General features: G+C 73.3%; 48 protein-coding genes and 1 pseudogene (2 of these 49 only partly in view). 17 read left to right on the top strand and 32 right to left on the bottom strand.

Features of this window, described 5'->3' with window-relative positions; all coding sequences use genetic code 11:
* From DQ238_RS08565 to DQ238_RS08595, 7 genes are all read right to left on the bottom strand, one after another.
* A protein-coding gene (locus DQ238_RS08565; protein ID WP_113780869.1) for a 2Fe-2S iron-sulfur cluster-binding protein crosses the window boundary here: on the bottom strand, positions 1 to 545 show its beginning. It extends 2326 nt beyond the left edge of the window; only the first 545 of its 2871 coding nucleotides appear in the window; the start codon lies at positions 543 to 545; its stop codon lies beyond the left edge, outside the window.
* A complete protein-coding gene (locus tag DQ238_RS08570) occupies positions 542 to 820 on the bottom strand; it encodes a sarcosine oxidase subunit delta (protein WP_113780870.1) in 279 nt (92 codons plus the stop codon). The genes DQ238_RS08565 and DQ238_RS08570 overlap by 4 nt, the downstream gene beginning before the upstream one ends.
* 29 nt (positions 821 to 849) lie before the next feature.
* On the bottom strand, positions 850 to 2082 hold the full coding sequence (locus DQ238_RS08575; protein ID WP_113780871.1) for a sarcosine oxidase subunit beta family protein: 1233 nt from the start codon (positions 2080 to 2082) through the stop codon (positions 850 to 852).
* Positions 2079 to 3437 (bottom strand): serine hydroxymethyltransferase, encoded by a 1359-nt coding sequence (gene glyA, locus DQ238_RS08580; protein ID WP_305037560.1) that lies wholly within the window; start codon positions 3435 to 3437, stop codon positions 2079 to 2081. Before glyA ends, DQ238_RS08575 begins: the two co-directional genes overlap by 4 nt.
* A gap of 320 nt (positions 3438 to 3757) precedes the next feature.
* Positions 3758 to 6223 (bottom strand): FAD-dependent oxidoreductase, encoded by a 2466-nt coding sequence (locus tag DQ238_RS08585; protein ID WP_113780872.1) that lies wholly within the window; start codon positions 6221 to 6223, stop codon positions 3758 to 3760.
* A 164-nt stretch (positions 6224 to 6387) separates the two neighbouring features.
* Entirely contained in the window at positions 6388 to 7509 is a 1122-nt protein-coding gene (locus DQ238_RS08590; RefSeq protein WP_113780873.1) for an aromatic ring-hydroxylating dioxygenase subunit alpha, read from the bottom strand.
* Between the two features lie 194 nt (positions 7510 to 7703).
* Positions 7704 to 8504 carry an IclR family transcriptional regulator gene (locus DQ238_RS08595; RefSeq protein WP_113780874.1) on the bottom strand — a complete coding sequence of 267 codons (801 nt, stop codon included), beginning with the start codon at positions 8502 to 8504 and terminating at the stop codon, positions 7704 to 7706.
* A 125-nt stretch (positions 8505 to 8629) separates the two neighbouring features.
* On the opposite strand from DQ238_RS08595, the gene DQ238_RS08600 reads away from it, so the two are divergent.
* On the top strand, positions 8630 to 8950 hold the full coding sequence (locus tag DQ238_RS08600; RefSeq protein ID WP_113780875.1) for a bifunctional 3-phenylpropionate/cinnamic acid dioxygenase ferredoxin subunit: 321 nt from the start codon (positions 8630 to 8632) through the stop codon (positions 8948 to 8950).
* A complete protein-coding gene (locus DQ238_RS08605; protein WP_113780876.1) occupies positions 8947 to 10134 on the top strand; it encodes an NAD(P)/FAD-dependent oxidoreductase in 1188 nt (395 codons plus the stop codon). The genes DQ238_RS08600 and DQ238_RS08605 overlap by 4 nt, the downstream gene beginning before the upstream one ends.
* Before the next feature lie 120 nt (positions 10135 to 10254).
* Here the strand turns inward: DQ238_RS08605 and DQ238_RS08610 are convergent, their stop codons facing one another.
* Positions 10255 to 11157: a LysR family transcriptional regulator gene (locus DQ238_RS08610; protein WP_113780877.1), complete on the bottom strand. Its 903-nt coding sequence runs from the start codon at positions 11155 to 11157 to the stop codon at positions 10255 to 10257.
* Between the two features lie 70 nt (positions 11158 to 11227).
* On the opposite strand from DQ238_RS08610, the gene DQ238_RS08615 reads away from it, so the two are divergent.
* Positions 11228 to 12223, top strand: a complete 996-nt coding sequence (locus DQ238_RS08615) for a DMT family transporter (protein ID WP_199506210.1) — start codon at positions 11228 to 11230, stop codon at positions 12221 to 12223.
* Between the two features lie 188 nt (positions 12224 to 12411).
* On the opposite strand, the gene DQ238_RS08620 is transcribed toward DQ238_RS08615, so the two are convergent.
* The 5 genes from DQ238_RS08620 to DQ238_RS22745 form a co-directional block, all read right to left on the bottom strand.
* Complete coding sequence (locus DQ238_RS08620; protein ID WP_233495824.1) at positions 12412 to 14259, bottom strand: BCCT family transporter; 1848 nt, start codon at positions 14257 to 14259, stop codon at positions 12412 to 12414.
* Between the two features lie 792 nt (positions 14260 to 15051).
* Positions 15052 to 19005, bottom strand: a complete 3954-nt coding sequence (locus tag DQ238_RS23675; RefSeq protein WP_233495825.1) for a vitamin B12-dependent ribonucleotide reductase — start codon at positions 19003 to 19005, stop codon at positions 15052 to 15054.
* Positions 19006 to 19110: 105 nt separating this feature from the next.
* On the bottom strand, positions 19111 to 19656 hold the full coding sequence (gene nrdR, locus DQ238_RS08630) for a transcriptional regulator NrdR (RefSeq protein WP_113780935.1): 546 nt from the start codon (positions 19654 to 19656) through the stop codon (positions 19111 to 19113).
* 424 nt (positions 19657 to 20080) lie between these two features.
* Positions 20081 to 20788, bottom strand: a complete 708-nt coding sequence (locus DQ238_RS08635) for a hypothetical protein (protein ID WP_147263035.1) — start codon at positions 20786 to 20788, stop codon at positions 20081 to 20083.
* 155 nt (positions 20789 to 20943) lie between these two features.
* A complete protein-coding gene (locus DQ238_RS22745) occupies positions 20944 to 21204 on the bottom strand; it encodes a LysM peptidoglycan-binding domain-containing protein (protein ID WP_158550739.1) in 261 nt (86 codons plus the stop codon).
* Between the two features lie 623 nt (positions 21205 to 21827).
* On the opposite strand from DQ238_RS22745, the gene lexA reads away from it, so the two are divergent.
* Entirely contained in the window at positions 21828 to 22637 is an 810-nt protein-coding gene (gene lexA, locus DQ238_RS08645; protein ID WP_113780881.1) for a transcriptional repressor LexA, read from the top strand.
* A gap of 37 nt (positions 22638 to 22674) precedes the next feature.
* On the opposite strand, the gene DQ238_RS08650 is transcribed toward lexA, so the two are convergent.
* From DQ238_RS08650 to DQ238_RS08665, 4 genes are all read right to left on the bottom strand, one after another.
* Positions 22675 to 23727, bottom strand: a complete 1053-nt coding sequence (locus tag DQ238_RS08650) for a hypothetical protein (protein ID WP_233495826.1) — start codon at positions 23725 to 23727, stop codon at positions 22675 to 22677.
* The gene (locus tag DQ238_RS08655; RefSeq protein WP_233495827.1) at positions 23618 to 24445 is read right to left on the bottom strand and encodes a phosphatase PAP2 family protein; all 828 of its coding nucleotides are present in this window, start codon (positions 24443 to 24445) and stop codon (positions 23618 to 23620) included. The genes DQ238_RS08650 and DQ238_RS08655 overlap by 110 nt, the downstream gene beginning before the upstream one ends.
* 76 nt (positions 24446 to 24521) lie before the next feature.
* Positions 24522 to 25937, bottom strand: coding sequence for a GTPase HflX (gene hflX / locus DQ238_RS08660; protein WP_233495828.1), 1416 nt, complete (start codon positions 25935 to 25937; stop codon positions 24522 to 24524).
* A gap of 126 nt (positions 25938 to 26063) precedes the next feature.
* On the bottom strand, positions 26064 to 27446 hold the full coding sequence (locus DQ238_RS08665; protein ID WP_113780883.1) for an NAD(P)/FAD-dependent oxidoreductase: 1383 nt from the start codon (positions 27444 to 27446) through the stop codon (positions 26064 to 26066).
* Between the two features lie 166 nt (positions 27447 to 27612).
* Here DQ238_RS08665 and DQ238_RS08670 point away from each other — a divergent pair, with 166 nt between their 5' ends.
* A complete protein-coding gene (locus tag DQ238_RS08670; protein ID WP_113780884.1) occupies positions 27613 to 27834 on the top strand; it encodes a hypothetical protein in 222 nt (73 codons plus the stop codon).
* A 72-nt stretch (positions 27835 to 27906) separates the two neighbouring features.
* Here the strand turns inward: DQ238_RS08670 and dapF are convergent, their stop codons facing one another.
* Genes dapF through DQ238_RS08685 form a run of 3 tightly spaced genes read right to left on the bottom strand, consistent with a single transcriptional unit; the run spans position 27907 to position 30427 of the window.
* Positions 27907 to 28779, bottom strand: coding sequence for a diaminopimelate epimerase (gene dapF / locus DQ238_RS08675; protein ID WP_233495829.1), 873 nt, complete (start codon positions 28777 to 28779; stop codon positions 27907 to 27909).
* A complete protein-coding gene (gene miaA / locus DQ238_RS08680) occupies positions 28776 to 29696 on the bottom strand; it encodes a tRNA (adenosine(37)-N6)-dimethylallyltransferase MiaA (RefSeq protein ID WP_199506211.1) in 921 nt (306 codons plus the stop codon). Before miaA ends, dapF begins: the two co-directional genes overlap by 4 nt.
* Entirely contained in the window at positions 29693 to 30427 is a 735-nt protein-coding gene (locus DQ238_RS08685) for a hypothetical protein (RefSeq protein WP_199506212.1), read from the bottom strand. The genes miaA and DQ238_RS08685 overlap by 4 nt, the downstream gene beginning before the upstream one ends.
* Before the next feature lie 57 nt (positions 30428 to 30484).
* Here DQ238_RS08685 and DQ238_RS08690 point away from each other — a divergent pair, with 57 nt between their 5' ends.
* Positions 30485 to 31924, top strand: a complete 1440-nt coding sequence (locus tag DQ238_RS08690) for a DUF349 domain-containing protein (protein ID WP_113780885.1) — start codon at positions 30485 to 30487, stop codon at positions 31922 to 31924.
* 96 nt (positions 31925 to 32020) lie between these two features.
* Here the strand turns inward: DQ238_RS08690 and miaB are convergent, their stop codons facing one another.
* The gene (miaB, locus tag DQ238_RS08695) at positions 32021 to 33502 is read right to left on the bottom strand and encodes a tRNA (N6-isopentenyl adenosine(37)-C2)-methylthiotransferase MiaB (RefSeq protein ID WP_113780886.1); all 1482 of its coding nucleotides are present in this window, start codon (positions 33500 to 33502) and stop codon (positions 32021 to 32023) included.
* 151 nt (positions 33503 to 33653) lie between these two features.
* Between miaB and DQ238_RS08700 the strand changes: the two genes are divergently transcribed.
* The 6 genes from DQ238_RS08700 to ctaD all read left to right on the top strand — a co-directional run bounded on the left by DQ238_RS08700 (position 33654) and on the right by ctaD (position 39328).
* Positions 33654 to 34397, top strand: coding sequence for an amino acid ABC transporter ATP-binding protein (locus DQ238_RS08700; protein WP_199506220.1), 744 nt, complete (start codon positions 33654 to 33656; stop codon positions 34395 to 34397).
* Positions 34398 to 34437: 40 nt separating this feature from the next.
* Positions 34438 to 35325: a glutamate ABC transporter substrate-binding protein gene (locus DQ238_RS08705; RefSeq protein ID WP_233495830.1), complete on the top strand. Its 888-nt coding sequence runs from the start codon at positions 34438 to 34440 to the stop codon at positions 35323 to 35325.
* Between the two features lie 64 nt (positions 35326 to 35389).
* Entirely contained in the window at positions 35390 to 36040 is a 651-nt protein-coding gene (locus DQ238_RS08710; RefSeq protein WP_113780889.1) for an amino acid ABC transporter permease, read from the top strand.
* Positions 36037 to 36945: an amino acid ABC transporter permease gene (locus DQ238_RS08715; protein ID WP_113780890.1), complete on the top strand. Its 909-nt coding sequence runs from the start codon at positions 36037 to 36039 to the stop codon at positions 36943 to 36945. The genes DQ238_RS08710 and DQ238_RS08715 overlap by 4 nt, the downstream gene beginning before the upstream one ends.
* A gap of 73 nt (positions 36946 to 37018) precedes the next feature.
* Positions 37019 to 37441 carry a hypothetical protein gene (locus tag DQ238_RS08720; protein WP_113780941.1) on the top strand — a complete coding sequence of 141 codons (423 nt, stop codon included), beginning with the start codon at positions 37019 to 37021 and terminating at the stop codon, positions 37439 to 37441.
* Between the two features lie 126 nt (positions 37442 to 37567).
* Positions 37568 to 39328, top strand: a complete 1761-nt coding sequence (ctaD, locus tag DQ238_RS08725; RefSeq protein ID WP_113780891.1) for a cytochrome c oxidase subunit I — start codon at positions 37568 to 37570, stop codon at positions 39326 to 39328.
* A gap of 231 nt (positions 39329 to 39559) precedes the next feature.
* Here the strand turns inward: ctaD and DQ238_RS08730 are convergent, their stop codons facing one another.
* The 3 genes from DQ238_RS08730 to DQ238_RS08740 all read right to left on the bottom strand — a co-directional run bounded on the left by DQ238_RS08730 (position 39560) and on the right by DQ238_RS08740 (position 41652).
* Positions 39560 to 40129, bottom strand: a complete 570-nt coding sequence (locus DQ238_RS08730; RefSeq protein ID WP_233495831.1) for a regulatory protein RecX — start codon at positions 40127 to 40129, stop codon at positions 39560 to 39562.
* A gap of 95 nt (positions 40130 to 40224) precedes the next feature.
* The gene (gene recA / locus DQ238_RS08735; protein ID WP_113780893.1) at positions 40225 to 41283 is read right to left on the bottom strand and encodes a recombinase RecA; all 1059 of its coding nucleotides are present in this window, start codon (positions 41281 to 41283) and stop codon (positions 40225 to 40227) included.
* 174 nt (positions 41284 to 41457) lie between these two features.
* The gene (locus tag DQ238_RS08740; RefSeq protein ID WP_113780894.1) at positions 41458 to 41652 is read right to left on the bottom strand and encodes a DUF3046 domain-containing protein; all 195 of its coding nucleotides are present in this window, start codon (positions 41650 to 41652) and stop codon (positions 41458 to 41460) included.
* A 64-nt stretch (positions 41653 to 41716) separates the two neighbouring features.
* Between DQ238_RS08740 and DQ238_RS08745 the strand changes: the two genes are divergently transcribed.
* Positions 41717 to 41827, top strand: a complete 111-nt coding sequence (locus tag DQ238_RS08745) for an LPXTG cell wall anchor domain-containing protein (RefSeq protein ID WP_113780895.1) — start codon at positions 41717 to 41719, stop codon at positions 41825 to 41827.
* Here DQ238_RS08745 and DQ238_RS08750 read toward each other — a convergent pair.
* Both DQ238_RS08750 and DQ238_RS08755 read right to left on the bottom strand, forming a co-directional pair.
* Positions 41803 to 43104 (bottom strand): MFS transporter, encoded by a 1302-nt coding sequence (locus DQ238_RS08750; protein ID WP_113780896.1) that lies wholly within the window; start codon positions 43102 to 43104, stop codon positions 41803 to 41805. The two genes, DQ238_RS08745 and DQ238_RS08750, sit on opposite strands and share 25 nt — an antisense overlap.
* Before the next feature lie 10 nt (positions 43105 to 43114).
* Positions 43115 to 44260: an acyl-CoA dehydrogenase family protein gene (locus DQ238_RS08755; RefSeq protein WP_113780942.1), complete on the bottom strand. Its 1146-nt coding sequence runs from the start codon at positions 44258 to 44260 to the stop codon at positions 43115 to 43117.
* Between the two features lie 191 nt (positions 44261 to 44451).
* Here DQ238_RS08755 and DQ238_RS08760 point away from each other — a divergent pair, with 191 nt between their 5' ends.
* Together DQ238_RS08760 and DQ238_RS08765 are read left to right on the top strand one after the other, a co-directional pair.
* Positions 44452 to 49101, top strand: a complete 4650-nt coding sequence (locus DQ238_RS08760) for an ATP-dependent helicase (RefSeq protein ID WP_199506213.1) — start codon at positions 44452 to 44454, stop codon at positions 49099 to 49101.
* Positions 49102 to 49300: 199 nt separating this feature from the next.
* Positions 49301 to 50155: a DNA-formamidopyrimidine glycosylase family protein gene (locus DQ238_RS08765; RefSeq protein ID WP_113780898.1), complete on the top strand. Its 855-nt coding sequence runs from the start codon at positions 49301 to 49303 to the stop codon at positions 50153 to 50155.
* 131 nt (positions 50156 to 50286) lie between these two features.
* Here the strand turns inward: DQ238_RS08765 and DQ238_RS08770 are convergent, their stop codons facing one another.
* Entirely contained in the window at positions 50287 to 51153 is an 867-nt protein-coding gene (locus DQ238_RS08770; protein ID WP_113780899.1) for a PspA/IM30 family protein, read from the bottom strand.
* Between the two features lie 147 nt (positions 51154 to 51300).
* Here DQ238_RS08770 and DQ238_RS08775 point away from each other — a divergent pair, with 147 nt between their 5' ends.
* Positions 51301 to 52317, top strand: coding sequence for a PfkB family carbohydrate kinase (locus tag DQ238_RS08775; RefSeq protein ID WP_113780900.1), 1017 nt, complete (start codon positions 51301 to 51303; stop codon positions 52315 to 52317).
* 30 nt (positions 52318 to 52347) lie between these two features.
* Positions 52348 to 52464: pseudogene (locus tag DQ238_RS24345) on the top strand (hypothetical protein); the annotation flags it as partial.
* 91 nt (positions 52465 to 52555) lie between these two features.
* On the opposite strand, the gene DQ238_RS08780 reads toward DQ238_RS24345, so the two are convergent.
* From DQ238_RS08780 to DQ238_RS08800, 5 genes are all read right to left on the bottom strand, one after another.
* Positions 52556 to 53035: an anthrone oxygenase family protein gene (locus DQ238_RS08780; protein ID WP_113780901.1), complete on the bottom strand. Its 480-nt coding sequence runs from the start codon at positions 53033 to 53035 to the stop codon at positions 52556 to 52558.
* Positions 53036 to 53316: 281 nt separating this feature from the next.
* Entirely contained in the window at positions 53317 to 54594 is a 1278-nt protein-coding gene (locus tag DQ238_RS08785; protein WP_113780902.1) for an ABC transporter ATP-binding protein, read from the bottom strand.
* A gap of 41 nt (positions 54595 to 54635) precedes the next feature.
* Positions 54636 to 55469, bottom strand: a complete 834-nt coding sequence (locus DQ238_RS08790) for a carbohydrate ABC transporter permease (RefSeq protein WP_113780903.1) — start codon at positions 55467 to 55469, stop codon at positions 54636 to 54638.
* A complete protein-coding gene (locus tag DQ238_RS08795; protein ID WP_113780904.1) occupies positions 55469 to 56431 on the bottom strand; it encodes a carbohydrate ABC transporter permease in 963 nt (320 codons plus the stop codon). Before DQ238_RS08795 ends, DQ238_RS08790 begins: the two co-directional genes overlap by 1 nt.
* Positions 56428 to 57671: the 3' portion of an extracellular solute-binding protein gene (locus tag DQ238_RS08800; RefSeq protein WP_199506214.1), read on the bottom strand. Its footprint extends 106 nt past the window's final position; 1244 of the gene's 1350 nt are visible here — the last part of the coding sequence; its start codon lies beyond the right edge, outside the window; it ends in the stop codon at positions 56428 to 56430. Before DQ238_RS08800 ends, DQ238_RS08795 begins: the two co-directional genes overlap by 4 nt.

Below are 57671 nucleotides of genomic sequence, written 5' to 3' on the forward strand. Positions count from 1 at the left end.
AGCTCGGCGACCGCCGCGGCGACCCACTGGAGCGCTGGAGCGTCGTCGAGCTGGTCGGTGCCCGACAGCAGCGAGCCGCCGGCTTCGGACTGCTCGTCGACGAGCGCGACCCGGGCCCCGGCCCGGGCGGCGGTGAGCGCGGCGGCCAGGCCCGCGGGGCCGGCTCCCACGACCAGCACGTCGACGTGGTGGTGGACCGCGTCGTAGCGCGCGGAGTCGGGCACCTCGGCCAGGCACCCCTGCCCCGGCAGCCCGTGGGCGACCAGGCCGTCGTAGAGCTCGACCGTCGTGGCCAACAGCATCGGCTCGGGGAACGGCTCCTCGATCTGCACCAGGCCGCCCGGGTCCTCGGCCCAGGCTGCGGCGATGCCGCGCGGTCGGCCGAGCTTGACGCTCGTGGCGATCTGGTGCCGGCCGGAGGCCAGCAGCGCCGAGGCCAGCGTGTCACCGGGGTGACCGGTGTAGGTCTGCCCGTCGAAGGTGAACTGCAGGGTGGTGGTGCGGTCGACTCGGCCGCCCGAGGCGGTCCGGAACGGGCTCGTCATGGGATCACCGGCTTCGGGTCATCGAGGCGGTAGACGCGCTCGAAGCGGTAGGTGGCGGTGTCGCGGATCGCATTGAACCAGCGGCGGCAGCCGGCGCTGTGCGACCAGCGCTCGGCGAAGCGGCCCTTGGGGTTGTCGCGGAAGAACACGTAGTGTGCCCACTCCTCGTCGGAGAGCCCGGCCGGGTCCTCCGGATACGCGACGTGGGCCTGGCCGCCGTAGTAGAACTCGACCTCCTCGCGGAGGCCGCACCACGGGCATTCGATGAGTTGCACGGAGGACTCCTGTATCGGTGGGCGCTGGGTCAGTGGGCCACGGCGGCGGCGCCGTGCTCGTCGACGAGCGCTCCGGTGACGAAGCGGTCCAGGCTGAACGGCGCCACGTTGGGGTGGGGCTCGTCGTTGGCGATGGTGGAGGCGAGGCACCAGCCGATGCCGGGCGTGGCCTTGAACCCGCCGGTGCCCCAGCCGCAGTTCAGGTAGAGGTTGTCGTAGGGGGTCCGCCCGGCGATCGGTGAGGCGTCCGGGCTGACGTCGACGATCCCGCCCCAGCTGCGCAGCAGGTGCGCCCGGGCGAACACCGGGAACAGCTCCACCGCGGCGGCCATCTGCCGCTCGATGATGTGGAACGCGCCGCGCTGCCCGTAGCCGTTGTAGGAGTCGACGCCGGCGCCCATGACCAGCTCGCCCTTGTGCGCCTGGGAGACGTACACGTGCACCGCGTTGGACATCACGATGGTCGGGTGCATGGGCTCCAGCAGCTCGGAGACCAGGGCCTGCAGCGGGTGGCTCTGCACCGGCACGCGGAAGCCGAGCATGTCGGTGAGCACCGTCGTGTGCCCGGCGGCGCACAGGGCGACCCGCCCGGCGGCGATGTCCCCGCGGGTGGTCCGCACCCCCGTGACCCGGTTGCCCTCGGTGGTGAACCCGGTGACCTCGCAGTCCTGGATCAGGTCGATCCCGGCCTCGTCGGCACGCCGGGCGAAGCCCCAGGCGACGTAGTCGTGCTTGGCGATGCCCGCGCGGGGCTGGTAGGTGGCCCCCAGCACCGGGTAGCGGATGTCGGCCGAGGTGTTGACGATCGGGCAGATCTTGCGGACCTCGTCCGGCTCCACCCACTCGGCGTCGACCCCGTTGAGCTTGTTGGCCTCGACCCGTCGCACGCTGTCGCGGACGTCCTGCAGCGTGTGTGCCAGGTTCAGCACCCCGCGCTGGCTGAACAGGATGGGGTAGCCCAGGTCCTCCTCCAGCCCCTCCCAGAGCTTGAGCGCCTGCTCGTAGATGGCCGCGCTCTCGTCCCAGAGGTAGTTGGAGCGGATCAGCGTGGTGTTGCGGGCCATGTTGCCGCCGGCCAGCCAGCCCTTCTCCAGCACCGCGACGTTGGTGATGCCGTGGTTCTTCGCCAGGTAGTGCGCGGTGGCCAGGCCGTGCCCGCCGCCACCGACGATGACCACGTCGTAGGAACGCTTCGGCTCCGGGTTCCGCCACAGGAAGTCCGGGTGCTCCGGCAGGTCCGCGCCGGGGGTGCGGGGGCTCATCGGGAGACCTCCGTCAGGTCGGGGTACAGGGGATGACGATCGGCCAGCCGGGTGACCCGCTCGCGGAGCTCGGCGAGCTGCTCGTCACCGAGCGAGGGCCGCAGCGCGGCGGCGATCACGTCGGACACCTCGACGAAGTCGTCGAGGTCGAAGCCGCGGGCGGCCAGCGCGGGGGTGCCGATGCGCACCCCGGAGCTGACCATCGGCGGGCGGGGGTCGAAGGGCACGGCGTTGCGGTTGACCGTGATGCCGATGGAGTGCAGCCGGTCCTCGGCCTGCCGGCCGTCCAGCTCCGACTCGCGCAGGTCCACCAGGACGAGGTGGACGTCGGTGCCGCCGCTGACGACGTCGACGCCCGCCGCGCGGGAGTCGGCTGCCAGCAACCGGTCCGCCAGGATCCGGGCGCCGGCGAGGGTGCGCTCCTGGCGCTCCCGGAAGGCCGGCTCACCGGCCAGCTTGAAGGCGACCGCCTTGGCGGCGATGACGTGCTCGAGGGGCCCGCCCTGCTGACCGGGGAACACCGAGGAGTTGAACTTCTTGGCCAGGTCGGCGGTGGCCAGGATGACCCCACCGCGCGGACCGCCCAGGGTCTTGTGGGTGGTCGAGGTGACGACGTGCGCGTGCGGCACCGGGGAGGGGTGCAGCCCGGCGGCGACGAGCCCGGCGAAGTGGGCCATGTCCACCATCAGGTAGGCCCCGACCTCGTCGGCGATCCGGCGGAACTCGGCGAAGTCCAGGTGACGCGGGTAGGCCGACCAGCCGGCCACGATGAGCTTGGGCCGCCGCTCCTCCGCCAGCTTCTCCACCTCGGCCATGTCGACCCGGTGGTCCTCGCGGCCCACGTGGTAGGCGGCGACGTCGTAGAGCTTGCCGGAGAAGTTGAGCTTCATCCCGTGCGTCAGGTGGCCGCCGTGGGCGAGGTCGAGGCCCAGGATGGTGTCGCCGGGCTCCAGCAGGGCGGACATCGCCGCGGCGTTGGCCTGCGCGCCCGAGTGCGGCTGCACGTTGGCGTACTCGGCGCCGAACAGCGCCTTCAGCCGGTCGATGGCCAGCTGCTCGATCACGTCGACGTGCTCGCAGCCGCCGTAGTACCGCCGGCCGGGGTAGCCCTCGGCGTACTTGTTGGTCAGCACCGAGCCCTGGGCCTGCATCACCGCGACCGGGGCGAAGTTCTCGCTGGCGATCATCTCCAGCGTCGTCTGCTGCCGGGCCAGCTCGGCCGAGATCGCGCGGTGCACCTCGGGGTCGGTGTCCCCCAGCGACCGGCTGAGCACGCGGTCCGAACCGGCCGAGGCGCGCAGCCCTCCGTTCCCCTGGACGGGGGCCTGCAGCCCTTCATCCACCTGGACGACCATGCCGGGATCCTTCCTGTCATGTATCAACCCGAAAACTAGTATATCAGTCGTGCAGCAGAGTAGAACGAGTGGCTGCCCCGGGTCAAGGGGGCGTCGTGGTTGTCGGTCGACTCGGCCCGCCAGCGCGTCGTAGGCGCCGGACAGGAACTGGAGCGTCGTCGGACGGAGCAGCCGAGCGAGGAGAAGAAGGCCGCCCTCGAGCGAGAAGCTGACTCAGCTCGAACTCGTCCTCGAGCTCGAGGTCCAGCTCGCTCCCGTCAGCATCGGGCCCTCCTGCGAGAAGGTCCCGATGCTGTCGGTGCACACGCGCGGGGTCTCCCTCAGCCGCGGATGCGGGTCATCTCCGGGTCGACGAGCGGCTCGGCGGCGACGGTGGCGGGGATCCGGGTGCCGAAGTACTCGATCTCGACCCTCGTGCCGACGGTCGCCGGGGCGGGCAGCCAGGCGTAGGCGATCGGCCGGCCGACGGTGTGCCCGAAGGCCGCGCTGGTCACGTAGCCGGCCGGGCGGCCGTCGACGAAGACCGGCTCGGAGCCGAGGACGACGCTGCGGCCGTCGTCGATCGTCAGGCAGGACAGCCGGCGGCTTCCCGTGTGTTCGCCGAGCTCGGCGATCGCCGCCCGTCCCACGTAGTCGTCCGTCTTCTGCCTGCGGACGGCGAACCCGAGACCGGCCTCGTAGGGGTCGTGCTCGGTGGTCATGTCGGAGCCCCAGGCGCGGTAGCCCTTCTCCAGCCGCAGGCTGTTGAAGGCCGCCCGGCCCGCGGCGATCACACCGAAGTCCTGGCCGGCACGCCACAGCACGTCCCACAGCCGCTGGCCGTGGTCGGCGCTGGTGTAGATCTCCCAGCCCAGCTCGCCGACGTAGGACAGCCGCATCGCGGTCACCGGCACTCCTCCGATCCGGGCCCGCTTGGCGCGGAAGTACTTCAGCCCGTCGTTGGAGAAGTCGTCGGAGCTGACCCGCTGGACGAGGTCGCGGGCCCGCGGGCCCCACAGCCCGATGCAGCAGGTGCCGCCGGTGACGTCGCGGATCGCGACGGTGCCGTCGTCCGGCGCCTGGCGCTGGAAGTGGTCGAGGTCGAGGGGGCCGTTGGCGCCGACCTGGAACAGCTGCTCACCGAGCCGGGCGACGGTGAGGTCGCTGCGGATGCCGCCGGCCTCGTCGAGGGCGAGCGTGTAGGTGACCGACCCGACCGACTTGTCCATCTCGCCGGTCGTCAGCCGCTGCAGCAGCGCGAGGGCACCGGGGCCGCTGACCTCGAGCCGCTTGAGCGGCGTCATGTCGTACACCGCCACGGCGGTGCGGGTCCGCCACGCCTCGGCCGCCGCGATCGGGGACCAGAACTGCCCCGCCCACGCGTCGCGCTCCGGCGGCACCCACTCCGCGGGCAGCTTGTCCACCAGGTGCGCGTTGGCCTCGTACCAGTGCGGCCGCTCCCAGCCGGCGGCCTCGAGGAAGACCGCGCCGAGCTCCTGCTGCCGGGCGGAGAAGGGGCTGACCCGCAGGTCGCGCGGGGAGCGCCGCGGCTGCAGCGGGTGGATGACGTCGTAGACCTCCACGAAGTTCTGCTGCGAGGTCTCGGTGACGTACTCCGGGGTGAGCTGCACGTCCTCGAAGCGGTGCACGTCGCAGCCGTGCAGGTCGATCTCCGAGCGGCCGTCCACGAGGAGCTGGGCCACGGCGCGGGCGACCCCGGCGGAGTGGGTGACCCAGACCGCCTCGGCGATCCAGAACCCCTGGACGTCGGCGGACTCGCCGATGAGCGGGCCGCCGTCCGGGGTGAAGGAGAAGATGCCGTTGAAGCCGGAGTCGATCTTCGCCGAGCGCAGCGAGGGCAGCAGCAGCTGGCTCTGCTCCCAGACCGGGGCGAAGTCCTCCTCGGTGAAGGGCAGCATCGAGGGCATGGACGACTCCCCGACGTCGCCCTGGGGCAGCTCGTGCAGGTCGACCGGCATCGGCCGGTGGGCGTAGGAGCCGATGCCGAGGCGGTCGACGCGCTCGCGGTAGTAGAGGTCCTGGTCCTGGTGGCGCAGGATCGGCAGGCTCGCCTCGCCGAGCTCGTCATTGCGCCCGACCAGCTCCGGCACCTGCCCGGTCCAGACGAACTGGTGCGCCAGCGGCAGCAGGGGGACGTCCATCCCCACCATGGCGCCGAGCTCCTGCCCCCAGAAGCCGGCGCAGGAGACCACGACGTCGGCGGGGATGACGCCGTCCGGGGTCCGGACGCCGGTGACCCGGCCGCCGGCGGACTCGATGCCGGTCACCCGGGTCGAGCCCTGGAAGACCGCGCCCCGGGCCTCGGCGCGGCGGGCCAGGGCGACGACCGCCCGGGAGGCCTTGGCCAGGCCGTCGGAGGGGATGTGCAACCCGCCGAGGATGCGCTCGCGGTCGACCAGCGGGTGCAGCCGCACGCACTCGTCGACGTCGACCACCTGCGCCTCGACGCCCCAGGAGGTGGCCCAGCCCTGCTTGCGGTGCAGGTCGGCGAGCCGCTCCGGCGTGGTGGCGACCTCGAGGCCGCCGACCTGGTTGAAGCACCAGGCGCCGTCGACGTCGAGGCCGAGGAACTTCTCGACCGTGTAGCTGGCGAAGGCGGTCATCGTCTTGGACGCGTTGGTCTGGAAGACCAGCCCGGGCGCGTGCGAGGTGGAGCCCCCGGTCAGCGGGAGGGGCCCCTGGTCGACCACGGTGACGCGGTCCCAGCCGCGGGCGGTCAGCTCGTCGGCCAGGTTGGTGCCGACGATCCCCGCTCCGATGACGACCACACGAGGGGTGGTGGACACTGCTCTCGCTCCTGCCTTCCGGTCGGCCGGGGGATGTCAACTTCCGGTTGCGACGGCCCCTCTGCAGGGTCCCTGGCCCCGTCCCGGGCACCGCCCCGAGCGTGCGAGGGGTGGGGAGGACGGGGTCCTTCTGCTGCGAGTGGCGGGGGGCAGAGGGGTCCTCTTCAGTTCGACAGGCGCCCGGTCAGCCACTCGTGGAAGGCGCCGATGTGGTGCTCGGAGGGCACGAGCACGCCGCCGCCCGCGTAGGCGCGGGAGGACATGGCCGGCTGGGTCCGCTCGCAGGCGGCGAAGTCCTGCTCGTTGACCCGGTGGAACAGCTCCACCGACCGCGTCACGTCCTTGCCCGACTCGACGACCTCGTGCGAGTACAGCCAGTCGCACTCGACGATCGTCCGGTCGGCCGAGACCGGGAACATGCGGTGGAGGATGACGTGGTCGGGCACCAGGTTGACGAACACGGTGGGCCTGATCGTGATGGCGTAGTAGCGACGGTCCTGGTCCTCGTCGACCCCCGGGAGCCGGTCGAAACCCTCGCTGCCGTCGACGGTGAAGCCCTGGACGTCGTCCCCGAACTCCGCGCCGTGCCCGACGAAGTACTGCGCTGCGTAGCCGTCGGCGAACTCGGGGAGCACCTCGGTGAGCTCCGGGTGGATCGTCGCGCAGTGGTAGCACTCCATGAAGTTCTCGACGATGAGCTTCCAGTTCGCCTGGACGTCGTAGGTGATGCGGCGCCCCACCGACAGCGAGTCGAGCTCGTAGTGCTCGATCGAGTCCGCGTCGCCGAGGCGCTCGACGACGGCGGCCACGACGTCGTCCTCGAAGGACGGGGGTTCCTTCGCCAGGCACACCCACGCGTAGCCCAGCCACTCCCGCAGCGCCACCGGCACCAGGCCGTACTCGACCCGGTCGATGTCGGGCATCTTGGTCAGGTTGGGGGCCGCGATGAGCTTGCCCGACAGGTCGTAGGTCCAGGCGTGGTAGGGGCACTGGAAGGCCCGCTTGACCTCTCCGGAGTCCTCCGTGCAGATCTGCGCACCTCGGTGCCGGCAGACGTTGAGGAACGACCGCAGCTGCCCGTCGCGGCTGCGGACGACGAGCACGCTCTCCCTGCCCACCTGGACCTTCCGGAAGGAGCCGGGCGTCGGCAGGTCGGCCGAGCGCACGGCGCAGAACCACATGTCCTCGAAGATCCGGGACTGTTCCAGCGCGAAGACGGCCGGGTCGGTGTAGTACTGGCCCGACAGCGTGGGGATGAGGCTCGCGGGCAGATCGGTGGAGGTCACACGGCACCTCGGGTTCCGTCGGGCGATGTGAGGGGACACGCTGGAGGTCGGGCAACGCAGGTCTGGGTCGACCACGGTCGTCGTCTGGTCAGGACGACCCGCTGTGTTGCAGATTACCCACCCGCTCGCGCCTGGCGCAACAACTCGCCGTCTCGGCTCTCGCTCCACCGCCACCGGCGGCACCACCAGCCGGGTCAGCGCGGGCGGCCGAAGAAGCCCAGCCTCCTGCTCAGCTCGTCAGCGCCCGACACGACCCGCGGGGCGAGCCTCGGGAAGTCCGCCGAGTCCATCCGGAAGGAGGGGCCCGAGACGCTGAGGGCCGCGACCACGTCTCCGTCCGCGTCCCGGACGGGCGCGGCGACGGCGTTGAGGCCGACCTCGTACTCCTCGACGGTCGAACCCCAGCCCCGCTCGACGATCCGGTCGAGGTGCCGGCGCAGCTCTTCGGGATCGGTGATGGTGGCGGGGGTGAAGCGCTGCAGCTCCCGGGACAGCACGCCCTTGCAGACGGCGTCGGGCGCGTGGGCCAGGAGCACCTTGCCGCTCGAGGTGGCGTGCAAGGGGGTACCCTGCCCCACCCAGTTGTGCGTGCTGAGCGCCGCCGGCCCGCGGACCTGGCTGACGTTCACCGCACGGTCGCTGTCCAGGATGGCGATGTTCACGGTCTCCTCGAGATCGGCGGCCAGCGCCTCGCAGATCCGCCGTCCCTCCTGGGCGATGTCCAACTGCGCGGCGGCGGCGCCGGCCAGGCGCACGACGCCGAAGCCCAACCGGTACTTGCCCCGATCGGCCAGCTGCTCGACGAAGCCCCTGCTCTCCAGCACCGCGACCAGCCGGAAGGCCGTCGACTTGTGCACCCCCAGCTCGGCGGCGACCTCCGTGACGCCGACCTCCCCGTGTGCCGCCAGGATCTCCAGGACGCTCAGGGCGCGGTCCACGGACTGGACCGCGGCGACCGCGTTGCGCTCTCCGTTCTCCGCCTGCGGCCCACTCATGACCTAGAGCGTAGGGCGCGGATCGCGGGGTCGGCCGCTCCCCTTGACGGTGGAGCGAGGCCGAGCCATGCTGTTGCGCCATAGGCAAACAGTCGTGATAGACGCAACATAGAGCCTGGAGCGCCATGATCCCGGTCTGCCCCACGACCGCGTTGCCGCCCGGCGAGGCGATCCGGGTGGAGGCCGACGAGCCCATCGCGGTCTTCAACGTCGACGGCGACTTCTACGCGATCGACGACACGTGCACCCACCAGGACGCCTCGCTGGCCGACGGCTGGCTGGACGGCTGCGCCGTGGAGTGCCCCCTGCACGCCTCGTGCTTCGACCTGCGCACCGGGAAGGTCTCCGGCCCGCCGGCCAAGATCCCGGTCCGCACCCACCGGGTCGTCGTGCAGGACGGCATGGTCTACGTGCAGCCGGGAACCCCCGCGGACGGCGCCGCATGAGCCCCACCGTCGCCGTGGTCGGAGCCTCCCTGGCCGGCCTGTCGGCAGCGCGCGCTCTCCGGGCGCAGTCCTACGGCGGCCGCATCGTGGTCATCGGCGACGAGGTGCACGCCCCCTACGACCGACCGCCCCTCTCCAAGGGGTTCCTGGCCGGCACGGCCTCGCTGGACGACATCGCCCTGAGTGCACCCGACGACGAGGACCTCGGGCTGGAGTGGCGGCTGGGCACTCCGGCGGTCGGCCTCGACCGCCTCGGCCGCTCGGTGCTGCTCGACGACGGCAGCGAGGTCCGGGCCGACGGCGTCGTCCTCGCCACCGGCGCCCGCGCCCGCCGCCTGCCCGGCAGCGAGGGGCTCGCCGGCGTGCACGTGCTGCGCTCCCTGGACGATGCCCTCGCCCTGCGGGAGGACCTGGCCGCCGGCGGACGTCTCGTCGTGATCGGCGCCGGCTTCATCGGGGCGGAGGTCGCCTCCACGGCCCGCCGCCTCGGGCTGGAGGTCACGGTCGTCGAGACCCAGCCCGTCCCGCTCGCCGGCCCGCTGGGTGCCGAGATGGGCGCGGTCTGCGCCGAGTTGCACGCCGACCACGGCACCCGCCTGCTGACCGGCACCGGGGTCGCCGGACTGGCGGGCACCGGCAGGGTCGAGGCCGTGGAGCTGACCGACGGCACCCGCCTGCCCACCGACGTGGTGGTCGTGGGGATCGGCGCCGCACCGAACACCGAGTGGCTGGCCCACTCCGGCGTCGCTCTCGGCAACGGCGCCCTCGGCAACGGCGTCCTCACCGATGAGCGCGGCGCCACCAACATCCCCGGCGTGGTCGCCGTCGGCGACTGCGCCGCGGCGTGGTCGGCCCCCGCGGAGCGGCACGTCCGCACCGAGCACTGGACCACCGCGCTGGAGCAGCCGGCCACCGCGGTCGCCACGCTGCTGGGCGCCGGGGAGCCGGCGCCGACCCCGGTCCCCTACTTCTGGTCCGACCAGTACGGCGCCCGCATCCAGTTCGCGGGTTCGCGCCGCGAGGGCGACGTCGCACGGGTCGTGGAGGGCAGCTGCGCCGACCGCAGCTTCCTGGTGGCCTACGAGCGCGACGGCGAACCCGTCGCCGTGCTCGGGATGAACCAGCCCCGCCTGTTCACGCGGTGGCGCCGACAGCTCCGCTCCCCCGTGCCGACTCCCTGCTGACTGCTGGGCTGACTGTTGGGCCGGACCGGGCGGTCGGCGCTCTGCACCCGTGGTGAGGACCGGGCACCCCGCGGACCGCGCGGCCGGCGCCGGTGCGGCTCTACCAGCGGTGGGCCTCCGTCACCCTCGAGCCGGGTCGGCGTGGGTGTCGCCGGACGCCTGCGGCGTGCGGCGTGCGTACTGCTCGCAGACGAGGTGCACGAACGTGTCGAGGTTGGGCGGCGGGCTGTCGGCCCACCAGGCGAGCCACACCGGCAGGGGCGGGGCATCCCGGACGAGCCGGTAGGCGACGCCGGAACGGGGGTGCTGGGCGGCAGTTGCCTCAGCGGAGATGCCGACGGCCTGGCCGGCGGCGATGACGGTGAGCCAGTCCTCGATCCCGTGCACGGTCCGGACGGCGGCAGGCGCCGCCGGTGGCGACCACAGCTCCTCGGTGGTGGTCCCGGTCAGGGGGTCGACGGCGATGGTGCGCCCGGCGAAGTCGTTGAGACTGAGGCTGCGACGGCGGGCCAGCGGATCGTCGGCGGCCACGGCGGCGTAGCGCCGCTCGACACCGAGCAGGGCGGTGCGCAGCCGCGCGTCGCCGACCGGGCGGCGGAGCACGCTGACGTCGACGGCGCCCTCGGTCAGGCCCGCGGTCGGGCTGTTGGCGTGGACGAACACCAGCGCGGAGCCGGGGTGGTCCTGGGACCACCGGCGCTGCACCGCGGTGGTGTGCCGACCGAGCGCCGACCAGGCGTAGCCGACGCGCAGGTTGCCGCGGGCCCGGTCGCCGGCGCGCCGGATCGCGGCGACCTCCTCCAGGACGCGGCGCGCGTGCCCGGCGACCCGGGCGCCCACCGGGGTCAGCGACACCTCGCGGGTCGTGCGCTGTAGCACGCGGGCGCCCAGGACGCGTTCCAGCGCGGCGATGGTGCGGGACACCGACGCCTGCGACGTGCCGAGGACGTCGGCGGCTCCGGTGAAGGTGCCGGCGTCGACCACGGCGAGCAGCGCCCGCAGCTGGCGCACCTCGAAATCCATGCGGTTAACGTATCACCGGGCACGTGTCCGGCATTTCCCTCATGAGTCGAGCGTGCCCATACTCAGGCGGGTGACCAATGAGGCAGGGATCGGCGCGACGGCCGTCGGCGGACCGGGAGCGCGCCTGCTGCGCGGGATCGGGACGATGCTGGGCAGCGCGCTGAGCAACCAGGTCGGGGCCGCCCTCGGCGCGCACGCGTTCGGGGCGCTCGGCCCGGCGGGGGTGGTGGCGACTCGTCAGGTGGTGGCGGCGGCAGTGCTGCTGCCGCTCGCCCGCCCGCCGGTGCGCCGGATGCCCCGGGCGCAGTGGTGGCCGGTCCTGCTCCTGGCGGCCGTGTTCGGCGGCATGAACCTGTCGCTGTACACGGCGATCGATCGGATCGGGCTGGGGCTGGCGGTGACGCTGGAGTTCCTCGGCCCGCTCGCCGTCGCCCTCGCCGGGTCGCGCTCGCGGCGTGATCTGTCGATCGCGGCCACGGCCGCGATCGGTGTCTACGTGCTGGTGCTGCCCGGGCGGTCGAGTGACTACCTGGGCCTGGGGCTCGGGCTGTTGGCCGCCGGCTGCTGGGCGGCGTACATCGTGCTCAACCGGGTCGCGGGAGCTCGCCTGCCGGGACTGCAGGCCCCCGCGCTGGCCACCGCGCTCTGCGCGCTCGCCTACCTGCCGGTACTCCTCGTGCTCGCCGGGTCCGGGCGGCTGGACGGGGTGCCGATGGCCTACGCCGTGGCGGCCGGGGTGCTGTCGTCGGTGGTCCCGTACGCGGCCGACCTGACCGCGCTGCGCTTCGTCCCCCAGCGCTTCTTCGGGGTGTTCATGAGCGTCCACCCGGTCCTGGCCGCGCTGGTCGGCATGGTGCTGCTGGGTCAGCTGCTGGCCGGGCACGAGTGGGTCGGGATCGCGGTGGTCGTGCTGGCCAACGCCGCAGCGGTCACCACGGCGGGCGGGCGCCCCCACGAAGCGCTGGCCGGGCCGAGCAGCGAGGGCGGCGTCCACGTCACCGTCGCCGAGGCGCTCGCCGGAGCCGAGCTCGACGTGCCGGTGGGCCGCACCAGTACGGGACGCTGACGCCCCGCCGAGACGCCGACGCACGGGGTGTGCGCCCCACTACGGGCGGTGTGCCAGCGATGCGCTACGGCTCGGAACGGAGCGTGGAGTCGGTCAGGGCACGGTCACCTCGGCAGAGGCTTCCCGGCACCGGAGCCGGTTCTCGGCAGCTCCGGTGCCGGGAGACGTGTGCCTCGCAGGCGGTACAGCTAGTCGCGAGGATCCAGCGGGCGGCCGATGGACTCCGCCGTGGGCTGGCTCCGTGCAGGCACGGAGCCGTCCCCCGTAGACGACACGAAGTTGCCGTGCGGGCTCACCGACAGCTGGCCGTCCCCCTCCGAGCTCGCCTGCGAGGGCCTCGCCACCACGTGCGCGGTGTCCGGCAATGGCGAGCTCGGGGTCCTCTCCACGACGAGGACGAAGTCGTCCCCGTGGCGGCTGATGCCTTCGACGACGGCCTGCTCGATCGCCGAGGTGGCGTAGCTCCCGCGCAGGACGATGGGATCGCGGCGGAGGTCCTTGACCAGGCTCACCGCCATCGCCGCCATGACCAGCGCGAACGGCAGAGCCGCGATGATCGTCAGGTTCTGCAGCCCCGTCAGGGCGGCACCCTCGTCGCCCAGGAGCAACATGATCGCGGCGACGGCGCCCATCACCACGCCCCAGAAGACGACGACCCAGCGGCTCGGTTCCAGGGTGCCGCGCTGCGACAGCGACCCCATGACGATCGATGCCGCGTCCGCACCGGACACGAAGAAGATGCCGACGAGCACCATCACGACCACCGTCGCGACGCTGGCCAGGGGGTACTGCTCCAGGACGGTGAACAGCTGCCCCTCGGTGGTGCCCTGCCCGGCGACGTCGACGCCGCCGCGCTGTGCGGCGATCCCCGCCCCGCCGAAGACGGCGAACCACAGCAGGCTGACCAGGCTGGGCACCAGGAGCACGCCGGTGACGAACTGGCGGATGGTCCGGCCGCGGCTGATGCGCGCGATGAACAGTCCGACGAACGGGGTCCAGTTGATCCACCAGGCCCAGTAGAAGACCGTCCAACCGCGCAGCCAGACGGCCATCGGGTCACCGCCGGTGGCCTCCGTGCGCGCGGCCATCTCGCCGAGGTCGGAGAAGTAGCTGCCGACCGCGTCGGGGATGAGGTTGAGGATGAAGATCGTCGGACCGACGACGAAGACGAACACCGCCAGGGCCAGGGCCAGGACCATGTTGGTGTTGGACAGCCACTGGATCCCACGTTCGATGCCGGAGACGGCCGAGGCGACGAACGCCGCGGTCAGGATCGCGATGATCGCGACCAGGACGCCGTTGCCGACGTTGCCCGCCCAACCGAGGATCTCGACCCCGCTGCCGATCTGCAGCGCGCCCAGGCCCAGGGAGGCGGCCGACCCGAACAGCGTGGCGAAGATGGCCAGGACGTCGATGACCCGGCCGGCCGGACCGGCGGCCCGCCGTTCACCGAGCAGCGGGATGAACGCGGAGCTGATCAGCTGACGGCGGCCCCGCCGGAAGGTGCCGTAGGCGATGGCCAGCCCGACGACGGCGTACATCGCCCACGGGTGCAGCGTCCAGTGGAACAGCGTGGTGGCCATCGCCGTCTGGATCGCCTCGGACGTCTCGGGCTCGTCCGTGAGCGGCGGGGGGGAGACGTAGTGCGAGAGCGGCTCGGCGACGCCGTAGAACATCAGCCCGATGCCCATGCCCGCGCTGAACATCATCGCGACCCACGAGACGGTGCGGAACTCCGGCCGCTCGTCGTCGTGCCCCAGCGGGATCCGCCCGTACTTGCTGGCCGCCAGCCAGAGGACGTACACCACGAACGCCGACGCCAGCAGTACGAACAGCCAGCCGAGGTTGCCGGTGATCCAGCCGAGGACCGAACTGCTCGCGGTGCCCAGGCCGGTGGGGGTGGCGAAGCCCCAGGCCACGAAGCCCAGCGCCATGGCCGCAGCGACGGCGAACAGGACCCGGTCCACGGCCCAGTGCCGGTCGGCCACGCAGGGTGGCGGCTTGGCGAGTGCGGGGTGGACCCCTGCCACGGACACGTCCGCAGCCGAGAGCGGGGGCTCCCCCTGTCCCGACCGATGGGCTCGGCTGACCGACGTCGGCTCGGCATCGACGTCATCGGGGCTGTTCAGCGGGCGGGAGGGCGAGGCTGGCTCGTGACGCGATGGCTCCATGACAGTCCCCAATCGTGTTGCGTCATATGAGACTCGCTTCGCAAGAGGGAACCAGAGGTTGCACCGTGGATCAAGGGTCTGCGGTGATTCTCCTCACGGTCAGACCTCCACGGACGCCGTCCGCGCCGCGCTCGTGACGAGCCCGGTCGTGCGGGGATCACGCCTGTGCCGGTTCGTGCCGCCCTCGGCCCTCGGCAGCGCAGCGCTCGAGATCACGCCGATCCTGCACCGTCGGAGCGGCATGCCGGGTTTCGACCGTGTGACGGAGCCGCGCACACCGCGGCTCTTCCCGCCCCAGGGGAGCGGGTGGGTGATCACCGCGTCGCGGTGCCCACGTCCCCCTCGCGCACCCCAGATCGCTGATGAGATGGGTTCCGACTGGGTGACCAGCAGTTGCTCGCACTCCTCGGTGCCGGCGACGGGCGGGCAGCGGCGACCTGGCTGACGCCCCTCCACCGTGCCCGCGCCTGGGAACACACGCCGCCGCGGGGCGAGCACTCGATCACACGCTCCTCGTGCTCCTGTCCAACGCCGAGTCGCCCCGGCCGTACGAGACGGCCAGGGCGACTGAGGGCTCAGATGTCAAGACCGGGTTGAAGGATGAGCTTGATACACGATGTCACCATCGAGCCGGATGACATCCCGGCGAGCCTCGCATCAGCTGCAGCCGCTGGTGGAGCCGCAGCCCTCGCAGACGTAGCAGCTACCGGCCGGGCGCATCTTCGTGCCGCAGGTCATGCACAGCGGCGCGTCGGTCGCCGTCCCGGTGACCAGCTCGAGCAGCTCGGCCGAGGAGTGGGCCTCCTTGACCCGCTCGGCCTTCACCTCCGGCTTGGTCGGGCCCTCGGTCGGCACCGAACCGCGCAGGGCCTCGACATCGACCTCCTCCTCCACGACCTCGGCGGTCGAGGCGGAGCCGCCGTACGAGCCGGACACCTGCGCCGCCCGCTCCTCGGCGGTGAAGATGCCGAGGTTGGCCCGCTTCTCCAGCGGCAGGTGGTCCAGCGCCAGGCGACGGAAGATGTAGTCCATCACCGACTGGGCGATCCGGATGTCCGGGTCGTCGGTCATGCCGGCCGGCTCGAACCGCATGTTGGTGAACTTCTGGATGTAGGTCTCCAGCGGCACACCGTGCTGCAGCGCGATCGAGATGCCGATCGAGAAGGCATCCATCACACCGGCCAGGGTCGAGCCCTGCTTGCCCAGCTTGAGGAAGACCTCGCCGAGGCTGCCGTCCTCGTACATGCCGGCGGTCAGGTAGCCCTCGGCGCCGGCGACGCTGAACGACGTCGTCGAGCTGGTCCGCTTCTTCGGCAGCCGCTTGCGCACCGGGTGCGACAGGGCAGCCGGCGCCGGCTCCTCGACCGTGGCCGTGGTGTCGGCCTGCTTGGCCTTGGCCTTGGCCTTGGCGTCGGACAGCGGCTGGCCGACCTTGCAGTTGTCCCGGTAGATGGCCAGGGCCTTCAAGCCCAGCTTCCACCCCTGGAAGTAGATGTTCTCGACGTCCTCGACGGTCGCCGACTCGGGCATGTTGACCGTCTTGCTGATCGCGCCGGAGATGAACGGCTGCACCGCGGCCATCATCCGGACGTGGCCCATCGGCGAGATGGCCCGCTCCCCCATCGCACAGTCGAACACCTCGTAGTGCTCCGGGCGCAGGCTGGGCGCGTCGACGACGTGGCCGTGCTCGGAGATGTACTCGACGATGGCCTCGATCTGTTCCTCCTGGTAGCCGAGGCTGCTCAGCGCCCGCGGGACCGTCTGGTTGACGATCTGCATGGAGCCGCCGCCGACCAACTTCTTGTACTTGACCAGCGAGAAGTCCGGCTCGATACCAGTGGTGTCTGCGTCCATTTTGAAACCTATTGTGCCGGTCGGCGCAAGCACACTTGCTTGCGCATTCCGCCAACCGTTCTCTGCACCGATCTCCATGCACTCCTGCCACTCCGCCGTCGCCGCCTTGAGCACATCGGCATCGTCTGCGCCGACCGGACGGATGGCGTCATTGGCCGCGCAGTGCTTGCGCATGACCCGGGCATGCGCGTCGGAATTGCGAGCGAAGCCCTCGTATGGGCCCAGGATGCCGGCCAGCTCGGCCGAGCGCCGGTAGGCGGTGCCGGTCATCAGCGAGGTGATCGCCGCGGCGAGGGTCTGCCCGCCGCGCGAGTCGTAGGCGTGGCCGGTGGCCATGAGCAGCGCGCCGAGGTTGGCGTAGCCGATGCCCAGCTGACGGTAGGCGCGGGTGGTCTCGGCGATCGGCTCGGTCGGGAAGTCGGCGAAGCAGATGGAGATGTCCATCGCCGTGATGACCAGCTCGACGGCCTTGACGAAGGTCCGCGTGTCGAAAGTGCCGTCGTCGGCGAGGAACTTCATGAGGTTCAGCGACGCCAGGTTGCACGAGCTGTTGTCCAGGCTCAAGTACTCCGAGCAGGGGTTGGACGCGTTGATCCGCCCGGTCTCGGGGTTGGTGTGCCAGTCGTTGATCGTGTCGTCGTACTGGATGCCGGGATCGGCGCACTCCCACGCCGCGTGGGCCATCTTGCGGAACAGGCGCTTGGCGTCGACGGTCTCGATCACCGAACCGTCGAGGCGGGCGTGCAGCCCGAACTCGCGGTCCTCCTCGACCGCGCACATGAACTCATCGGAGACGCGGACGGAGTTGTTGGCGTTCTGGTACTGGACGCTGGTGATGTCCTTGCCGCCGAGGTCCATGTCGTACCCGGCGTCGCGCAGCGCGCGGATCTTGTCCTCCTCGCGCGCCTTGGTCTCGATGAACTCCTCGATGTCGGGGTGGTCGACGTCGAGGACGACCATCTTGGCCGCGCGGCGGGTGGCCCCACCGGACTTGATGGTGCCGGCCGAGGCGTCGGCGCCGCGCATGAAACTGACGGGGCCGGAGGCGGTACCGCCGGAGGAGAGCAGCTCCTTCGACGAACGGATGCGGGAGAGGTTCAGCCCGGCGCCGGAGCCGCCCTTGAAGATCAGACCCTCCTCCCGGTACCAGTTGAGGATTGAGTCCATCGTGTCGTCGACGGCGAGGATGAAGCAGTTGTGCACCCGGATGTTGCCGGACAGGTACTCGCCCGACTCAGTCTGGATGTCGTAGACCTCCATCGCACCACGCCGCTCGATGTGTGCGATCTCGAGGGCCTTGGTGTCCCTGGCCGGCAGACCGGGCAGGTTGAAGCTGGCCTCGAGCTTGGCCGTCTTGACCGGGTCGATGAACCCGATCTCCATCGCGAAGGCATCGCGGTCGCCCTCGTTCTGGATGCGCAAGCCCCACAGGTCGTGGCGGTCGGGACGAGGATCCGACTTGCGACCGACACGGGCGAAGATGCCGAATCGCAGCAGCAGCGACTGGACTCCCCGGATGAGGTCCTCGGAGATCATGTCGAGTCCGACGAGCGTGGATGATGCTCGCGCGGAGACATGACCCTCGGCCTGGAAGAGGCTGCGCAGGTAGGCGGCGACCACCGGCTTGGGCGCGGTGTAGAGGTGCGCGGGCACCGTCATGTCGGTGCCGCGGTCGAGGAGACCCCAGCGCTGGACGAAGTCGCGCTGGTGTTCGCCGTAGAGCCGGATGCGGTGGCCGTCGAGGTCCGTCCGCTGGGTCTTGAACCGACGCTCGTGACGGTGTGAGTCCGGGAACACCTGGTCCAGGTGACCGTGGACCCACCCGTTCTCCGCCGCGTTGACTGTCAGGTACTCGGTCGTCAACGACCGGTTGGCACCGGTCTCGTACTGGCCGACGAAGCCGTCGGACTGCAGCCACCCGGCCAGAGCAGCCTCGGCGATCTCCCGCACGTCGAGCTGCGCTTCCCCGTAGGCGTCGCGCCTGTGCCACTCCAGCCTGTCTCCGGGCCGGAGGGTGCCGGCCTCGACGAAGCGGCCGGTCCCGGTACCGCTGACCTTCCACACCAGGTGGTCCGCGGTGACGTCGAGGACGTAGCCAGCCTTGGTGTGGATCCGCAGGACCTCCTTGACACCGTTCGCCTTGGCCGCAAGCACCCGAGTGAGGCCGTAGGCGTCGAAGACCTTGGTCCCGACGGCGTCGTTCTCGACGAGCTCGCCGATCGGGATCAGGCCACCAGGGGTGCTGACGAGGGCGTCATAGGGCTGGCAGGCGCTGACCTGCTGCGGTGCACTCGTCCCGACGTTGAACCACACGGGTGAGTTGAAGCTGAAGTACTGGTGCAGCAGCATCCAGGTCAGCTCGTGCTCGAAGACCTCCGCGTCGCCCTCGGAGGCGAAGTACCCGTGCTCGCGGCCGGCCGCACCGTAGGTGAGCACGACGCGGTCGATCAGCTGGCGCAGGCTGCTCTCCCGCTGCGGGGTGCCGAGGGCACCGCGGAAGTACTTCGTGGTGACGATGTTGGTGGCGTTGATGCTCCACTCGGCGGGGAACTCCACGCCGCGCTGCTCGAAGTTGATCGACCCGTCCCGCCAGTTGGTCATGACGACGTCACGACGCTCCCAGGTCACCTCGTCGTACGGGTGGACCCCGGCGGTGGTGAAGACGCGCTTGACCTTCAGGCCCTTCCCCCTGGCCGGCGCCTTACCGGCGGCGGCGCGACGCGTGCGGCCCGACAAGCGATCCTCGGTCTCGGTCACGGAGCTCTCCCTGTGTCGTGGGCGGTGCCTTCTGTACGAGGCCTTCTGTACGAGGCGGCTGGGGAAGAGAGCCGCACCCTTCCTACCGGGTGGTGCCGACAGTTCTCAGGCGCCGGCGGAGGCGGCCTGACCCCGCCCCCCACCCCGCCGGCGGGTGACCGGCGAGGGGTCCTGCATCCCCGGTAGCGGCGGGGTGCCGGCAGCGACGTGCCGGGCCCGCAGTTCGGTGATCGCCTTCTCGAAGTCCTCCAGCGAGGTGAAGGCGCGGTAGACGCTGGCGAAGCGCAGGTAGGCCACCTCGTCCAGCTCCCGCAGCGGCCGCAGGATGGCCAGCCCGACCTCGTGGCTGGGGACCTCCGCCACGCCGCTGGCCCGGATGGTGTCCTCGACCTGCTGTGCCAGCAGCTGCAACTGGTCCTCGTCGACCGGCCGCCCCTGGCAGGCCCGGCGGACGCCGGCGACGACCTTGGCGCGGTTGAACGGCTCGCTCACGCCGCTGCGCTTGACGACGGCGAGGACGGCCTCCTCCACCGTGGTGAAGCGCCGCCCGCACGCCGGGCACGACCGGCGGCGGCGGGTGGTCGCCCCCTCGTCGGCCTCCCTCGAGTCGATGACGCGGCTGTCGGGGTTGTGGCAGAAGGGGCAGCGCACGGCCTCTCCCCTCTCCTCGGTGCGCCCGACGCCTCCGCCCGACCGCGACGGCCGCAGGGCGGCCGGCATCGGGGTCGGGAGACCGGCTGTGGACCCTCCTGGGGACATCCCGTGGACGCCCGGGGGAGAACCTGAGGACCGGTCTGTGGACGGAATCTCATCGGCGCAACTACTAGATGTTGGGGAACCCTAGGTCGACCGCTACTAGATCTGCAAGTTGTGACACGCCGAGCCGCCTCATCGACACCCGATCGTGACCGGCGGCGCAGGCGCCCCACCCGCACCAGCGTCGCGCCCGGCCCGGTCCGGCCCCGGCCGGTGGGAACGGGTCACGAGCACGCCGACGGCGACCCGCGGAGCCCGGGCGGCGCCGCGCCGTCCGGTCCGGCGGGACGCCGTGGACACCTGTGGACGCCGTGACGCCTCAGGCCCTCGGGCCCCCGTCGCGACGCGGGGTCCACGGACGTGGCAGGCGGTCGCCCAGCCGCAGTGGCCGGGTCAGGTGGTCGACCTCCGGGCGTGCCATGAGGACGGTCGCGTCGGCGCACATCGGAGCGGGCGCCGACCCGGGCGTCGGCGCGGGGCCCGGCGCGGGGGTCGGCTCGGACGGCGGCGGGTCGTCCGCGGCCCGGTGCCGGCCGGTTCCGGCGGGCGCCCGGTGTCGTCCGGCCGGGGTGTCGGCGCGGACCGCGGGCAGCTCGGCGGTCACGTCCCCACCGTGTCGGCGGCGGCGCCAGGATGCCGACGAGGACGGGGCCGCGGCGGCGGGCAGCTGCGGCGCCGCGAGGACGCCGGCCACCAGTCGCTCGCGCGCGGCGGCCTCGCTCAGGGACACGGCCGGGGCCGCCGACCCGCCCGCCGTCGGCTCGGACCCGGCGACCGGCTCCGCGGCGACCGGCTCCGCGGCGGACGCCGGCCGCGCTCGAGCCGGCAGGCGGAGGTCGGCGAGGTCGGTCCAGACCTCGCGCTCGACGCCGGCGACGGCCACCCGCACCCACACCTCGCAGACACCCTGGCCGTCGTGCCGCCAGCCGAGGATCGAGCCCGGCCACCAGGCGCCGTCCACGTGCCCCTCGACACGCGGTGACTGCTGCGCGAAGACCGCCGGCCGACTGCTCGAGACCCCTGCCACGCGACCGACCGTAGGACGCCTGCTCGGCACTCACCGTGAGCGACTCAGGACGACGGCTTGACGAACCTCACCGCTCGGCCTTGTCGCACCCTGACCCGTGCCGACAGGGCCCGGCCGGCCAACGACCCCGGTCGGCACGTCGCCCGCCGGTGGGGTCAGGGCAGCTCGAGGACCTCCCCCGGGACGACGAGCGCGCCGTCGAGGTGGTTGACCTCCTCGATCGCGTCGACCACGGCACGGACGTCCTCGTCCCCGCCGGCCACCTCCACGGCGATCGACCAGACGGTGTCCCCCGGCTGCACGACGACGCTGTCGCCGCCGACGAGGCGGAGGTCCTCGTCCGGCCCACCGGCGGCGAGGGACCGGACGGCGGCCACCAGACCCACCGCGACGGCCGCGGCGACCACGACGAGCACGCGGCGCCCGCGCCGGGTGAGCCGCAGCGGAGCCGCGGGGACCGAGCGGCACCCGCCGCGGACCCGGCCCGGAACCGGTCCGCCGCAGCGCGGCAACCGACCTCCGGGGCGGACCAGGTCACGGCGGGTCCGCGGTGCGGCGGGAGCGGACTCGACCGCACGCGCCGCCCGACCGCCGACCGGGCGCAGGTACCCCGGGACGCGCGGGCCCGCGCCCGGCGGGGCCGACCGCGCCGACCGCCCCGACCGTCCCGCGGCCGGCGCCCCGGCGACGACGGGCCGCTCCGCCGGGACCCGGACCGCTCGCTGCACGCTGCCCATCGCCACTCCTCCGGCTCGCGCCGCCTCGTCGTCCCCGGTCGAACGGACGTTCGACCGGATGCGCGTGCGATGTCTACCGCACGGTGCCGACGGAAGTCGACGGGGAGCGGCGCGACCTTCGAACACACGTTTGAAATGCCGGCGCCGAGGCGCTAGCGTCCGGGACAGCGCCCGTCCGCCGTCACCGACGAGGTCGGCGGACCCGGGACCGGCCTCCCGTCCGGAGGAGACGACCGGCCGGGACACCTCGGGGCGGGCGCACGACGGACGGGCTGTGGCGGCACAGCCGGCGAGGAGGAGACGTGGCGGGCACGAGCGGGACGTCGGGCAGCGGGGGCCGGGGCGGCGGCCGCACCCCCCGGCGCACGGCCGGGAGCCGGGCCGGCGGCACGCCGACGGCCGCACGGGACGAGGGCGCGGGAGGGTCGGTGCGCACGTTCCCCGACCGCGGCGAGGGCGGTGACGGGCTCACCCAGCGGCAGCGCCGCGTCCTCGAGGTCATCCGCGACTCGATCGAGCGGCGCGGTTACCCGCCCTCGGTGCGGGAGATCGGAGAGGCCGTGGGGCTGTCGTCGGCCTCCTCGGTGGCCCACCAGCTCAGCGTGCTGCAGAAGAAGGGCTGGCTGCGCCGCGACCCGAACCGTCCCCGCGCCCTCGACGTCCGTCTGCCCGGGGATGCGCCCGGCGAGACGTCCGCGCCCGTCGTGCCCGCGGCGTCGGGGGCCGAGGAGACCTCGGCCCCGACCTACGTGCCGCTGGTCGGGCGCATCGCCGCCGGTGGCCCGGTGCTCGCCGAGCAGGCCGTCGAGGACGTCTTCCCGCTCCCGCGCGAGCTGGTCGGCGAGGGGACCCTCTTCATGCTCAGGGTCTCCGGGGACTCGATGGTCGAGGCGGCCATCTGCGACGGCGACTGGGTCGTCGTGCGCCAGCAGCCGACCGCCGAGAACGGCGAGATCGTGGCCGCCATGCTCGACGGCGAGGCCACGGTGAAGACCTACAAGCGGCGCGACGGTCACGTGTGGCTGCTGCCGCACAACTGCGCCTACGAGCCCATCCCGGGCGACGAGGCCACCATCCTCGGCCGCGTCGTCACGGTCCTGCGCCGGGTCTGACCGTCACCGGCGCCGTCCGGACCGGGCCCCCGAGGGCTCAGGTCCGGCGGCGCAGCCTGCCGGCCACCCAGACCAGCACGGCGGCGAGCGCCGCAGCGACCAACGCGGCCGGGACCCGGGAGGGGCCGGCGGCGGTGGGCAGCGGCTCCGGGCGGGACCCGTCGGAGGGCTCGACGGTCGCGACCGGGCCGGCGGCAGTGGGCAGCGGAACGACCGTCACGTCGCTGGGCAGGCCCTCGCTCGCGACCAGGAGCGCCCCGCCGTCCCCGGTGAAGCCGACCGCCTCCCCCTGGGGAGCGGCAGGGAGGGCGACGCGGACCGGTTCGCCGGCCAGTGCCCCGACGACGTCGGAGCCGGAGAGGGGCCAGACGTAGGCGTCGGTGTAGGTGCGCAGGGCGAGCAACCGCCCGTCCGGCGAGACCGCGCCGCCGGTCACCATGAGCTGGCCGGCCCGACCCACCGGCCCACCCGGCGTACCGGTCAGCGTGAGGTCCACCTCCGCCACCTCGGTGAGGCCGACCGTGCCGCCGTCGACGAGCGCGGAGTCCGGCCGGTACACCGCGCTCGCGCCGAGGACCTCCTTGGACACCAGGTACGGCGTACCGTCCGGCGCGAGCAGCAGCGCCTCGACGTCCCGGGCGCCGTCGGGGTAGGCCAGCCGGCAGACCGACGTGCCGCCGTCCGGACGCAGCGCGATCAGGGCCACCGTCTCCCGGGTGCCCTGGTTGTCGCCGGTGTCGGCCAGCCACAGCGTCCCGTCGGCGCCCAGGGCGAGGTCCTCGGGGTCGTAGGGGTCGACCGGCGCGGACCGCACGGCGACGACCTGGCAGCCGGCGTCCAGCACGTACACGTCGACCCGGTCACCGCCGTCGTCCACCGCGAACACCCGGTTCCCGACCTCGACCAGGCCCGACAGCTCGGACAGCCGCGGGTCGGTGACCTGGCAGCGCGTCGCCGGGCCGCCCGGGTCGGCCGCGGGGTCAGCGGACGCGGGTGCTGCGGCTGCGAGGACGAGGGCCAGCAGTGCCGCCGCCCCGGCCGCCCACCGCCTCCGGGCGCCGCTGCTGCGGCGGTCGGCCTGTCCGCGCACCGACCCAGCGTGACAGCACGACGGCGTCGAGTGCGTGGACCACGCCCAGCAGCAGCAGGCCCACCGCCGCTCCCACGACGGCGTCGGTGACCCAGTGGAAGTCCAGGCCGACCATGGCGACCCCCGTGGCCACCGGGCCGGCGACGCTGAGCAGGCCGAAGGTGCGCTGCACCCGCTCGGGCAGCCGGAACTCCACGGCCTGCCAGCGCGCCACCCCCCACATCAGCACCGCGTTCGCCACGTGCCCCGAGGGGTAGGACTGGCCGTCCCGGTGGAAGAAGGAGCCGGGGTAGGCGGGAGCGGTCCGGCCGGTTCCGTACTTGAACCCGTAGACGACCGCCGTGAGCAGGACGAGCGCGACCAGCACCCGCACCAGCGGGACGAGGGTGCGGCGGCGCCAGGCCAGGTAGCCGACCAGCACCGCCAGGACGACGAGGATGAAGCCGCGACCGCCGAGCTGGGTGACCGCCCACACCGGCCAGTAGGCCGCCGAACCCGCGAGGTCCCAGGCGCTGACCGCCTGCGAGACCCGCAGGTCCATCCGTTCGAGCCCGCCGCGGGTGAGCAGGTCGGCGGTCACCGCGACGGCGACTCCGAGGGCGAGCACCAGCAGCCACCACGGCGGCCGGCCGGCAGAGACCACCCGCCGGGGGTGCTCGCCGGCGACGTCCGGCGGCGCGTGCTCGCCGCGACGCGGCCGCGACGCGCCGCTGGTCACGCCGGTCACGCTACCGGCCCGTGATCCGATCGTGACCTCGTCCCACGGAGCGGGGTGGCCCGACCGGGTGGTGCGGTCAGCCGACCGGCGTGGCGAACTGCTCCAGGAGGGCGGCCAGCGCGCCGTCCACGCGGGCGGTCAGCCGGGTGCCCGCGGCCTCGTGCTGCACGCTGCGCACCTCGCCGTCGCGGTGCACGCGGGCCACCAGGTCGCCGCGGGAGTAGGGCACCAGCACGTCGACCTCGACGTCCGGGTGCGGCAGCCGGTCGGCGATGACCGCGCGCAGCTGCTCGATCCCCTGCCCCGTGCGCGCGGACACCCACACCGCGCCCGGCAGCGCCCGACGCAGGGTGAGGACGTCGTCCTCGCTCATCGTGTCGACCTTGTTCACGACGATCAGCTCCGGCACGGCCGCCGCGTCGATGTCCCGGAGGACGACGTGGACGGCGTCGATCTGGCCCAGCGGATCGGGGTCGGAGCCGTCGACGACGTGCAGCAGCAGGTCGGCCGCCGCGACCTCATCCAGGGTGGAGCGGAAGGCGTCGACCAGCTGGTGCGGCAGGTGCCGGACGAACCCGACGGTGTCGGTCAGCGTGTACTCGCGGCCGTCCGGCGACTGGGCCCGGCGAACGGTCGGGTCGAGGGTGGCGAACAGCGCGTCCTCCACCAGCACGCCGGCGTCGGTCAGCCGGTTGAGCAGACTCGACTTGCCGGCGTTGGTGTACCCGGCGATCGCCACGCCGGGCACCGCGTTGCGGTCGCGGCTCGACCGCTGGGTGGCCCGCGCGGTGGCCATGCCGGCGATCTCGCGGCGCAGCTTGCTCACCCGCGCGCGGATCCGCCGCCGGTCGGTCTCGATCTTGGTCTCACCCGGCCCGCGGGTGCCGATGCCGCCACCGCCGGCGACGCGGCCACCGGCCTGCCGGGACAGCGACTCACCCCAGCCGCGCAGCCGTGGCAGCATGTACTGCATCTGGGCGAGCTCGACCTGCGCCTTGCCCTCCCGGCTCGACGCGTGCTGGGCGAAGATGTCGAGGATCAGCGCGGTCCGGTCGACCACCTTGACCTTGAGGATCCGCTCCAGCGCGCCCAGCTGGCCGGGGGTCAGCTCACCGTCGCAGATCACCGTGTCGGCGCCCACCGACGCGACGATGTCGCGGATCTCGGCGGCCTTGCCCGACCCCACGTAGGTGCCGGCGTCGGGCTTGTCCCGCCGCTGGCTGACCGCCTCCAGGACCTGTGAGCCCGCGGTCTCGGCCAGCGCGGCCAGCTCGGCGAGGGACCGGTCGGCATCGGCCTGCGTGCCCTCGGTCCAGACGCCGGCCAGCACCACGCGCTCCAGGCGCAGCCGGCGGTACTCGACCTCGGTGACGTCGGCCAGCTCGGTGGACAGGCCGGCGACGCGGCGCAGCGCACCGCGGGCCTCCAGGTCGTAGGAGCCGGTCGTGTCGTCGGCCTCACCGAGGGAGGGTCGTTCGGCAGCGGTGGTCATCGGGTCCAGCGTGACATGCCCGTTCGTCGGGTTCACCTGAGTTGTCATCGCCGTGTACAACGCCTCGCGCCCACGGGTGCATCCCGACGTGGACCGCCGGCTGCCGGCCGTCGGCGGAGGACCGGCTCAGCCGGCGAGGTAGCGCTCGGTCTGCTGCGCGGTCGCGACCAGGGCGGCTTCGGGCGGGATGGCCCCGACCTGCACGTCCTGGGTCGGGAGGGCGGCCGACAGCAGCCAGTCCACGGCGACCCGGACCCGGTTGGCGGCCGCCGGCAGCGCGTAGAGGTGGTAGCCCCGGGCCACGGCCTTGGCGAGCGGCCCCTGCAGGTTCACCCCGAGCGGCTTGGCCACCGCGTCCCGCCCGCCGAGGTCGGCGACCAGACCCAGGTCGCGGTGGCGGTAGGGCCGCGCGCGCCCGACGCCGAGGTCGGCGGCGGTGTTGCGGCCGAGGGCCGTGCCCTGCCGCTGGGCGTGCTGGGCGGTCGGGGGGGTCACCGGCGGTGGACCGTCCGAGTCCCCCTGGCGGGCTCGCTGCCTGGCGACGACCAGGTCAGGGACGGCGGCGGCGTCCCCGGCCGCGAAGACCCCCGGCGCGCCGGGCACCCTCAGCTCGGCGTCGACGACCAGGCGGCCTCGCTGCAGCTTCGTGCCGACCTTCGTGACCAGCGGGCTGGCGGTCACCCCCGCACCCCAGATCAGGGTGCGGCTGGGCACGGTCGTGCCGTCGGTGAGCTCGACCTCGGTGTCGCGGGCCTCCTTGACGGTCACGCCGAGCCGCACGTCGATGCCGCGCCGGCGCAGCGCGCCCATCGCCACGTCGCCGAGCGACTTGCCCAGCTCCGGCAGCACGGTGTCCGCGAGGTCGATGAGCACGAAGCGGACGTCGTCCGGGGTGACCCGGTTCCACCGGGAGGCCACCGAGGTCAGCTCGTGCTGCAACTGGGCGACGATCTCCGTGCCGGTGTAGCCGGCCCCCACCGCCACGACGGTCAGCCGCTGCTGGCGTTCGGCGCGGCCCTCGGGGGTGTCGGGCAGGGCGTCGGCGCGGTCGAGCTGGGCGAGCAGGTGGTCGCGCAGGTAACGGGCCTCGATGAGCGTCTTGACACCGTGGGCGCGCTCGGCGACCCCGGGGATGTCGAACTGTCGGGTGACCGACCCCGACACGAGGGCCAGCCGGTCCCAGTCCAGGGAGATGGTGCGCGAGACGCGGTCGCCGTCGCCGAGCAGGTCCACCTGCAGGGTCGTGCCGGACACGTCGACGTCCGTCGCGCGGCCCAGGATCAGCTCGGTCCGCGGCAGCTGGTAGCGCAGCGAGACGGCGACGTGCCGCGGCTCGAGCAGCCCCGCGGTGACATCGGGCAGCAAGGGGCTGTACAGCAGGTAGTCGGTCGGGTTGACCAGCACCAGGTCGGCCGCCTCCGGCGGCAGGAGTCTCTCCAGCTTGCGCAGGGCGTGGAACCCGGCGAAGCCCCCTCCGACGACGACCACCCTCGGCCGCGACTGCGTCATGGCGCCGTCCCCTCGTTCCGGCGGGCCGCCGGGTCGGCGACCACGCCCTCTGCGGTCCAGCGTCGATCCTCGTCCGACCGGGCCGGTGACGCCACGGGGCGAGCGTGGGTGGACGCCGGACGGCGCGGGTAGGGCGGAGGGGAGACCGACGTCGAGGAGGCCGGACGTGGACGAGAGCGGCAGCAGGCGCATGGGCGAGGACGAGGAGCTCGACGACCCGGGCCGTGACCCGCTGGGCCTGGACCCGCCGCGCAACCCCTTCGGTGGCGCCAGCCAGGACACCGGGCAGGGGAGGCCACGGGGCACCGGCAACGTCGGCCCCGGGGACAAGCCCGAGGCGCCGACCGACGCCCCCGAGACGCGGGCGGACACCCCCGACCGGCCCTGACGCACGACTGCGCCGGCGAGCCCTGCCGGCCGATCGGCTCCCGGGCCCTCGCGGGGTGCCACGCCCGGGGAATCACCCTCCGAGCCACTCCCGGGTGAGCGAGCCCTCGGCCACCACCACGGCGGGGCCGCGCAGCACCGTCGTCCGCTCGTCGACCCGCACGGTCAGCCGACCACCGGGGACGTCGACGGTGACGGTGCCGGTGGCCGCACCACCAGCCTCCAGCGCCGTCCACGCCGCCGCGCAGGCCCCCGTGCCGCAGGAGCGGGTCTCCCCCACGCCACGCTCGGACACCCGCAGCCGCACGTGCGACCCCGGCTCGAGCACGTTGACGAACTCCACGTTGACCCCGTCCGGGAACAGGCCGGGGTCGACGGCCGGCGCGGTCGTGAGGTCGAGGGTGTCGACGTCGACGTCGGTGAGGCAGGCCAGGTGCGGGTTGCCCAGGGAGACCGCCCGGCCGGCGAACGTGGCGCCGTCCAAGCTGGCCTCGCCGTGCCCGAAGGGGCGGGCCGCGCCCATGTCCACCCAGTAGCCGCCGTCCGGCGCGGCGCCGACCCGCCGCGGTCCGCCGCGGGTGCCCACCAGCACGCCGGCCGCGCACGCCGCCCGGTCGAGCAGCCCCTCGGTGACCAGGACGTGCAGGAACAGCCGGATGCCGTTGCCGCACATCTCGGCGTGCGAGCCGTCGGCGTTGCGGTGGTCCATGAACCACTCGCAGGAACCGAGCGCCTCGCCGAGGACGACGGGGGCGTCGGGCACGTGCTCGCTGCGTACGACGCGCAGCACGCCGTCCCCACCGAGGCCGGCCCTCCGCTCGCACAGCCGGCGGACCACGGCCGCGTCCAGGCGCTGATCGGGCCAGGCCGTGCCGTCGGGGTCGGGCAGGACGACGAAGTCGTTCTCCGTGCCGTGGCCGATCAGCACCCGGTCGTGCGCGCTCACCGGTCCAGGGTACGAGCGGTGATCACCTCGAGCGCCGCGTCGACCAGGTCGGGCCGGGCGGCGTCGAGCCAGGTGGTCGCGGGATCGCGGCGGAACCACGAGCGCTGCCGGCGCACGAACCGCCGGGTGGCGGCCACCGTGCGCTCCCGCGCCTGCGCAGGTGTGAGCTCCCCGTCGAGCTGGGCCAGCACCTGGGCGTACCCGAGCGCCCGCGACGCCGTCGGCCCCTCGCGCAGTCCGGAGGCGGCCAGCGTCTCGACCTCGGCGACGAAGCCGGCCGCCCACATCCGGTCGACCCGGACCGCGACCCGCTCGTCGAGCTCGGCGGGCTCCCGGTCCAGGCCGACCACCACCGCCGGGTAGTGCGGCCGGGGCTCGGGCAGCACGGCGCGGAACGGCCCGCCGGTGATCTGGACGACCTCGAGGGCCCGCACGACCCGCCGTCCGTTGCTGGGCAGGACCGCCGCCGCGGCGGCCGGGTCGAGCGCGGCGAGCCGGGCGTGCAGCGCGCCCGGGCCGACCTCGGCGAGCTCGGCCTCCAGCCGCGCCCGCACCGCGGGGTCGGTGCCGGGGAAGTCCAGCTCGTCGAGGACGGCGCGCACGTACAGCCCGGAGCCCCCGACCAGCAGGGGCACGACGCGGTCCGCCCGCAGCCGGTCGATCTCGGCGCGGGCCAGCCGGCGGTACTCCGCGACCGACGCGGCCTGCCGCACGTCCCAGACGTCGAGCAGGTGGTGCGGCACGCCGTCGCGCTCGGCGGCGTCGGGCTTGGCGGTGCCGACGTCCATGCCGCGGTAGAGCTGCATCGAGTCGGCGTTGACCACCTCGCCGCCCAGCCTGCGGGCCAGGGCCACGCCGAGGGCGGTCTTGCCGGTGGCGGTCGGCCCGACCAGCGCGACCACCGGTGGAGCCGTCACCGCACCAGCCAGTCGGCGACCAGGTAGCCCACGCCGAACGGCGCCCCGTCGAAGCGCAGCCGGGCGACCACCTCCCGGCCGGCCAGCACCGCGCCGACCGCCCGCCAGGTGGGGACGCCGGCCGCCATCAGCCGCTGCCCCTCGGCGGGGTCCAGCGCGGCCAGGGCGGCGGCGTCGCCGCCGGCCAGGGCCGCGGCCACGGCGGCGTCGAACGGTGCGGCCACCTCGTCCAGGTAGCCGGGTGCCCTGACGCTGCGGCGCGCCGACCCGTCGCCCATCGCCAGGACGCCCACCGGACCGGGAAGCGTGGGTAGCAGGCCGGCGAGCCGGTGCGGCGGGACACCCAGCCGCGGGCCGGCGTGCCCGGCCTCCCCCAGCAGCCAGGCGCCGACGGTGAGCGCCGGCGGGGTCCTCCGGCAGCCGGGCCGCACCGGCCCGCAGAAGGGCACCTCCAGGTCCACCCCGAACCCGCGCAGGTCTCCGATGTCGCCGTCCCCGTACGGTCCGCAGCTGCCCTCGCCGCCGGCGACGACCACCACCTGCGGCCGGACCGCCAGCACGGCGTCGACCGCCGCGGCGCAGGCCGCCCGCAGCGCGGCGGTGTCCGCCGCCGCGCGGCCCGCGACGGCCGGCACCAGCAGCGGCGGGCAGGGGCAGAAGGCGACGCACAGGGACGCCGGGCGGGACGCGGCCGGGCCCGGCACCGGGAGCCCGGCCGGAACGGAGCTCACCGCAGCAGTCTCCCGGATCCGGCGGCGTTCCCCGTGCGGCATGGGACACTGCGGTGCGTGTCCAGCACGGAGAACGCCGCAGGCCCCGCGCAGCTGCAGCCCGAGCCGGAGCCGGCCGAATCCCAGGCGGTGACCGCCGAGGCGGGGACGGCGGCCGCACCGACGCCCGGCGACGCCGCTCTCGCCGACCCGACGGCGGCAGCTCCCGGGACCACCCCGCAGGAGGCCACCCCGCAGGAGTCGGCCGTGGCTCCCGCGCCGGGCGCCGCCCCCGAGGCGGCGGGGTCCGACCCCGCCCGCTGGGGCCGGGTGGACGAGGACGGCACCGTCTACGTCCGCACCGCCGCGGGCGAGCGCGCCGTCGGCTCCTGGCAGGCCGGGGACCCGGCGGCCGGGCTGGCCCACTACGCCCGCCGCTACGACGACCTGGCCACCGAGGTCTCGCTGCTCGAGGCACGGCTGCGGGCGCACACCGGCAACCCGAGCGAGATCAAGGCCAAGGCGCAGGCGCTGGCCGAGTCGATCCCCAGCGCGACCGCCGTCGGCGACCTCGACGGGCTGGCTGCCCGCGCCCGGGCCATGGTCGGGACCGCCGACTCCGCGGCCGCCGAGTCGCGAGCGGAGAAGGCCGCCGCCCGGGCCGCGCAGATCGCCCGCAAGGAGGCGCTGGCCGCCGAGGCCGAGCAGATCGCCGCCGAGTCCACGTCGTGGAAGGCCGCCGGCGACCGGCTCAAGGCGATCGTCGAGGAGTGGAAGACCATCCGCGGCATCGACCGCAAGACCGACGAGGCGCTGTGGAGCCGCTTCGCCGCCGCCCGGGACGCCTTCGGTCGCCGCCGGGGTGCCCACTTCGCCGCCCTCGACGCGCAGCGCGGCGAGGCCCGCGCCGCCAAGCAGGAGCTGATCGCCGAGGCCCAGCGGCTGTCCACGTCCACCGACTGGGGCGCCACGAGCGCCGCCATGCGCTCGCTCATGGACCGCTGGAAGGCCGTCCCCCGCACCGGCCGCGACGGCGACGACGACCTGTGGAAGCAGTTCCGCGCCGCCCAGGACGTGTTCTTCAGCGCCCGCGCGGAGCAGGACCGGGCCCGCAACGCCGAGCAGCTGGCCAACCAGCACCGCAAGGAGGAGCTGCTCACCGAGGCCGAGAAGCTCGACCCCACCACCGACCTGCGCGGTGCGCAGAACGCGCTGCGCAGGATCCAGGAGCGCTACGACGCCGTCGGCCACGTGCCGCGCGGGGCGATGCGGCAGCTCGAGGACCGCATGCAGGCCGTCGAGCAGCGGGTCCGCGGGGCCGCCGACACCTCCCGGGCCCGGGTGGCCCCGGAGAACCCGATGGTCACCTCGATGCGGCAGGCCGTGGCCAAGGCCGAGGAGCAGCTGGGCAAGGCCGAGGCCGCGGGCGACGCCGTCCGCATCGAGCGCGCCCGGGCCGACCTGACCACCCGCCGGGAGTGGCTGGCCGAGGCCGAGAGGTCGACGTCCCGCCGCTGAGGACCCCGCTGCCCCCACCGGAGAAGGACCCCTCCAGGGGCCTGCCGCGAGCTTGCGAGCGGTGGGGAGGGGGTCCTTCCGCCTGCAGCGGGGCCATCAGGTCGGGGCGCCGATGCGGGGCATGCCGAGCAGCACACCGGGGGTCGTGGGCCGCATCCCGGCCTCGGCGGCGTCCCCGGCGCGGGTGCGACGGTGCGAGAGCAGCGGGCCGTCGGCCACCAGGTGGTGCGGCGCGGCCTGGGTCACCACGGTCTCGACCACGTCACCGGGACGCACGGAGACCCGCCCACCGCCGTCCGCCGCGGTGAAGTGCACCAGCCGGCCGTCGCGGGCCCGGCCGGACAGACGCCCGGTGCGGGCGTCCTTGCTGCCCTCCCCCGCGGCGACCAGCAGCTCGACCGTCCGGCCGATCAGCGCGCGGTTCTCCTCCCAGCTGATCTCGTCCTGCAGCGCGACCAGCCGCTCGTAGCGCTCCTGGACGACGGGCTTGGGCAGCTGCCCGTCCATCTCGGCAGCCGGCGTCCCAGGCCGCTTGGAGTACTGGAAGGTGAACGCGCCGGCGAAGCGGGCGGCCCGGACGACGTCGAGGGTCTGCGCGAAGTCCTCCTCGGTCTCCCCGGGGAAGCCCACGATGACGTCGGTGGTGATCGCCGCGTCGGGCATCGCCGCCCGCACCCGGTCGAGGATGCCCAGGTAGCGCTCCTGCCGGTAGGCGCGGCGCATCCGGCGCAGGACGTCGTCCGACCCCGACTGCAGCGGCATGTGCAGCGAGTGGCAGACCGCCGGCGTCTCGGCCATCGCGGCGATGACGTCGTCGGTGAACTCCCGCGGGTGCGGGCTGGTGAACCGGATCCGCTCCAGGCCCTCGATCCGACCGGCCGCGCGCAGCAGGTCGGCGAACGCGCCCTGCTGCCCGAACTCGACCCCGTAGGCGTTCACGTTCTGGCCGAGCAGCGTCACCTCCAGCACGCCCTGGTCGACCAGCGCCTGCACCTCGGCGAGGATCTCGCCGGGCCGGCGGTCCCGCTCCTTGCCGCGCAGCGACGGGACGATGCAGAACGTGCAGGTGTTGTTGCACCCGACGCTGATCGACACCCAGCCGGAGTGGGCGGAGTCCCGCTTGGCCGGCAGCGTCGAGGGGAAGACCTCCAGGGCCTCGGCGATCTCCACCTGCGCCTCGGCGTTGTGCCGGGCCCGCGCCAGCAGCGCCGGCAGCGAGCCGACGTTGTGGGTGCCGAAGACGACGTCCACCCACGGGGCGCGGCGCACGATCTCGCCGCGGTCCTTCTGCGCCAGGCAGCCGCCGACGGCGATCTGCATGCCGGGGCGGGCGGCCTTGACCGGCCGCAGGTGGCCGAGGTTGCCGTAGAGCCGGTTGTCGGCGTTCTCCCGCACCGCGCAGGTGTTGAGGACGACGACGTCGGCGGCCTCCCCCTCGGCGGCGGGGGCGTAGCCGGCGGCCTCCAGGAGCCCGGAGAGCCGCTCGGAGTCGTGCACGTTCATCTGGCAGCCGTAGGTGCGCACCCGGTAGGTCCGCTCCGGGGCGGGCGGGTCGGTGTGGCTCGGATCGGTCGTCATGACGGATCGAGGGTACGGCGGCTCCCTGCCCTGGTCCGCCGCTCATCCCGGACCGGCTTCGTTACGGCTTCGTGATCGCCCCGTCCGATCGGCGTCGGTCGCCGGCTCTAGGGTCCTTCGGGTGAGCAGCCTCGGGATGAGCGGACCGGGCATGTCCGGAGGACCTCTCGTCCGCCTGTCGGGCGTCAACAAGTGGTTCGGCGAACTCCACGTGCTGCAGGACGTCGACCTGTCGATCGACCGCGGCGAGGTCGTCGTGGTCATCGGTCCCTCCGGCTCGGGCAAGTCGACGCTGTGCCGCACGATCAACCGGCTCGAGGCGATCCAGCAGGGCGAGATCACCATCGACGGCCAGCGGCTGCCCGAGGAGGGCAGGGCCCTGGCCCGGCTGCGCAGCGACGTCGGCATGGTGTTCCAGAGCTTCAACCTGTTCGCGCACAAGACGATCCTGGAGAACGTCACCCTCGGGCCGGTCAAGGTCCGCAGGCAGTCGAGGGCCGAGTCCCAGCGGCGGGCCCGCGAGCTGCTCGACCGGGTCGGCGTCGGCGCGCAGGCCGACAAGTACCCGGCCCAGCTCTCCGGTGGTCAGCAGCAGCGCGTCGCGATCGCCCGGGCGCTGGCGATGGACCCCAAGGTCATGCTCTTCGACGAGCCGACGTCGGCGCTGGACCCGGAGATGATCAACGAGGTCCTCGACGTGATGACCTCGCTGGCCCGCGACGGCATGACGATGGTCGTCGTCACCCACGAGATGGGCTTCGCCCGCCGCGCGGCCAACCGGGTCGTCTTCATGGACGGCGGCCGGATCGTCGAGTCCGCCGACCCCGAGACCTTCTTCACCCGCCCCCGGTCGGAGCGGGCCAAGGACTTCCTCTCGAAGATCCTCGACCACTGAGCCCGGGGCGACCCGGCGAGAAAGGAACCACCCCATGCGCATGTCCCGCTCCGCCGCCACCCTCGGGGCGCTGGGCCTCGTGCTGGCCGGCTGCTCCAGCGAGGCCGGCCAGCAGGCCGAGGAGTCCGCGAGCAACACCCCCTCGGTGGCCACGGACGTCCAGTTCCAGCCCGGCACCACGATGGCCGAGCTGCACGACGCGGGCACGATCACCGTCGGCACCAAGTTCGACCAGCCCGGGTTCGGCCTGCTCAACCCGCAGACCCAGACCCCCGAGGGCTTCGACGTCGAGATCGCCAAGATCGTCGCCGGCGAGCTCGGCATCGCCCCCGAGGACATCACGTGGACCGAGACGGTCTCGGCCAACCGCGAGCCGTTCATCCAGAACGGGCAGGTCGACATCGTGGTCGCCACCTACACGATCAACGACACCCGCAAGCAGGTGGTCGACTTCGCCGGGCCGTACTACATCGCCGGGCAGGACATCATGGTCGCCAAGGGCAACCCCGAGGGGATCGAAGGGCCCGACGACCTCGCCGGCAAGACCGTCTGCTCGGTCGAGGGCTCGACGCCCGCGCAGAACATCCGGGACAACTACCCCCAGGCCAACCTGGTCACCTACGACGTCTACTCCAAGTGCGCCGACGACCTCACCAACGGCAACGTGCAGGCGGTGACGACGGACAACGTCATCCTCACCGGCCTGGTCGCGGGCAACCCCGAGGGCTTCGAGCTGGTCGGCAACCCGTTCACCGAGGAGCCCTACGGCATCGGCCTGGCCAAGGGCGACACGGAGTTCCGCGCCTTCATCAACGACGCGCTGGAGCAGTCGTTCGAGGACGGCACCTGGGCCGCCGCCTGGGACCGCACCGCCGGCGTGATCACCGGCGAGCAGGCCCCCGAGCCGCCGACGGTCGACCGCTACTGAGTCCCCGTGACGCCGTCGGGCCGACCGCCCGGCGGCGTCACCCCTCCGACCCGGCGAGGACGCGGTGCAGTTCATCAGCGACAACTCCGACCTGCTGTGGAGCGCGTGGCTCACGACGCTCTCCCTCGCGGTCGCCAGCGGCGTGTGCGCGCTGGTGCTCGGCACCGTGCTCGCCGGCATGCGGGTGAGCCCGGTGCCCCCGCTGCGCGGCCTGGCCACCTTCTACGTCGAGGTCTTCCGCAACACCCCGCTCACGGTGGTGTTCTTCTTCCTCTTCTTCGGGCTGGTCTACGTCGACCTGCAGTTCCCCAGCCGGTTCACCACCGCGGTCGCGGCGCTGTCGCTCTACACCGCGTCGTTCGTCTCCGAGGCGCTGCGCTCGGGCATCAACGCCGTCCCGCCGGGCCAGGCGGAGGCGGCCCGGGCGTTGGGCCTGGGCTTCGGCCAGACGCTGCGCACGGTCGTGCTGCCGCAGGCCTTCCGCACCGTCGTCCCGCCGCTGGGCAACGTGTGGATCGCCCTGGCCAAGAACACCTCGATCGCGGCCGGCTTCGCGGTCACCGACCTCACCGCCGCGCTGCAGCGGCTGGCCAACCTCAACGCCGACCAACTGCTGGCCGTGTTCGCCGCCGTGGTGCTCGGCTACCTGGTCATCACGCTGCCCTCGGCCTGGCTGATCCGGGTCGTCGAGAACCGGGTGGCGATCGTCCGATGAGCGGCCCGAGCGTCCTGTTCGACCTGCCCGGGCCGGGCGCCCGCCGACGGCAGCGGATCGGCACCGTCGTCGGCTCGCTGGTGGTCCTGGGCCTGGTCGCCCTGGCCCTGTGGCGGCTGGGCACCCACGGCCAGCTGGAGCCCGAGCGGTGGGCCATCCTGTTCGACCCGGCGACGGGCGTGCCGCAGGCGCTGTGGCAGGGGCTGCTCAACACCCTGGCGGTGGCCGCCGTCGGCATGGTGCTGGCGACCGTGCTGGGGGCGCTGCTGGCCATGGGGCGGCTGTCCGACCACGGCTGGGTGCGCGCCCCCGTGGGCGTGGTGATCGAGTTCTTCCGCGCCGTGCCACTGCTGATCCTGATCCTGTTCTGCCTGCTGTTCCTGCCCACCGTCGGCGTGCCCATGACCGCGTTCCGGGCGCTGGTCCTCGGCCTGACGCTGTACAACATGGCCGTGCTGGCCGAGATCTTCCGGGCCGGCATCCTGTCGGTCGACCGCGGCCAGCGCGAGGCCGCCTTCGCCCTGGGCATGCGCAAGACGCAGGTGATGACGCTGGTCCTCCTGCCGCAGGCGGTGCGCCGGATGCTGCCGGTGCTCGTCGCGCAGCTGGTCGTCCTGCTCAAGGACTCGTCGCTGGGCTTCATCGTCGGCTACGTGGAGTTGTTGCGCACCGCGCGCAGCCTGGTGGAGTTCTTCAACTTCTCGTACGGCAACCGGTACACCTTCGTGCTCTACGTGGCCGCCGGGCTGATCTACATCGTCGTGAACCTCCTGCTCTCCGCGCTGGCCCGCTACGTCGAGGCGCGCACCCGCCGCAACGCGAAGGCGGCCGCGGCCGGGGAGGGGGAGCTGCCGGCCGACGTGCAGATGGGTGGGGGTGGCGGCGCCGTCCCCGTCGCACGGTGATCCCGTTCGCCGGGGAGGACCACCGGTGCACCCGGCGGTCACACCCCGAGGCGGGACTGCCGAGAACTGCGACGTGGACACCGCTCTCCGCCCCGTCGTGCCGCCGCTGCCCAGCCTGGTGCGCGCGCCCGAGGGACGCACGGACGCCGCTCAGGAGTTCGTCGCTCGGATGCGGGCGGCCGCGCCGGACTTCGCCGCGGCCGCCGGCGCCGAGACCGCCGTCGTCCGGGAGGTCGTCCCGCCGGCCCGCCACCGCCGGTCCCGCTGCTGCGTGGTGCTGCGGTTCTCCGGCGGCGACGAGGCCGACCTGACCTTCCTCGGCCCGGTGAGCCGCCCCTCGACCGCGCCCGAGCGCGCCTTCGACCTGCAGATCCAGGCCTGGCTGGCCTCCGGCCGCGACACCGAGGGGACGTGGGTGGTGCCCGACGACGAGGCGTCGGACGGCGTCGCCGTGGACGTCTCGGCCTGGTCGGCGGCCGCCCGCTCCACCGGCTGACCGGCCGCCGTCGGCGTCCGGCCGGCCGCCGCAGACGTCTCGGCTACCGAGACCTGCTCCGATGGGTCACCATGGTGACGGCGCTCTCGAGCAGTGGAGCGCTCGCCGTCCTCTGGGAGCGCCCGCATGACCGTCCTGGCCCCACAGCCGATCGTGAGCCGACCGAGCGCTCTGCCGCCGGCACCCAAGGGCTCGCGGCTGTCCAACCTGCTGCGGACCACCGACCACAAGACCATCGGCCTCATGTACCTGGCCACCTCGTTCGCCTGGTTCATCGTCGGTGGGTTCATGGCCATGCTCATCCGCGGTGAGCTGGCCCGGCCGGGGCTGCAGTTCCTCTCCCCCGAGCAGTACAACCAGCTGTTCACCATGCACGGCACGATCATGCTGCTGCTGTTCGCGACGCCGCTGTTCTTCGCGTTCGGCAACCTGGTCATGCCGCTGCAGATCGGCGCCCCCGACGTCGCCTTCCCGCGGCTGAACGCCTTCTCCTACTGGCTGTACCTGTTCGGCGGGATCATCGCCGGCGCCGGGTTCCTCACCCCCGGCGGGGCGGCGGACTTCGGCTGGTTCGCCTACACCCCGCTGTCGGATGTGACCAACACGCCGGGGTTGGGGCCGGACCTGTGGATCACCGGGCTGGCGGTCAGCGGTCTGGGCACCATCCTGGGCGCGGTCAACTTCATCACCACGATCGTCTGCCTGCGCGCGCCGGGGATGACGATGTTCCGGATGCCGATCTTCTGCTGGAACACCCTGATCACCAGCCTGCTGGTGATCCTGGTGTTCCCGATCCTGACCGCGGCGCTGATGGCGCTGCTGGCCGACCGGCAGCTCGGTGCCCTGGTCTACTCGCGGGCCAACGGCGGGGCGATGCTGTGGCAGCACCTGTTCTGGTACTTCGGCCACCCCGAGGTCTACATCATCGCGCTGCCCTTCTTCGGCATCGTCACCGAGATCATCCCGGTCTTCGCCCGCAAGCCGCTGTTCGGCTACAAGGGCATGGTCTTCGCCACCACCGCGATCGGGTTCTTGTCGCTGACGGTGTGGGCGCACCACATGTTCGCCACCGGGGCGGTGCTGCTGCCGTTCTTCTCCTTCCTGACCTATCTGATCGCGGTGCCGACCGGGATCAAGTTCTTCAACTGGATCGGCACCATGTGGCGGGGTCAGCTGACCTTCGAGACGCCGATGCTGTGGTCGATCGGTTTCCTGGTCACCTTCTTGCTGGGGGGTCTGACCGGTGTGCTGCTGGCCAGCCCGCCGCTGGACTGGCACGTGTCGGACACCTACTTCGTGGTGGCGCACTTCCACTACGTGGTGTTCGGCACCGTGGTGTTCGCCGCCAACGCCGGCATCGCCTTCTGGTTCCCGAAGATGTGCGGTCGGATGCTCGATGAGCGCCTGGGCAAGCTGCAGTTCTGGCTGACGTTCATCGGCTTCCACGGCACGTTCCTCGTCCAGCACTGGCTGGGCAACGAGGGCATGCCGCGCCGGTACGCCAACTACCTGCCCAGCGACGGGTTCACCACGCTGAACACGGTCTCGACGATCTTCTCGTTCGTGCTCGGCGCGTCGATCATCCCGTTCGTCTACAACGTCGTGCACTCGTGGCGGTACGGGCAGCTGGCCCTGCGCGACGACCCTTGGGGGGCGGGCAACTCGCTGGAGTGGGCGACGTCGTCCCCGCCGCCGCGGCACAACTTCGTCGAGATCCCCAAGATCCGCTCCGAGCGGCCGGCGTTCGAGGCGCACTACCCGGAGCTCATCGAGCGGCTCGACGCCGAGAAGCACGCCGGCAAGCGGCACCAGCCCTACGCCGGCGTCAGCGAGGTCGGCCTCACCGGCGGTGAGCGGCAGGGCAGCCGGGACCCCGACCCCACCTGAGAACGGCCCCTCTGCCCCCTCCGTGGAAGGCCCCCGTCCCGGGCCCCGCCCGCAGGCTCAGGGCGGGGCCCGGGACGGGGCCGTGGGCCTGGAGGGGGCCGTCCCGAGCTTGCATCAGCCGCGGCCGATCCTGCGCCCGCTGAGGGGCTTCCGCCCGTCGGCGGGCGCAGCCACGTGTCGGTGCCGCGGTGCGGTACTACCGCAGGGTGACGTGCTGGCCGGGATGACGGGTCAGGGCAGCCAGGCGTTCAGGTCCGGTTCCCCGTGGCCTGGGGTCTCCCCGGTCTGTTCCTCGGACCGGTCCTGGTCGAGGGCCTCGCGGACCACCCATACCGCCAGCCCGGATCCGTAGCCCTTGCGCGTGAGCATCCCCACCAGCCGGCGCTCGGCGGTCGCCCGGTCGACCCGGCGCAGGCTCGGCAACCGGCGCTCGACCAGTCGTCGGGCCGCCCCCCACTCGTCCTCGTCGTCGACCTGGGCGAGCGCCTCCTCGGCGACCTCCCCGTCGATGCCCTTGGCTCGCAGCTCGGTCTTGAGTGCTCGCCGGGCCAGGCCTCGACCGGCCTGCCGGGACGTCACCCAGGCGCGGGCGAAGGCGGCGTCGTCGATGAGGCCGACCTCGCTGAACCGGTCGAGGACGCGCTCGGCAGCGTCGTCGGGCACCCCTCGCCCGGCGAGCAGGTCGGCCAACTGTCGACGGGTCTTCGGCGCGCCGGTGAGCGCCCGCAGACAGATCGACCGGGCGACCTGCTCGGGATCCCCCGGATCGTCCTCGACCTCGGGGCCGGCGCCCGGCGACACGGCGTCCGCGCTGTCCGGGTCAGGGGACAGACGCGGACGCCGCCCGCGCCGACGCCCAGGAGCGGAGCGCTCGCGGGCCTCGGGCCGGCTCACCGTCAGAAGTCGATCTGGTCGACCGGCTGGTCGGCCGGCTGGTCCGCCGAGGTAGGCGCGTCGAGCTGCGGGCCGATGCCGAGCTTCTCCTTGATCTTCTTGTCGATCTCGTCGGCGAGGTCGGGGTTGTCCCGGAGGAAGGTGCGGACGTTCTCCTTGCCCTGACCGAGCTGGTCGCCCTCGTACGTGTACCAGGCGCCGGACTTCCGGACGATGCCCTGCTCGACACCGATGTCGATCAGCCCGCCCTCGCGGCTGAAACCGGCACCCCAGAGCAGATCGAGCTCGGCCTGCTTGAACGGCGCGGCCACCTTGTTCTTGACGATCTTCACGCGCACCCGGCTGCCGACGGCCTCGGTGCCCTGCTTGAGCGTCTCGATGCGCCGCACGTCGAGCCGGACCGACGAGTAGAACTTCAGCGCCCGACCACCGGTGGTGACCTCCGGGGAGCCGTAGACCACGCCGACCTTCTCGCGCAGCTGGTTGATGAAGATCGCGGTGGTGCCGGAGTTGTTGAGCGCGCCGGTGATCTTGCGCAGGGCCTGGCTCATCAGCCGGGCCTGCAGACCGACGTGGCTGTCGCCCATCTCGCCCTCGATCTCGGCGCGGGGCACCAGGGCGGCGACCGAGTCGATGACGATGACGTCGAGCGCGCCGGAGCGGATCAGCATGTCGGCGATCTCCAGCGCCTGCTCCCCGGTGTCAGGCTGGCTGACCAGCAGCGCGTCGGTGTCGACACCGATCGCCCGGGCGTACTCGGGGTCGAGCGCGTGCTCGGCGTCGATGAACGCCGCGATGCCGCCGGCAGCCTGGGCGTTGGCCACCGCGTGCAGGGCGACCGTCGTCTTGCCGGAGGCCTCGGGGCCGTACACCTCGATGATGCGGCCCCGCGGGAGACCGCCGATGCCGAGGGCGATGTCCAGGGCGATGGAGCCGGTCGGGATGACCTTGATGGCCTGTGCGGCGTTGTCACCCAGCCGCATGACCGAGCCCTTGCCGAACTGCTTGTCGATCTGGGCGAGGGCCATGTCGAGGGCCTTGTCGCGGTCGAGCGTTGCCATGGTGCTCACCTTCGGGAAGTCGCGTGCAGCGGGTCGGTGTCGACGTTAGGACGGGGGTCTGACACTTCCGGGGCAACCGGTCGACCTGTGGAGGAGCACCCGGCCTGTGGATCCTGCGCCCAATCTAACCCGAACGTGTGTTCGACTGCCAGGGTGACACGCCGCCTCGACAGCTCAACGGTCCTTGGGTGGGACGTCGTACTCCTCGCAGATCGCCAGCCACACCCGACGGACGGGCAGACCCGCCTCGATCGCCTGGACGGCCGTGCGGCCGCCCAGTGCGGAGAAGACGTGGTCGCGCGCCACGCTCTCGGCGCGCACGGAGCCGAGCTGCTCCGACAGCCGGGACCAGAAATCCTGCAGGCGCACGCCCGCGACGCTAGCGCGCCCCCGCCACCGGCCGGGTCGACCGCGCGCCGCCTACGCTGGCAGCGTGTTCCCCAGCACCGGATCCGCGACGTGGGACCTCGTCCTCCAGCTCGGGATCGCGCTGGCCATGCTGGTCTCGCTGATCCTGCTCTACCGCAACTTCCGGGGACGCTGAGTCGCGGGCCGTCCCGGGCCGTCCCCGGTGCGCGCCCAGACCAGCACCAGGGGCAGCACCAGCGCGGCGGAGACCGCGGCCACCAGCCCGTAGCCGCCCAGTGCCAGCAGCGGGCCGCCGACGACCCCGGCCAGCGCGGCACCCAGACCCATGAGCAGGTCGGCGCCGCCCTGCGCGGTGGGCCGCCGCTGCTCGTCGACGGACTCGGTGACCAGGGTCGAGCCGGCGATGAGCCCGCAGGACCAGCCCAGGCCGAGCAACAGCAGGCCGGCGCCGAGCTGGGCGGCCCTGCCCGGTGGTGCCGTGCCCGCCACCGCGGCCGCGGTCAGCAGCAGGGCCGCGGCCACCGCGACCGTCGTCCGCCGACCGGCACGGTCGGCCAGCAGCCCGACCAGCGGCGAGAAGAGGTACATCCCGGCGACGTGCACGCTGATGACCAGGCCGATGACGCGCAGCGTCGTCCCCTCGTCGTGCCCGGCGGAGCCCATGTGCACGGGGGTCATCACCATGACGCCGACCATCACCGCGTGGGACACCACGACCGCGGTGAGACCGAGCCGGCCACGCGGGTCGGCCCAGACCTCCCGCAGCGCCGCCGAGGTCGCCCGGCGGGGGCGACCGGCGTTCCCGGCTCCGTGGCCGCGCAATCGCCGGGCCAGCAGCAGCGGGTCTGGCCGCAGCAGGACGAGCAGGCCCAGCGCCACCACGGTGAAGACGGCCACGGAGATGGCGAACGCACCGGCGAGGGGCGGCAGCCCCAGGGTCTCGCCGAGCGCCTCGCCGGGGCCGGCGAGGTTGGGGCCCAGCACCGAACCCACCGTCGTGGCCCACACCACCAGGGACAGCGCCCGCCCGCGGTGCTCCGGTGCGGCGAGGTCGGCCGCGGCGTAGCGGGCCTGCAGCCCGCAGGCGGTGGCCGCCCCGAAACCGAACAGCCCCACGAGCAACAGCGGCAGCGACGAGAGCGAAGCGGCGAGCACGGTGACCAGCGAGCCGAGGACGGCGACGGTGAAACCTGCGGTCAGTCCCGCCCGCCGGCCGGCCCGGTCGCTGATGCGGGCCAGCGGCACGGCGAGGACCGCGGCGCCGAGCACCCCGGCCGTCTGCCCGAGCCCGGCGGCCGCGTCGCTGCCGGCGACGTCGCGGGCCAGCAGCCCGCCGACGGTGATGCCGACGGTCACCCCGAGCCCGGCCAGCGCCACCCCGCCGCCGAGCACGCCGAGGGTGCGACGCTGGACGAGCGCCGGGTCGGGGAGGGTCGGGGTCTGCGCGGTCACGGTGGCCGGCCTAGAGGCCCATCGCGCGGCCGATGATCTCCCGCATGATCTCGTTGGTGCCGCCGTAGATGGGCTGGATGCGCGCGTCCCGCCAGGCCTTGGAGACCGGGTACTCGTCCATGTACCCGTAGCCGCCGTGCAGCTGCAGGCAGCGGTCGGCCACCGTGTTCTGCAACTCGGTGGTCCAGTACTTGGCCATCGCCGCGTCCACGGCGGTCAGCTCTCCGGCGTCGAGCTGCCGCACGCACTCGTCGACGAAGGTGCGGGCGATGGTCACCTCGGTCTGCAGCTCGGCGAGGACGAAGCGGGTGTTCTGGAAGCGGGCGACCGGCTGCCCGAACGCGGTGCGGGAGGTGACGTACTCGCGGGTGTAGGCCAGCACGGTCTCGGCCGACGCGACCGCCCCGACGGCGATGGACAGCCGCTCCTGCGGCAGGTTCTCCATGAGGTGGTAGAAGCCGCGGTTCTCCGTCCCGAGCAGGTTCTCCGCCGGCACCCGGACACCGTCGAAGAACAGTTCCGCGGTGTCCTGCGCCTTGAGGCCCACCTTCTCCAGGTTGCGGCCGCGGGTGAAGCCCGGCACGTCCCGCTCCACCACGAGCAGGCTCAAGCCCTTGGCGCCGGGTGCCTCGGGGTCGGTGCGGGCCACGACGACGACCAGGTCGGCGTTGATCCCGTTGGTGATGAAGGTCTTGGCGCCGTGGAGCACCCAGGCGTCGCCGTCGCGGCGGGCCGTCGTCCGGACCCCCTGCAGGTCGCTCCCCGCACTCGGCTCGGTCATCGCGATGGCGGTGATCAGCTCTCCGCTGCAGAAGCCGGGCAGCCACCGCTGCTTCTGCTCCTCCGTGCCGAGGTCGCGCAGGTAGGGGCCGACGACGTCGTTGTGCAGGGAGAAGCCGACGCCGGTGGCGCCGATGCGCATGAGCTCCTCGTCGACCACCGCCTGGTAGCGGAAGTCGCGGACGCCCCCGCCGCCGTACCGCTCGTCCATGTCGGTGCCGAGCAGGCCCTGTGCCCCCGCCGAGGTCCACACCTCGCGCGGGACGATGCCGTCGGCCTCCCACCGGTCGTGGAAGGGCACCACGTTCTTCTCGGCCCAGGCACGGACCATCTGCCGGAAGTCCTCGTGCTCGGCCTCGTACAGGGAACGGCGCATGGCCGCCAGTGTGCCCGACGCCACTGCCGTCGCCGGCCCCCGTCCGCGCAGGACGGGACGCCGGTCCGCCACCCCCGGAGGAGGTCTGCGCCCAGCGGCGACCGGGGAGGCCGGTGCGCGGACCGGGTGGGACCGTCCCGCACGGTCCGCGCAGGCCAGCGGAGTGTCGTCCCCCTGTGGACACTGGACCCGTGCCCGCCCGCCCGTCCGCTCTCGACCGGTTCTCCGAGCCCACCCGGGCCTGGTTCACCGGCGCCTTCGCCGAGCCCACCGCCGCCCAGGAGGGCGCGTGGCAGGCCATCAGCAGCGGCGGGCACGCCCTGGTGGTGGCCCCCACCGGGTCCGGCAAGACGCTGGCCGCCTTCCTCTGGTCGCTCGACCGGCTGGCCGGCGCACCACCGCCGGCCGACGAACGGGCTCGCTGCCGGGTGCTCTACGTCTCCCCGCTCAAGGCGCTGGCCGTCGACGTCGAGCGCAACCTGCGGGCGCCGCTGGCCGGCATCGGGCAGGCCGCGGCCCGACTCGGCCTGCCCCGCCCGGAGATCGGCGTCGGCATCCGGTCCGGCGACACCCCGGCCGACGAGCGGCGCGCCTTCGCCCGGCGGCCTCCCGACATCCTCATCACCACCCCCGAGTCGCTGTTCCTGCTGCTCACCAGCGCGGCGCGGGAGGCGCTGCGCGGCGTCGAGACGGTCATCGTCGACGAGGTGCACGCGGTGGCCGACAGCAAACGCGGCGCGCACCTGGCCGTCTCCCTCGACCGGCTCGACGAGCTGCTGGAGCGCCCGGCGCAGCGGATCGGTCTGTCGGCGACGGTGCGCCCCGTCGAGGAGGTGGCCACCTTCCTGGCCGGAGGCCGGCCGGTGGCGGTGGTCGCGCCCGGCTCGGCCAAGGAGTGGGACCTCTCCGTCGTCGTCCCCGTCGAGGACATGAGCAGCCTGGGACAGCCCACCGGCGAGCTGGCGGGCTCCGCGGCGGGCGACCAGCCGCGGACGTCGATCTGGCCGGCGGTGGAGGAGCGGGTGCTCGACCTGGTGCAGGCGCACCGCAGCACCATCGTCTTCGCCAACTCCCGGCGGCTGGCCGAGCGGCTGACCAGCCGGCTCAACGAGCTGGCCTACGAGCGGGCGACCGGCGAACCGGTCCCGCCCGGCACCAACGCCGCCGCGCTGATGGCGCAGGCCGGTTCCGGCGGCGGGGTCCCCGAGGGCGTGCAGCCGGTCGCCGCCGCCCACCACGGCTCGGTCTCCCGCGAGCAGCGGGCGGTCGTCGAGGAGGCGCTGAAGTCCGGCCGGCTGCCGGCGGTGGTGGCGACCTCCAGCCTGGAGCTCGGCATCGACATGGGGTCGGTCGACCTCGTCGTCCAGGTCGAGGCGCCGCCCACGGTCGCCTCGGGGCTGCAGCGGGTGGGGCGGGCCGGGCACCAGGTGGGCGCGGTCAGCCGCGGCGTGCTGTTCCCCAAGTACCGCGGCGACCTGGTGCAGTGCGCGCTGGTCGCCGAGCGGATGCGGGCCGGCGCCATCGAGTCCATCCGCTACCTGCGCAACCCGCTCGACGTCCTCGCCCAGCAGGTGGTCGCGATCGTCTCCGAGCGGCCGCGCACCGTCGACGAGGTCGCCGCGCTGGTCCGCCGTTCGGCGCCGTTCGCCTCGCTGCCGGACTCCGCGCTGCACGCGGTGCTCGACATGCTGGCCGGCCGCTACCCGTCCGACGCCTTCGCCGAGCTGCGCCCGCGGCTGACCTGGGACCGGGTCACCGACACGCTCACCGCGCGGGCCGGCGCCCAGCGGCTGGCGGTCACCAGCGGCGGCACCATCCCCGACCGCGGCCTGTTCGGCGTCTTCCTCGTCGGCGGGGAGGACAGCAGGGGCGGCCGGCGGGTCGGCGAGCTCGACGAGGAGATGGTCTACGAGTCGCGGGTGGGCGACGTGTTCCTGCTCGGCTCCTCCTCGTGGCGGATCGAGGAGATCACCCACGACCGGGTGCTGGTCAGCCCGGCTCCCGGGCAGCCCGGGAAGATGCCGTTCTGGCACGGCGACGCGCCGGGGCGGCCCCTGGAGCTCGGCCGGGCGCTGGGCGCCTTCCTGCGCGAGGTCGGCTCGGCGACACCCGAGGCCGGACGGGAACGCGCGCGGGCCGCCGGCCTCGACGAGTGGGGTGCGGCGAACCTGCTGGCCTACCTGGCCGAGCAGAAGCAGGTCACCGGTCACCTGCCCGACGACCGCACCCTGCTGGTGGAGCGCTTCCGCGACGAGCTCGGCGACTGGCGGCTGGTCGTCCACTCCCCCTTCGGCGCTCAGGTCAACGCCCCGTGGGCGCTGGTGCTCGCCGCCCGGCTGCGGGAGCGCTACGGCGTCGACGTCGGCTCCATGCACTCCGACGACGGCATCGTGCTGCGGCTGCCCGACACCACCGGTGAGCCGCCGGAGGCCGACCTCGCCGTCCTGGACCCGGACGACGTGGAGCGGGAGGTGACCGCCGAGGTGGGCACCTCGGCGCTGTTCGCCAGCCGGTTCCGCGAGTGCGCCGCGCGGGCGCTGCTGCTGCCGCGCCGCGACCCGCGCCGGCGCACCCCGCTGTGGCAGCAGCGCCAGCGCGCCGCCCAGCTGCTCTCGGTGGCCAGCGAGTTCTCGAGCTTCCCCATCACCCTCGAGGCCGCCCGCGAGGTGCTGCAGGACGTCTACGACGTGCCGGGCCTGGTCGAGTTGATGCGCGACGTGCGCTCCCGCCGGGTGCGGGTGGTGGACGTGCAGACGCAGTCGGCCTCGCCCTTCGCGCAGTCGCTGCTGTTCGGCTACGTCGGCCAGTTCCTCTACGAGGGCGACGCCCCGCTCGCCGAGCGCCGCGCCCAGGCCCTCGCGCTCGACACCGGCCTGCTCGCCGAGCTGCTGGGCCGCTCCGAGCTGCGTGAGCTGCTCGACGCCGAGGCGCTGGCCGAGGTGGAGGCCGAGCTGCAGCGGCTGCCCGCCGAGCGCCACCCTCGCGACGTGGACGGCGCCGCCGACCTGCTGCGCATCGTCGGCGACCTGACCCCCGCCGAGGCCGCCGCCCGTGGGGTGGGCCGCGAGTGGCTCGACGAGCTGGTCGCCGCCCGCCGCGCCCTGGTGGTCCGGATCGCCGGCGAGGAGCGGTACGTCGCCATCGAGGACGCCGGCCGGCTGCGCGACGCGCTCGGCACCGCGCTGCCGGTGGGGGTGCCGGAGGTGTTCACCGAGCCGGTGCCCGACCCGCTCGGTGACCTCGTCGGCCGTTACGCGCGCACCCACGGCCCCTTCCAGCCCGGCGAGGTGGCCTCGCGTCTCGGGCTGGGCGTCGCGGTGGTGACCGCCACCGTGCAGCGGCTGGTCGGCACCGGCCGGCTGGTCACCGGCGAGTTCCGCCCGGGCGGCACCGGTCAGGAGTGGTGCGACGCCGACGTGCTGCGGTCGGTCCGCCGGCGCAGCCTGGCCCGGCTTCGCCAGGAGGTCGAGCCGGTGTCGGTGGACACGCTGGCCCGGTTCACCCCGGCCTGGCAGTCGGTGGGCAGCCGGATGCGCGGCCCGGACGGCGTCCTGGCCGCCGTCGAGCAGCTGGCCGGCGCGCTGGTACCGGCCAGCGCGCTGGAGTCGCTGGTGCTGCCGGCCCGGGTCCGCGACTACTCCCCGGCGATGCTCGACGAGCTGACCAGCGCCGGGGAGGTCCTGTGGGCCGGCGCCGGAGGGCTGCCCGGCGGCGACGGCTGGATCAGCCTCGTCCCCGCCGACCTCGCGCCGCTGCTGCTGCCCGACCCGCTGGAGCTGCCGGAGGCGGGGCCGGCGGTCCTCGAGCACCTCTCCGGCGGTCAGGCGGTGTTCTTCCGCGGCCTGTCCGACCTCGTCGGTCAGGCTGTCGGCTCCACCGACGACGCGGCGCTGGTCGACCTCGTCTGGGACCTGGTCTGGGCCGGGGTGCTCACCAACGACACCCTGGCGCCGCTGCGCACGCGGCTGGCCGGTGGCGGGACGCACCGGCAGCCCGCGCCGCCACGGGCCCGGCTGGACCGCACCCGCTACGGCCGGACCCGGCTGGGCCGGCCCGCCATGCCCACCCGCACCGGGCCGCCCACGGTGGCCGGCCGGTGGTCGCGGCTGCCCGACCGGGAGGCCAACCCCACCAAGCGGACGACCGCCCGCGCCGAGGCGCTGCTGGAACGGCACGGCGTGCTCACCCGGGGCGCGGTGATGGCCGAGCAGGTCCCCGGCGGGTTCTCCGCGGTGTACCCGGTGCTGCGCGCGTTCGAGGAGAACGGCCGGGCGCGGCGCGGCTACTTCGTGGAGACCCTCGGCGCCGCCCAGTTCGGCACCCCGGGATCGGTCGACCGGCTGCGCGGCTTCGCCGCACCCGACCGGGTGCCCACCGGGGCGGTGGTGCTCGCGGCGACCGACCCGGCCAACGTCTACGGCGCCGCGCTGCCCTGGCCGGAGCGACCAGCCGCGGAGGCGGAGCGACCAGCCGCGGAGGCGGAGCGACCAGCCGCGGAGGCGGAGTCCGTGGACGTCGGCGAGGGCACCGGCGGCGGACGACGAGCGGCCGCCGGACACCGGGCCGGGCGCAAGGCCGGAGCTCTCGTGGTGCTGGTCGACGGCGACCTCGTCCTCTACGTCGAACGCGGCGGCAAGACGCTGCTGTCCTGGACCGATGAGGAGACGGTGTTGAAGGAGGCGACCACGGCGCTCTCGAGTGCGGTCGCCGCGGGTGCGCTGGGCCGGATGGTGGTGCAGAAGGCCGACGGCGCCTCGGTGCACGAGTCGACCCCGCTGTCGGCGGCGCTGCAGGCCGCCGGCTTCGCCGCCACTCCACGCGGCCTGCGTCTGCGCGCCTGAACCGGCGGCTCGGGCAGGCCGGCCGCGACCGGTGTCCGCAGGTCAGCACCGCACCGGCTCCGCTCCCCGCAGGTCCGGCACGGCGGCGCCCCGGTACCGGCCCGAGGAGCAGGCCGCCCAGCCGCAGGTCAGCTGCTACGAGTGCGAGCGGCTCCCAGCAGGTCAGCGGCCCGCGCGCCGGACAGGGGACACTGGCACCGTGCCCGAGGGAGACACCGTCTATCTGGCGGCCAAGCGCATGAACACCGCGCTCGCCGGCGCCACCCTGCGCCGCGGTGAGCTCCGCGTACCCCAGCTGGCCGCCACCGACCTCGCCGGCCGCACCGTCCGCGAGGTCGTCCCCCGGGGCAAGCACATGCTCATCCGCCTGGCCGACGGGTGGACCCTGCGCACCCACTTCCGCATGGACGGCAGCTGGCACATCTACCGTCGGGGTGCGAGGTGGCGCGGCGGTCCGGCCTTCGCCGTCCGGGCGGTGCTGGCCACCGACGCGTGGGAGTGCGTCGGTTACCGGCTGCACGACGTGGCGATGGTCCGCACCGCGCACGAGGACCAGCTGGTCGGGCACCTCGGCCCCGACGTCCTGGGCCCCGACTGGGACCTCGAGGAGGCGCTGCGTCGCCTGCGGGCGGACCCCGACGAGCAGATCGGCGCCGCGCTGCTCGACCAGCGCAACCTGGCCGGCATCGGCAACCTGTACAAGGTCGAGTCGCTGTTCGTCTGCGGCGTCCACCCGTGGACCAGGGTGGCCGACGTCGCCGACCTGCCCGGGCTGGTGGAGCGGGCCCGCACCCTCATGCTGGCCAACCGCGAGCACCCGGAACAGAGCACCACCGGTGACCTGCGCCGCGGCCAGGACCACTGGGTCTACGGGCGCAAGGACCGTCCGTGCCGGCGCTGCGGCACCCCCATCCTGCGCGGCGACCAGGAACCGGACCAGCAGGAGCGGGTCACGTACTGGTGCCCGCACTGCCAGGCCGCCCGCTCCCCGATCGACCCCGCCGCCCGCACGGGCGAGCCCGGCCGGCCTCCTCCGCTCGCCGGGGCGACCTGAGAGGGGACCCGGCCCCCTTGAGAAGGACCCCGTCCCCCTCACCCCTCGCATGCTCGGAGCGGGCCTCCGGACGGGGCCATCTGAGGCTCGCGGCGGCCCTCTGGACGGGGCCTGCCCTGGAGGGGGCCGCGTCAGGCGCCCTGCTGCTCCGGGCGTTGCACCGGCTCGGCCACCGGGGGGGCGTCGGGCTGCTGCACCGACGAGGAACCCTCCTCGAGCGCGCCGGCCACCGCGGGGCCGCCGGTCACCGCCTGCTGGCCCGAGCCGGTCACCGCCGGCTGCCCCATCGAGGCGCGGATCTGGTCGAGACGAGAGGCGCCGGCGACGTCCAGGGTGGCCTTCTGCACCTCGAGCATCCGGCCCTCGACCGAGGTCTGCGCCAGTTCGGCCTGCCCCAGGGCGTTGGCGTAGCGCCGCTCGATCTTGTCCCGGACCTCCCCCAGGCTCGGGGTGTTGCCCGGCGCGGCGAGCTCGTTGACCTGGCGCATCGACGCGGCCACGTGCTCCTGCATGCGCGCCTGCTCGAGCTGGCTCATCAGCTTGGTCCGCTCGGCCAGCGTCGTCTGCAGCCGCATCCGGCTCTGCTCCACCGCGCCGCGGGCCTGCTCGGCGGCCTGCAGCGCCTCGTCGTGGCTGCGCTTGAGGTCCTCCATCGCCTGCTCGGCCGCGACCAGCTGGGTGGCGAACGCCTGTGCGGCGTTCTCGTACTCGGCCGCCTTGGCCGCGTCCCCGGAGACCCGGGCCCGGTCGGCCAGCACCAGCGCCTGCCGCGCGGAGGCCTGCAGCTTCTCCACCTCGCCGAGCTGCCGGTTGAGCCGCATCTCCAGCTGGCGCTGGTTGCCCAGCACGGCCGCGGCCTGGTTGGCCAGGGCCTGGTGCCGCTGCTGCTCGGCCTCGATCGCCTGCTGGATCTGGATCTTCGGGTCGGCCTTCTCGTCGATCTTGGCGTTGGCGGAGGCCGTGAGGTACCTCCACAGCTTCACGAACGGGTTGGGCATCAGTCCTCCTGCGCAGGTCGCGGATCGTCCGCCGGTGGGTCCCGCCCGGCGGGCCGCAGCGATCGTCGTCACGTTCATCGTCCCAGGTGCCCGCACCTGCGAGCCACCAGAGGCGCCCGCGGACGGTTGCCTCGTTAGGGTCGCGACGTGTCCAGCGAGAAGCCGGTGCTGAGCGTCCTCGGCGAGCTCGTCGTCGATCTGCTGCCCGACCTGGGAGCCGGGGCCGGCCCCGAGGGCACCGCCCCCCGCTACGTCGCCCGCCCCGGCGGCAACGCGCTCAACGTCGCCGTCGCCGCCGGACGCCTCGGCGTCCCGGTGCGCCTGCTGGCCCGACTGGGCGCCGGGCCGCTGGCCCCGGGGTTGCGCCGGCACGCCGAGCTGGCCGGTGTGGATCCCGGCGGGTTGGTGCCGGCCGTCGAGCCGGTCAGCCTCGCGGTGGTCGGCCTGCGTCCCGACGGCTCCCCGCACTTCGGCTTCCACGTCCTGGGCGCGGCCGACTGGCAGTGGACCGACGACGAGCTCGCCGCCGTGGTCCCGCCGGGGACGGCGGTCCTGCACGTCGGCTCCATCTCGAGCTGGACGCCGCCCGGCTGCGAGGCGATCGCCCGGTTGGTGGAGAAGGTCGCCGCCGACGGCACCGCCCTGGTCAGCGTCGACCCCAACATCCGGCCGGTGCTCGCCGACGGCCCGGTCGGGACGGCGCTGGGCAACTCCTCCACCGAGGTCAGAGCCCGCCTCGACCGGCTGCTGGCCCGCGCCGACGTCGTCAAGCTCAGCACCGAGGACCTCGCCTGGCTCGAGCCCGACGCCGTCGACGACCTCGACGGGACGGCGCTGCGCTGGGCCGATCGCGGTGCCGCGCTGGTGCTGCTCACCGACGGCGCGGCGCCGCTGCGGGTGGCCCGCCCCGGCCGCGCCCTGCTCTACCGCGAGCCGCCCCGGGTCCCCGTCGCCGACGCCGTGGGGGCCGGTGACTCGCTCGCCGCGGGGCTGTTCGCCGGCCTGCTCGGCGCGGGGGTCACCACGCGCCGGCAGCTGGAGGAGCTGCCCGACGAGGAGCTCCTGCCGATCCTCGACGACGCCGTGCTCGTCGCCGCCCTCACCTGCACCCGGGTGGGCGCGGACCCGCCGACCCGCGACGACCTGGCGGCGGTCCGCCGGTGAGCCCCCGGCGGCGGCGAGCGGAGCGCGCTGCTGCGCCGCTTCCCACGCCGCTGCGGGCCTGCCACCGTCGAGGACCTGGCCGCCTGGGTCGGGATCACGCCTCCGACTGCCAGGAGTCGCCCCGCTCGGCGTGCTGCTGGCGTTCGGGTCCGCCTCCGGTTCCTGTGCCGGGTCGTGGAGAAGGGTACCGAGGTGGTGACGGCCATCCGCGCGTTCGGCGCGGTCGTCGCCCGTCGGGCTACCTGCGCTCGCCGCGGTCGTGTGTGCGTTGGTGCATCGTGGCAACGGCGGAGGTGCCGAACGCGGCCAGGTCGAGCAGCACCCGCGCGACGTGCCGCCGTTCCCACGACCGACGGATCTCCGCCCACCCGGCCGCGTCACCATCGGGCGGATAGGCAACGGTGCGTGCGTTGAGGGGGAGCTGGCCGACCACGGTGATCCCCAGCATCACCGCGGTGCAGGCCGCGGCCGCGACGGCCAGCCGAGAGCCTGGTGCACCTCGTCGATCCACGGCCGCCGCGGTCGTGGCGACCACGGTGCCGACCATGTAGAACGGCATGATCGTGCCGAGCCGGGTGGTGAGCGCCCGCTCCGCCTCGATCTCGGCGCTCAACGGCAAGCTCCTCAGGGCCGGATGGGATGCCATCAGGGTCCCCACCTCGTTGCCTGCCAACAGACCCGTCGTCACCAGTCCGGCGAGCTGGACGGACTTCCTCACGTCATCCGCTCCTCTTCGTCCCCGCCACCGGTGCCGCACCCGCGGCAACCGTCCACCGCCGGCGGCGGCCCCCTGCAGGTGGACGGGCCCCCTCCTGCCCACCCCTCGGAGAAGGACCCCCTTGCCCCCCACCGCTCGCAAGCTCGCGGCGGGACCCTGCAAGGGGGCCGAGGTCCTTCGACGAAGGGCTCGGGGGGTCCTTCTGCCTGCAGAGGAGCCGGCGGCGCCCGGGAGGGGGCCGGACGCGAGCCTGTGCGTGGTGGGGGCAGGGGGGTCCTTGCTCAGGCCGCTCCGGCCCGGTGGGCTCCACCGCCGATCGTCGTGCCCCGCGCCTGGGCTTCCTGGACCTGCTCGACCCGGTCCTCGCTGGCCAGCTGGGTGAGCCGGGCACCAGCCTCGGCGTCGCGGGTGAGGTTCTCGCCGGACTGCGGGTCGAAGACGTGCACCTTGCGGCTGTCCAGCCAGAACTCGGCCTCCCGACCTTCCCGGATCCGGCTGGCCGCGTCGATGGAGACGACGGCCTGGGTGCGCAGCTCCTCGGAGTCCAGCTCGCGGGACAGGGCGCGCAGTTGGTCGGTGACCGCCTCCGGTGCTTCGTACGGGATGTAGGCGTACTGCGAGTCCCCGAGCCACTCGGTGACGTCGACCCGGGCCCGGAAGAGCGTCCCCAGCGGTCGCTTGGCGTCGTCGACCAGAGAGGCGTCCTCGAAGTACTCCGGTCGGATGCCGACCAGCAGCAGGTCCCGGCCCTGCACCGCGGCCAGGCGGCGCTCGTCGAGCCGGATCGGCCCGAACGGCGTCCGCAGTTGGTCACCCTCCAGCGTCGCCGGCAGGAAGTTCATCGGCGGCGACCCGATGAACCCGGCAACGAAGAGGTTGACCGGCTGCTCGTAGAGCTCGCGGGGCGAGGCGACCTGTTGGATCCGCCCCTTCCGCAGGACGCACACCCGGTCGCCGAGCGTCATGGCCTCGGTCTGGTCGTGGGTGACGTAGACGGTGGTGATGCCCAGCCGGCGCTGCAGCCGGGAGATCTCGGTGCGCATCTGGCCGCGCAGCTTGGCGTCGAGGTTGGACAGCGGCTCGTCGAAGAGGAACGCCTCCGCCTGACGCACGATCGCCCGCCCCATCGCCACCCGCTGGCGCTGCCCGCCGGAGAGGTTGGCCGGCTTGCGCTCCAGGTGCTCCCGCAGCTCGAGGACGTCGGCCGCCTCGTCGACCCGGCGGCGGACCTCGTCGTCGGGCACCTTGGCCAGGCGCAGCGGGAACGCGATGTTCTCGAACACGGTCATGTGCGGGTAGAGCGCGTAGTTCTGGAAGACCATCGACAGGTTGCGCTCGCGGGGCGCCATCTCGTTGACCCGCTTGCCGCCGATGATCATGTCGCCGCTGGTGATGTCCTCCAGGCCGACGATCATCCGCAGCAGCGTCGACTTCCCGCAGCCGGACGGGCCGACCAGGATCATGAACTCGCCGTCGGCGATGTCGAGGCTGACGTCGTTCACGGCGGGGTAGCCGTCGCCGTACTGCTTGACGATGTTGTGCATCTCGATGGAAGCCATCGCTCTTCGTCCCCTCGCTGGGTCGGTGGGGTGCGGGGGTCTCAGCCCTTGACCGCACCGTTGGTCAGGCCGGCGACGATCCGCCGTTGGAACAGCAGGACGAGGACGACGACGGGGATCGTCACGATCACCGCCGCCGCGGCGATGGCGCCGGTGGGGTCCTCGAACTGCGAGGCGCCGGAGAACAGGCCCAGTGCCGCGGGGACGGGCCGGGAGGCGCTGGTCGACGTCAGGGAGATGCCGTAGGCGAAGTCGTTCCAGGCGATGAAGAACGCGATGATCGCCGTGGTGAACACGCCCGGGGCGGCGAGCGGGACGATCACCTTCCGGAACGCCTGCCAGTTGGTGGCGCCGTCGACCTGCGCCGCCTGCTCCATCTCCCAGGGGATCTCCCGGAAGAAGGCCGACATCGTCCAGATGGAGATCGGCAGGGTCAGCGACAGGTACGGGATGATCAGCCCGGGCCAGGTGTCGTAGAGCCCGATCTGCCGCCAGAGGTTGAACAGCGGCGTGACGATCGAGATGACCGGGAAGATGGCCACCCCGAGCGCGGCGGACAGGATCAGCCGCTTGCCGGGGAAGTCCAGCCGGGCGATGGCGTAGGCGGCGAACATCGACAGGATGCACGAGATCGCCGTCGCGATCAGGCAGATGCCGAACGAGTTGCGCAGCGCCGGCAGGAACAGGTCACTGGCCGACCCGGTGAGGATCGTCGTGTAGTTCTCCCAGGTCGGCCCGCTCGGCAGGAACTGCCCGTTCGAGATGTCCGACGGCGCCTTGAACGACAGCGAGACGATCCACGCGATAGGGAACAGGCAGTACAGGATGATCAGGATGCCACCGACGATCCACCAGGTCTTCTCCCGCGTGGACATCAGCCTTCCCCTCTCGCCTGGGCCAGGTTGACCCGGAAGCCCTTGATGAAGATGAACGCGATGAGCACCACGCAGAGGAAGAGCAGCACCGACACCGCGGAGCCGAGGCCGATCTCCACCCGGGCGATCGTCTGTCGGTAGGCGAGGAAGGACACCGTCTCGGTGTTGTTCGCGCCCGCGGTCATGATGTAGATGCTGTCGAAGATCCGGAACGCGTCCAGGGTGCGGAACAGCAGGGCCACCATGATCGCGGCCTTCATGTTCGGGATGGTCACCCGCCACATGCGCTGCCACCAGGTGGCGCCGTCGACCTTCGCCGCCTCCTGCAGCACCTCGGGCACCTGCGCCAGGCCGGCCAGGAGCAGCAGCGAGATGAACGGCGTGGTCTTCCAGATCTCGGCCAGGCAGATGACCGCCAGCGAGGTCCACTGGCCGCCGAACCAGTCGGTGTCGGCCGAGATGCCCGGTAGCCAGGCGAACCAGCTGTTCACGAAGCCGGTGTCGACCCTGAAGGCGAATGCCCAGGCGAAGGCCGACACGACCGTGATGACCGCGTAGGGGATCAGGATCGCCGCTCGGACGACGGGACGGATCGACGAGAGGGCCTTGGCCATCACCAGGGCGAGGGCGAAGCCGAGGACCAGCTCGACCGCGACGGTCACCACGGTGATGAACAGCGTGACGCCCAGCGCCGTCCACCAGACGGGGTCGGTGAGGATCACCGCGTAGTTGGACAGGCCGTTGAACGACCGGTTCCCCGGGTCGGTGAGCCGGTAGTTGAACAGCGAGTAGTAGACCGCCTGCAGGATCGGGTAGGCGGTGACCAGGAGCATCACCACGAACGCCGGTCCGGCCAGCAGCCAACCGAGCCGACGCTCGGCACGCGACCGGTCGGAGAGCCCCCGTGGGGGTGCCGAGACCGGCTGGGTCTTCTCCCTGGGCGGGAGGGTGGTCTGCGTCATAGCAGCTGATCTCCTCGCAGGACGGCGCTGATCAGTTCCTGGGCCCGCTTCCCGGTCGCGGGCGTCACCGACTCCGGCGGGTGGTACTCGCGCTGAATCCCCCCGGACACCTCGCTGTAGTAGGGCGTCTGCGGGCGGTTCGCGGCCGCCTGCAGGGACTCCAGGATGGTGGGGGCCATCGGGAAGACCTTCAACACCTCCGGGTCGTCGTAGACCGCGGCCGAGGACGCCGGGTTGCCGTTGGTGGTCATGTAGTACGCCTGGTTCTCGTCGCTGCTGATGCACTCGGTCGCGTCGTAGACCAGGTCCGCGTGCCGGCTGAACGCCGAGACGGCGAGGTCGATCCCGCCGAACGGAGGTGCGCTCGGCTTGTCGGCGTCGACGCGCGGGTACAGGGCCCAGCCGTAGTCCTGCGGCACGGACGCGTCCAGGGTGCCTGCCTCGACGGCGGCGAGCGCACGCGAGTAGACGAACGGCCAGTTGACCATGAAGCCGCCGTCGGCGCTCTCGAACTCGGTGGCGCTGGTGTCCTCGCTCGACGTCGAGAAGGCCGGGCCGACAACGCCGGAGTTGGCGACGGTGTTCATCACCGTGGCCGCCCGGTCGGCGGCCGGTGTGGTCAGCCCCAGCTCGATGTCGTCCGGGTTGGTGGAGTTCTTCGCGATGATCGAGCCGCCGGCGGACTCGATGAGCGCGTTGAGCCACACCGTCAGCGACTCGGCGCGCCGGCCCTGGGCGCTGAGGATCTTCCCCTGGGACTGCGCCGCCGAGACCAGCTGCTCCCAGGTCACCGGCTGGCTCATGTCGAGCCCGGCCGCCTCGGCCACCGACTTGCGGTACCAGAGCAGCTGCGTGTTGGCCCAGAACGGGACGGCGACCAGTTCGTCGTTCCACGTCGCCGAGTCCAGGGAGCTCTGCACGACGCCCTCGCTGACCCGCTGCGCGACGTCCTGCGGTACGGGGGCGAGGAAACCGGCTTGGGCGAACTCGGCGATGTAGGGGGGGTCCAGGCTCATCAGGTCGATCGAGGTGTCGTTGGCCGCCAGCCGCCGCACGAGCTGCTCGCGCTGGGCGGAGGACTCGCGCGGCAGCTGGGACACCTCGATCGTGTACGCCCCGTTCGAGGCGTCGCTGCAGCGCTGGGCGATCTCGGCCTGTCCCCCGGAATCGGGGTTGATGTACCAGTTGAGCACCGGCGCCCCGCTGGTGGCGCCTCCGCCGCCGCAGGCGGCCAGCACCG

Origin of the sequence: Geodermatophilus sp. TF02-6, from assembly GCF_003319115.1 — a bacterium.
Taxonomy (GTDB): Bacteria; Actinomycetota; Actinomycetes; order Mycobacteriales; family Geodermatophilaceae; genus Geodermatophilus.

Bases quoted from the DNA above. Each gene is read 5' to 3' on its own strand.
- DQ238_RS08575 (WP_113780871.1), bottom strand. From the start codon at position 2,082: ATGAGCCCCCGCACCCCCGGCGCGGACCTGCCGGAGCACCCGGACTTC.
- glyA (WP_305037560.1), bottom strand. From the start codon at position 3,437: ATGGTCGTCCAGGTGGATGAAGGGCTGCAGGCCCCCGTCCAGGGGAAC.
- DQ238_RS08595 (WP_113780874.1), bottom strand. From the start codon at position 8,504: ATGAGTGGGCCGCAGGCGGAGAACGGAGAGCGCAACGCGGTCGCCGCG.
- DQ238_RS08600 (WP_113780875.1), top strand. From the start codon at position 8,630: ATGATCCCGGTCTGCCCCACGACCGCGTTGCCGCCCGGCGAGGCGATC.
- DQ238_RS08605 (WP_113780876.1), top strand. From the start codon at position 8,947: ATGAGCCCCACCGTCGCCGTGGTCGGAGCCTCCCTGGCCGGCCTGTCG.
- DQ238_RS08610 (WP_113780877.1), bottom strand. From the start codon at position 11,157: ATGGATTTCGAGGTGCGCCAGCTGCGGGCGCTGCTCGCCGTGGTCGAC.
- hflX (WP_233495828.1), bottom strand. From the start codon at position 25,937: ATGACCACCGCTGCCGAACGACCCTCCCTCGGTGAGGCCGACGACACG.
- DQ238_RS08665 (WP_113780883.1), bottom strand. From the start codon at position 27,446: ATGACGCAGTCGCGGCCGAGGGTGGTCGTCGTCGGAGGGGGCTTCGCC.
- miaB (WP_113780886.1), bottom strand. From the start codon at position 33,502: ATGACGACCGATCCGAGCCACACCGACCCGCCCGCCCCGGAGCGGACC.
- DQ238_RS08700 (WP_199506220.1), top strand. From the start codon at position 33,654: ATGTCCGGAGGACCTCTCGTCCGCCTGTCGGGCGTCAACAAGTGGTTC.
- DQ238_RS08705 (WP_233495830.1), top strand. From the start codon at position 34,438: ATGTCCCGCTCCGCCGCCACCCTCGGGGCGCTGGGCCTCGTGCTGGCC.
- DQ238_RS08715 (WP_113780890.1), top strand. From the start codon at position 36,037: ATGAGCGGCCCGAGCGTCCTGTTCGACCTGCCCGGGCCGGGCGCCCGC.
- ctaD (WP_113780891.1), top strand. From the start codon at position 37,568: ATGACCGTCCTGGCCCCACAGCCGATCGTGAGCCGACCGAGCGCTCTG.
- recA (WP_113780893.1), bottom strand. From the start codon at position 41,283: ATGGCAACGCTCGACCGCGACAAGGCCCTCGACATGGCCCTCGCCCAG.
- DQ238_RS08755 (WP_113780942.1), bottom strand. From the start codon at position 44,260: ATGCGCCGTTCCCTGTACGAGGCCGAGCACGAGGACTTCCGGCAGATG.
- DQ238_RS08770 (WP_113780899.1), bottom strand. From the start codon at position 51,153: ATGCCCAACCCGTTCGTGAAGCTGTGGAGGTACCTCACGGCCTCCGCC.
- DQ238_RS08785 (WP_113780902.1), bottom strand. From the start codon at position 54,594: ATGGCTTCCATCGAGATGCACAACATCGTCAAGCAGTACGGCGACGGC.
- DQ238_RS08790 (WP_113780903.1), bottom strand. From the start codon at position 55,469: ATGTCCACGCGGGAGAAGACCTGGTGGATCGTCGGTGGCATCCTGATC.
- DQ238_RS08795 (WP_113780904.1), bottom strand. From the start codon at position 56,431: ATGACGCAGACCACCCTCCCGCCCAGGGAGAAGACCCAGCCGGTCTCG.